Source organism: Halogranum amylolyticum, from assembly GCF_900110465.1.
GTDB classification, from domain to species: Archaea; Halobacteriota; Halobacteria; order Halobacteriales; family Haloferacaceae; genus Halogranum; species Halogranum amylolyticum.
Genome location: NZ_FODV01000014.1, coordinates 57,213 through 109,759, shown reverse-complemented (window position 1 = coordinate 109,759; position 52,547 = coordinate 57,213). Strand labels below are relative to the sequence as shown.

Here is a 52,547-nt window from a genome sequence, read left to right as displayed (position 1 = left end):
GCTGTACGAGACGTATCCGCCGGCCCACGCCCGGCGGATACTCGACAAGCTAGAGTTTCACTACACGCCAGTTCACGGCAGCTGGCTGAACATGGCTGAGATCGAAATCAACGTCCTCAGCCGGCAGTGTCTTGACCGCCGCATCCCCGATGCAGCGACCCTCCAACAGGAGGTCGCTGCATGGGTTGGAGACCGAAACAAGAAGAAGTCTCAGATTAACTGGCAATTCACAACCGAAGATGCTCGCATCAAATTGTATCGACTCTACCCCTCAATTGACGATTGACGGAACACTAGGTGGTCCGTGTTCTCTAGATGACCAAAAACTGCCTACTCGATTTTCTCAAGCAGAGTTTAAATATAGTAACTATTCGATTACATCAATAGTATCGTAACGAAGCTTTACATAATACGGATTGATGTAAGCGTGAAGCGTGGGATTGAAAGAGTGAATCTACAAAATAAACAGAGCATCACTCAGAGACGCTTGAACCGAGCGTCTGAACCCTGAAAGGTGGTACCAGAAAGCAAAGTTGGATACTTATAAACCAAGCTTTGAAGCGAGAAGCCAGGAGTAAACAGACAGCCCACAACAAGGCCCAACGAGTAACAGGTATTTTAATTTATCACCGATATAGTGCAGTTGATGTCCCTTACACGTCGAACTGCAGTCCGCACACTGGCAACTACCGGTGTGTTTGGTGTTGCTGGATGTCTCGGATCGTCCGATGCACGTAACTGGAATCTCGAAGAGAACGTGGCAATCGCCACTGCCCAGCAGTACAACGCACCCGGATGCGGATGTTGTAAGCAGTATGCGTCGTACTTGCGCGACAATATCGACGGGAAGCTCGCTGAGACAGTCCCGGAAGACATCGTTCGCATCAAAGAGAAGTATAACGTCCCCGAAGACCTCCGTAGCTGTCATACGCTTGTCTTCGAAGACTACGTCGTCGAAGGACACGTTCCAGCACAAGTAATCGCGAAGCTCCTCACAGAGAAACCGGCGATCGATGGCGTCGCACTCCCCGGGATGCCAGCCGGAACGCCTGGTATGGGTGGGACGAAACAGGGACCATGGACCGTCTACGCAATCGGTGGAAAGCAAGCCCAAGGAACGTACGTCGAAATCTGATTTAGAATTTAAGTAAACTGTCTAATTAATCTCCCGAACTGGCGTTCGTCCGTCGAACGCTTGTTGCGATCGCTGAAAATTATAGTAATGAACGAACATCACAAGACACTGGTGGCCGCTTAGCCGACTGTCCACCCACAAGTTGTGGAAACGGTCGACCCTCATTCTCAATGTATGAAACCACTTTCTGATCAGGTTTCGGTCTGTGTAGTCGACCCGACCGTTCAGTCCTAATCGAGAGAGGGCAGTCCGATAGCCAAGCCATCCGTGAGAAGCACAGTATCTGAGCAATCGTGTTTCTCACAGATTTCGTGGAGAAACACAGCCGCCGGATTAGTCCTATGGCGCTCGAACAATACGACGTGAAGAATTATCTTTGTGTCGAGGTCTATTGCAGCGTACAGCCAAGACCGCTTACCATTAAGTTTGACAGCGGTCTCGTCGACAGCGACTCGCCTCGGCTGCGCCTTCGACGGGTCTGCGACACTGTCGACCAACTGCTGTATCTACTGGGAAATCGGTTGAGACGAGCGTTCGACGCCGAGGAGATGCAGAATCGCTTCTGTCTCGCTAAGCGACAAACCGTCAGCATGGAGTCGGACAGCAAACGCTCCAACGGGCGTCCCCAGAAACCTCCGCACTGGGCGGTTCCGGCGACAGACGTTGTCTCGTCGTCGAACGCCACGTAGTAGTCGAAGAGGGCGGAGGTGTCCGACCCGACGCCGATCAGACGGTCGAACGCTGTCTTCCCTCTGGCGAGGGCGTCGTCTCGATTCGGTGCTTCGATTATAGTAGCTGGTGTAACTGGTCACCCAACCCGACTGCACGCCGTCGTGTGGTCGGGTGAGTGATGACTCACACTATAGCACGTAGATGAGTCGGTGCATCGTGGCTCTCGGAACGCAGTGTGTGTGACGCCCCACACCCTTGGAGGACAGAAAAATTGTTCTCGAGGCGCTCAATCTACCACCAATCGATGCATCTTGAGTGACTCATGTCCCGACGTCGCCCCGGATCTGTTCTTCAAGGAGGTCAAGCAACTCCCAAAGGGCACTAACTGGTGTCCGGGCATCGAGACTCGACAGTGAGTACTCGTATTTCGTGTCTGGTGTGGATCGCTCCTGGAAGTGAAACCATCCTTCAACGTGTGAATTGGGTTCGTTGTGAAACCCACAGTCGTACCCGCTGGATTCGCTGTAGTGCAATTTGAACATCGCCTCGAAGTGGGTTCGTGGTCCAGCAGTCGTCGGATCTGCGGGGTCTGGACGGGAATCACGATCGGCGATAGTTGGCGACGGGTACCACACGAGTCGGAGGGTTGCGGTCTCAGCGTCACGTCCGAAGTACGCTGGAGAAACTGCCGCACCGACTTCGGCATACGCACCGTCTGGCTCACCCCACGCCGCATTGATAGCGGGGTGTTGTTCGAGCTGCTGGCGAAGTTGACGAAGAATACGGTGACGCTCAGCACCGGGGTCGCGACCACTGGACGGGGGTTGGCCGGTCATGCCGACGCTGGGCGTGACGAACTGTAGGTGTCGTAGTGTTCGAGTGCGTCCCGCACCACTGACAGCCGATACTGTGCGTACTCCCAATCAGAGACGGCTTCGAGACGATCACGTGCTTCTTCCGGAGAGAGACTGGCCGTTGCAATCGACGTCCTGAGTGCAGCTGGTGACTCAACGTCGTATGTGGTCGAATACGACGCCAGTTCTTCTTGAAGTTCAACCGCTTGCGTGGCGAGTTGGTCTTCGGTATTTGCTTGGATGAGTTCGCGAATATCTTGTGAGCGCGTGTAGATGGCATCAGGACTGTACCCAGTTCCGTGGTCAGTCGTGGTTGTTGCGAGCACGCCGAGTTCAGCAAGCCGTGAGAGGTGACTCCGGGCAGTATTCTCCGAGACGTGCGCTTCCTCAGCGATCCAGGCAGCGGTACGTGGGGTTGACAATGTGAGAGAAACGCTCTTGACCCGGTCAAATGCAGATGTCTGTTCGATCCAAGTCTCGCTCATACCCTCTACTTTGAACTCAACAGCAATAATTCTATCTCTAGCTCAATTTACTGAATCTCTCCGGAAGCGTCCGCTTCCGGGTCTAGTAGCACTCCCAGCACGGAAACTCGTCGCCAAGCTCTGCACAGTCGCACACATCTAACTCCCCAGAATCGCCGTCGCTCACGATGATTCTGCCGTCGGCGACCGCCTGCGTTGCAACGGCATCGAGGAGTAAGGCTCGCATCGCAACCGCGACACGGTGTTTAGATACCGAGAAATACTTCGCGTCAGCTGGGCGCATTCACAAACCACCGGAATCCGCCGTCAACGGGTTGACTCACAGACCGAACACGAGTCATCTGTTCGTTGACTGTCGTTTCACAGTGACGACACCCGCAGAACAGACTGTTTCCGGCACCGAATCGGTCTCTGAAGTACCGGTGCAGATGAGTGCTAACGACACGTATGCGATTCTCACTCTTGATCTCGAGTTACTCGGACTTCGCATTCAACTAAACGAAATCGAACTCGACATCACTGGCGAGACTGGGTTCGGAAACCTGCTTTGCGCGATCGCTGACATTGGGTCTGGTGGGTTGGATAATATCCTCGAAGACGTCCTGCAGGACCTATTCGACCTCATCAACCGGCTTCTTGGCAGTCTCAGCACCTAAGTACCTACGGAGTAAGTGAAATATACCAATTAATTTAATCACGATTTGAAAAGCAACAGTTATTGATTTTGCCGCCCTCCTTTGGATTGAATCACCCTCGATGGCCAACAGTGGATACAACTACAGCGTTGCCTGCACGCACTGTGGAGCAAAGCCCTTCAGTGAAGGGCCACACCACGACCCCGACTGTGACCGTCATCAGTCAGAGTTAGCCACAGAGAGCGAGTTGGTACAGAGCAAGCAGTGCCGGTATTGCAACGTCCGGCCCTTCATCGCCGGGCCGCATCATGCATCCGACTGTCGGCGGTTCTTCGACGTCAAGTCGACTACCACCCCGTCGCCCAACGCTAGTGAAGAGGAGATAGTTAGCACGGAATCTAGGCAGATTACCTTCGATGATATCCTCGCGATCTTCAGATCGGCCGAAGTGCCGCTGCTCACCGCCGAGGAGGTTGCTGAAACGCTCGACTGTTCATCAGCGGTTGCTCACGGTGGTCTGGCTCATCTTGTTGACCGTGGGACCCTCTACAAGAAACGTGTCACCTCGGAATCGGAAGTGTTCTTGCTGATAGAGAAGGACTCCGAATCGTAGTCTTGGCTTTCTTTAGGCTCTGAAGGACGTGAACTCCGATCATCGAATTCGGGCGATATCCTTCGGTTCCGACCTGCAACAGACACCTAATAGTCCGTCTATTTCGAGACCCAGAATCCATACTATCAACTGAACAGGACTCTGCCAGTATCAAGAGTAAAGAACTCCGACAGGACTGCTAGGCGTACGCTTGAGAGGCGATGAAGGCAGCGACGGCGATACACACGAAACCTAGGGCACGGACGATCCAGGCCCACATTTCGGGGATATCGTTGTCTGTTCCGTAGTGCCCCCGATGACGACGTTGTGGCCCGAGAAACACGGACAGTCGGAGTGCTGTTCGCGGCGCTGCAACGAGCACCACACCGAGGCAGATACCGAGGGCAACTGCGAGGAGTTCACGGATTCCAGGCATCTACGATCGAAGTCGCCTAATGCGTTCTTCGACGGGTGGGTGTGTCGAAACCAACTTCGTGAGCAGACCGGTGCTCTCACCGAAGATACAGAGCGCGTTTACCTGTTCGTCGACTTTCGACTCACGGGCGCGCTGGTTGCCGTGCTGAATTTTCTCCAGAGCACGAGCTAGTGGGTCACCACTCCCGATGGCGCCCTTCGCGTCGGCGTCTGCGACGTACTCGCGGTACCGTGAGATTGCAAGTACGAACAGCATAACGAAGAACTGAACAATATTTCCAACAACGATCGCAAGGAAGAAGTCTGCGAGATCGTTGTCACCCGTGAAGAGGACGAGATACTGGGCGACGATCGCCACGATGGACGCGATTCCCTGCCCGATGACCATCGTGACGACGTCTCGGTTCGCAATGTGTGCAAGTTCGTGAGCGAGAACCCCTTCAAGTTCATCCTGGTCGAGCAACTGAATGAGTTCCTCGGAGACGACGACGACGCCGGCGCCCTTTCGGCCCACGGCGAACGCGTTCGGGACACCCATACGGGCAACCTTCAACTCTGGTTTCTTGATACCCATCTCCCGGGACAGTTGCTCCACTCGTTGGTGGATGTAGCTGTACTGCTGTTCGGGCATGTCTTCGGCCCCGACGCTACGGAGTGCCGCCCACTTGCCAACCTTGTACTGCACGCCGATCAGGAGGATACTGCCGAGGATAGCGATGGGCCAGATTCCCGTTCCAAACACGACCATCGCGGCGGCGACTACGACGAGATAGAACGCAGCGAGGATGGTACCGACGATGGCCATCCGTATCTTGAGTCCGAGATGTGGCATATTGGTGCGTTGCGTAGTTAAGCATAAAAACTCCTTGAAGGAAGTACAACGAACTGCGCTTGACGCCGTCTCAGTGGGCTGGTTCCTTCAGAGGATTGGTTTCGCATCTTCTTGTCTGTACGAGCCGTGATCGAATAATTGCCGAAGAACAAGAGGGTATTCGTCGCATCTCAGCCCATACCAAGAACTGTCACAGAGGAACTCATCGAAGACGACTTCGTTGATGGCCGGATGAAGTCGGGTGAAGAAATCGCACTGGACATCGATCAGACGTTGACCCAGGACGTCACCGGCACGATTGTCATGCTCGAGCTCGAAGCCATGGACGTCGATCACCTCGAGACCGAGCTCTCTGCCCAGTACGTGGACCACAATCTCCTCCAGGAGGACAACAAGAACCCCGACGATTATCTCTTTTTGCGAAGTGCCTGCCAGAAGTGGGGAATCTGGTTTTCGCCCGCCGGCAACGGCGTCTCGTACCCTGTCCACCAGGAGCGATTCGGAGTGCCGAGCAAGACGTTGCGCACTGGCGCCCTACTATCTGGGAATGCGGGCGGCGCTGGCCGTCAGCTACGCTCGCATCCACTGGCAGAACCTCGTGAACTTCGGTATCGTACCCCCCGAATTCATCGACCGGGCCGATTACCAGGCGATCGAGCAGGGCGACACCCTCGAACTCCCTGACGTTCGCGAGGAGATACAGAACGGAACCCGGGCCACGGTGCGTAACGCTACCTAGGGCACCGCCTTCTCGGCCGAGCACACGTTGAACCCGTGCCAGGTTGAGATCGTGCTGCGAGGTGGGTTGATTGAGGACTACAAGCAGTGAAACATCGACGTGGGATTTGGTGTCAGCTTCGACTCGCCGATGTCGGAGTTGCTGCTTGCACGTGAACTGCACCACAACGGGGGACAGTTAACGGTCCCCAGCGGTGACGTGGAGACAAGAAACATCGAATGGCAGACGAGACATTTGTACGTGTCTGGTTTCTCATTCGACTCCTTTGTGAGCTAATTTCTGAGTGTTTGAACAACGGGCATTGCTGGCCTCCACTGACGAGTTAGAGAAACAACCGTAAAAGGTTGTGAGACTGTAACACATTGTTTCGAATCGTGCCGGCGGTGAGATGTTCTCTACCAGTGTCTCTTCACACAAGTTTGGAAGCGTGATAGCGGTGACTGTATTCCATCGCTCTCTCTCTTAAGTAGGAGTGTATCGACTTACTGGTTTCTGTCGCGAGTGGTCGGACTCACTCCCGAGGTGAAGCCTTGGAGCATTCTTCTTGCACTCTGTTAAAGATGCCAGCTGATACAGACAGATAGCTCGCGTAGCTCAAGAGTTCCCCTGTTGGTGCTCTCTCCATGTTCGTGGAAACAGTGTACAGCCTCTTCTGACGGCAGTCCACTGAGCGCTCGCGCCGGGCGAGCCTCAAACGACACTAATCAACACGATAACTCTACGAAAACCACCAGACGTAAACGGTGTTGAACGGATTTGAATCGCCACTAACGGACGAGTCACTTTATCGATAGCTGGTGAGTGCCTTCGAGTAGGCCAATGAGTACCCAACCCACCTCGGCAACAGTACCGTCCGAACCGGCAGTGTCCGAACAGTCTCTGAGCCGAGATGACGTGTTTCATCTTCTCCAGAACGCGCGTCGGCGTAGCGTGGTGCGATATCTGAGCGAGCGCGACGATGACTCGGTTTGCGAAATGCGCGACATTGCAGCGCAGGTCGCCGCCTGGGAGAACGACAAACCCATTGCACAGTTGACTTCGGACGAACGCCAGCGTGTGTACATTTCGTTGTATCAGGGTCACCTGCCGAAACTCGACGAGAAGGGCATCATCGAGTACAACCAGAGTCGTGGCTGGGTCGAATCGACACCGCTGCTCAAGCAACTCGAAACGTATGTGATCTCCGAGACTGACGAGCAACAGGCCGACTCCGAACAGGCGACTACTGAGTCGGACTCGACATCACTGAAATACTATAGTGGCGCGACAGCCGTGAGTGTCGTCCTCTTCGTCGCAACCACGCTGGGACTCGCTCCGGCCGTCATTGCCGGATCGCTCGCCACAATCATCACGGGACTGTTCGGTGTGACAACCCTCGGTGTCACGTCACGCACAGTCCGGTGAGTGGCATCCTCTGGTAGTGAGTTGACAAACCGAATTCCGTCGATAGAACGCTACGACTCGGCTGTGACGACTTCGGCGAAGACCGCTGGTTAACGTACTATTCGAGAACCAGTTAGACCGCTCGTCGGTTCACGACCGAACTTTCTCAACGATTCGCGTCGCGACATCTTTGGGACCTTCTTGTCTGAGGTTCGGCTTCTTCGGAACTCGGACGCTTCTGATACGTAAGGCATCGCTTTCGGAGACACTCCCCATCTGAATCGCCGCTCCCTCGGTGACCGTTTCCGCGATCTCTTCCGCCCACTCGGGGGTATCGGCGAAGCTCTCGAACTGGTCGTCGTCTCGAATTCGAAACCGGTAGTAGTCGTCCGTGACCTCCTCGGTCTCGATCTCTGATTGATCGACCATACACCTCGTTGGTTCTCGCCGAATTAAATCGTGATCGAAGAGATAATCGACGCGAAGGCAGAACGACGGACCGATTCAGAGCGGGCATTCGGTGACGTCGACTTCGTCGGAAGCGCTCCGCACCCCGAACATCTTGAAGAGATCGCTGAGGAATTAGACGGATTGAGCGAGGGCCTCATCACTACCGGAGACAGCCACCACGGACACCGGGACGAAGCAGATCGCATCGAGACGTGGCGTGGAACAGATTGATAACGAACAGGCCATCACACCAACCTGTGCGTCTCCCGACGCACACCAGGTCTCTCGGCCCTACAATCACGACCGGCGCTTTTCTCGTCGGTCGTGAACAACTGCACCACCGCCGGCTGCCAGCCACTCCCCTGGTGGTCGGTACTCCGTCTCGACCCTACGCAGTAAATCTTCCCTGTATCCGGTGATCTCGTCCCATAGGCGATTCGCGACCCACCTTCTTTTGCCAACAGCGAACCTACAGACGTGTATGGCAACCGACTCTCATGATCACGACCATGATCACGGCGACACGGAACCGGTCACTGACCGCACGCACGATAACTCGTGGTCGGCGAATCTCGAGAAGTCACAGTACGCAGACAATCGTTCCTTGCTCGAACGACACGCGGTCGAGGCCATTGAACACACGACAAGCGGCCACCACGTCAATCTCGTTACTCACGAGGCACACGGCCATCCGGAGACGTATCTCTATGACGCGCTCGGCGACCGGTTCGAGGAGGCGGACGTTCGGTGCGAGTATATCGAACAGTGTGGCTGTGGCGGCCACGTCGTTCGCGCTCACGTCAAATAGCGCTCACGAACGAACGGCGGTCGCGACCTGCGAATCCATCCACCAACCGATTCGAGCACCATGGTAAATGTCAAATCGCTACAGAAACTTGACGGGGCACCGCATGCAAACGCATTTCCCAGTGAGGAGCCGAAGACGATCCGATTGACCCTTTCGGAAGGGGAGCACGTTGAACCGCACGCTCACCCGGATCGGGAGATCGTCCTCTATCTCATCTCTGGTGCCCTTGAACTTCAACTCGACGGGGAACCCTACCACGTGGATCAGGGGGATGTGGTTCACTTCGATGGGGCGCAAGAAATCTCTCCGGTTGCAAAGACGGACTGTACCGGATTGCTCGTTCTCGCTGCGAAACGAGAGGCACCTAACGGAAAAGATCTTGACAACGAATAGCAGCGAACCGATTGATACCGCACAGTCCATCACGTCCTTCTTGACGATCGCAGGACCGCCCAATCGAAGAACTCGCCATTGGTCGCGACGCGAATACCACTTTGTATCTGTCCGTTGAAAAGTCATTGAGGAACCACCGATGGAAGACTGTACTGTCACATTTGACTCGTTCACCGATATCGACGCGAAATCGCCCACCCTCATTGAAGGGTTTCCCGGATATGGGTTGGTCGCTGCAATCGCTGTTGACTAGATCACGAAGCAACTTGGACTCCAGCACCACGGGAATCTCGTCTCCGAGGAGTTTCCACCGGTGCTCTCATATCAGAATAGACGAGCTCGGGATACGGTCAGAGTGTATGGAGGCACTACCCCTCCGGTGATGACACTGCAGAGTGATCTTGCACTCCCCCCAATGGCGTACAAACCGCTGAGTCGGTGTGTCCACGAACAACTGGCCGAAGAGTTCGATCGAGCGATCTTCTTAGCCGGTGTGCCTGCCCAACGAGAGACGGACCTCGGCACTGTCACAGCCATCGCGACGACGGCGGCACTCGAGTTCGAGGAACTAATGGTTCGATGCTCCATCTCTGATTCATAGTGCACCAGCGACGAGGAGGTGTTTGTCTGCGAGCACTGCGGGTGCTGCTGCCACCAGCACTGTCTGGAGGAATACGATACCGATGTCTGCCCGAAGTGCGTTGGAGAGTCGATGATTGGAGCAATCGAATTTTAGCAGTGCAAGCACATTACCGCTGCTGACAGTCCGGAGCCGAAGTATGAATGTCCAGCTGAGGAAATACTTTCTTGACTCTCCCCGTAGTACGGGTATGTCTACAACCGTTGAACTCCCCGACACCGATCAGACGTGTGCCTACTGTGGGTCACGTATCTTTGACCACGACCCGATCTGTGTGCGCGACTGTACCGACGACTGTGGGTCGCCAACGTACTTCTGCAACTACGCGTGTCTCTCGACCTACGTGGACGAAAATAGCCTGACGACTGGCGACGCCTGTGAGTGGTCGCCCGACGACCCCGACTGCTGTTGAGGGGACGCCTCAAGTCAGGGCCATCACTGGTGGATTACTGGTGGCTGCCCAACTTTATGAACGCAGTCGACAGATATTTCTAGTGGCTCACATGTCCACCGAACGTACCTCCGACGGCCTGCTCCGCATCGTCCTGATCGTCCTCGCAGTGATCGTCCTGTTTCCTCTGTTGATGATGGTATTCGCGATGCCGATGATGGGCTGGTGGTGGGGCGGCGGGATCGCTGGCGGCCTCTCACTGCTGTGGGGGCATCGGGATGATGCTTGTCTGGCTCGTCGTCCTCGTCGGTATCGGCTATCTCCTCTATCGCGGCCTCGTCGGCGGCGTCGGGTCGTCGCTGACCGGCGATAGAGCACTCGAGGAACTCCGAGTGGCGTACACTCGTGGTGATCTCTCCGACGAGGAGTTCGAGGAACGCCGCGCGAAACTCAGCCGTGAGGAGTCACGATAGCACGATCATATCTCCGACAGTACAGTGGCGGGAATTCCTGATCACGCTTGGAGCTGGCATCGCAGGTCTCTCTGGCTGCGTCGGGAATCTCCTTGGCAGTGACGACGGCGTCGACAAGACGATTTACGTCGGGGCCTACCACTGGGGCTTCGTCATCGTTGATGAATCCGGCGAGAAACAAGATCATATCAGCCTGCGGCGTAACGATCTTCTTCGTGTCGTTTCATTCATCCTCGTTGAGGGCGCGCCGATAGATGACAGAAGCGACCCCACGTGTTGAAAGTGGAGTACCGAGTGCCGAAGCCATCCGATCCATCTCTGAGAGCGCAAACTGGAGGTTTCGCTCGCCAGCGTCTTTCGTCCGGACGCGCTCTTGCCACGTTCGCAACCGGCTCATCTGCTCGCGCTTTTTCGAGGAATGAGGTCGTCGACGAACAGTATCTCCCCGAAACTCGACCTCGGCGATCAAACTCATATCATTCTCCAAGTGAGATCCTGAATACGACCAGAAACGAACACCTCTCTCGATTTGTTCCGGATCGGATTACTGGTTGAACTGAGCCTTCACCCAACCTACGGCACTCCACGCTGAGATTATATAAAATCCTTAGCACAAAACCTATATCAAATGAACGGGTTTTGCTCACAAAAATGCAACAAGATAAGAATGTGTGTCGTCGAAAATTTATTACTAGTCTGTCAATAGCATCGTCGACGCTTTTTGCTGGGTGCATGGGCGGCAATTCGAACGCTGAGGAGACGGCAGCTCCAACAGAGAGTACGACAACTGAGATGACTGCCCACCAGACCGAGACAACTGAGACGTCGACACCCGAACCGTCGCAGTCAGACGACTTCGGATCGCCGCAACCGATGAAGCCAACTGCAGCATCGTTCGAGGACCTCTCGTTCTGGCAAGCGCACGCGAACGTGAACCTCACTGCCGACAAAGAGACGGTCTATACCGGTAGTCAGTCTGCACGTATTGAGAACTCTAGTGGAACGATCGTCTGGGAGTTCCCGGTGCCGGTTGATTTGTCCAACAAGGACATCTCACTCGCGGTCAAACTCGACAAGCCGGAGCCGACGAACCTTCGCATCTGGTTCACTGACACCGCGGGCAACGAGATTCGGCTCATCCAGCAGCTCAATCAGAACCACCCGAACACCTGGATGCGGGTCAACCCCTCGATCAACTCCGTCGATGGTGATCTCGGAGCGATCGAGTCGATGTTAATCACGCTCGACGGCGACGGTGCGGGTAAGCGCTACTGGCTTGACGACATTCGGTTCCACCAGAAGCAGACGAAGACGGGACAGGTGATGCTCTCGTTCGACGACATCTCGATCTCGATCTACGAGGACATCTTCCCGATCATGCAGGAGTACGACCTCAAGGGCGTCGTGGCTGTCCCGCCGGACATCATCGGCAACGACAATCGGATGAACCAAGAGCAGTTGGACGAGCTGAAGAAGGCCGGCTGGGAGTTCGCCAGCCACGGTAATGATCTTCAGGCGCTCTACGGCCTCAGGCGCTCCGCCCAGAAAAAGAAGATCGAACGTGCAAAGCGACTGATCAAGGAGCGCGGTCTTGGCGATCCGATCGCCTTCATGTATCCTGGTGGTGGGTGTGACAAGCACACGGTCGAACTCGTCCGGGAACATCACAACCTCGGCTACCTTGCGTTCAAGGGCTCCGAGAAGGGGCTCTCGCAGTCGGCGCTCATGGGGCCGATGTTCGTCAACCGCTCGCGACCGAACACACCCGAGGCAGTTGCGAACCAACTCGAGGTCGCTCATGCGTACCGTGGGATGTACAATCTCTATCTGCACTTGGTCGGCGACGATGCCGAGAACTCCACGAGCGACTTCCGCGAAATGTGCGAGCACATCGCCACCTACAGGAAGCAGGGGAAGATCGAAGTCGTCCAGCCTTCAGACGTCGTCCTGAGCGAGTAAGTCATACTGATTGTATCTTTTCAGTGTAGAGATACGATCTACTCCGGTTGTAACCGACTCGCGCCCTTTGTTCAGCAGAGTGTCGGAACCTACCCATATCCGCTGTTAGAAAATGTGCGTGCTGAACTGAGAGGACGTCTCTCGCAAAGGTCTACTGTGACTCGTCCTCACTGGATGGTCGTTCAGCAAGCCGATCGAAACGTGATTGTGTTCGGTTCTGAACACGCTCGTCGGGTGATCGAACCACTGCATGGAAGTTCCTCGATGCTCGAGCAGCGTAACCGCTTCAGAAGACAGTGGTCATGGCAGCGTACTCGAAGCGAGCGGAGTGAGAGTTGATCGCGGAGCACGCCGTTCACAAATAATGTCCGGAGAAAGTGGTGCACAAGCAGCGAACAGCACACATCGGGCGGTGAGGTGGTACTGCTCACGTACGCTCCGTCTCCGAACTCGACCCTTGTTCTGTCCGGCCAAGATAGGCATAACAGTTCGGACACTGAATCGGCCGGGAGCCGTGCGTGTCTCTCTGTCCGCGAAAATCCACCCACTCGTAGCCACGACCGCAGTCGTCGCAGACGAATATAATCGCCACAAAGAATTGTTTTTACAAAGACCTATCGTCGCTTTGGTTTCTGTCCTCTCTCCACGCTCCCTCAGGGGTCGAAGCAGGGGCGACGCGTGAGCGTCGATGGGAACGAACTCTCATTCTGAGTGGCCCGTTGGTCGCTGTCCCGGTGAGGTTGTTCAGCGGCAAGTGTACTCGGAGTGGTGATTCCCCGTCGTCGACCACACTGGGTGCGAGGCGTGCATCGGCGTCATCGAGTGGTAGCGAACGGTTAGAAGCAGTAGGTAACGATCTCGGGTCCACCACAGGTTGAACACGTCGCGTCGGTGGCCGTGCACGTCGTCCCACACTGTTCACGCTCGTCTTCGCCCCTCTCTTGCTACTGGAGGCCGGCGGTCTCGGCACCGTCTACTCCGACATGGTCTCAAACTTCAGCAGCGACGCTCCCACGCTCCTCTCGATGGCCAACTTCTCCTCTATTAAGGACTTCTTCCTCTCATACGCGCTCGAACTCGGCGTCTGAGGAGTCGTCTTGCTGGCGACGTCGCAGCGCCTCTTCGCTGCCGTATCACCTACCGTCCCTTCATCGGCACAGCTCATTTTCTCATCTCTCAGGTACCCTCCCCGTCCGACCGCGAGCTTAGACGTCCAGTCCCTCGTCGGCCAACCGTGCGCGCACACCCGGAAGTGGCTGGAGTTCGTGTGCGGCCATCGGCCCGACGAGCGTCTTCCAGTCCGTCAGTAGGTCCCGCTCCGCGAGGACGGCGATAGCGAGCTCACCGACGCCACCGTAAGTGAGTGATGCGAAGTCCCACCCGGGGCTGCCCTGCGGGAACGGCCCGTCCTCGCGCGGACGACGGATGTCGAGGACGCCCCCTAGCTGGCGGGTCGTCTCGACGGCCAGGTCCTCTCCCTCCGCGAACCGTGTCAGCGGGAACGTCCGGTTGTCGACGATGAGCACGCCCATCTCTCCGTCGAGGGCCGCGCTCACGTCCGTCTGCCCAGCCTCGACGAGGAGCGAGACCACGTCCATGGTCGATCCCTCGCCGCTGAGGGTGTCGATGTAGCGAACAACGGTACCGTCCGACTCGGCGTCCGCCGGTGGTTGGTACTCGACTAAACCGGCGGTGACGAGTTCCACGTCGATACCCCGTGAGAGGAGGACCCCGTCGAGGGTAATGCTCGACGGGATTCTGAGCGTGACCTCTCCGTCGTCGACAGTGGGGGCTGCAACGACGGGCCCGAGCGCGGACGATGAGAGCACCGAGAGCACGTCGAGTACGGCCGGAAGATCGGTCGACCGGAGCGAGACGCTGCAGGCGATGACGTCGCCAGTGTCCTCCGCCGGGTCGTAAGTCACCTGACTCGTGAGGGTTGCGATTCGCTCCCGGACGCTCTTCAGCCGACTGCTGATGTCGCCCTTGTCGAGTTCGGTTCGTCCTCGGTCGGTCAGTCGCCGACCCTTTCCGGGTACCTTTGCGGTGAGCCCCGTCTCATCGAGCTCCGAGAGCATGAGACGGATGGTGCGGCCCTTAATAGAGTAGCCGCGCTGTTGCATCTGCTCGACGAGGCGGATGCTCCCAATGGGCTCGTTCGCACGGATGAGACGGAGCAGGTCGTACGTCCTGCGGTCCAGATCGTTACCCATTCGACTCTACTGACGCACCGTCGCTTGATAGTGGTACTGTTCGCGCGCAGTTGACCGAGGGTCGTCGCCGCAGCGTAATGAAGAGACTGCGAGACAGATCGCCGGTTGGAGGTGAGGAGATAGGACCAGGAAGGCTCCTGCACACGGAGCAGGTAGGGAGTCGCAGTTCTGACGCCGTCAGTTGGAAGCGCTGCTGGCGAGCGAATTCCGCCACTCGCTGAGCTTCTCGATCGCGGGCGGCCCCGTCGCGAGACTCACGCCGACGTAGATGGCGGTGCTGGCGACCAGTCCGTAGATGATCGGCAGGTTCGAGCTGAATCCGTACGCCCAGAGCGAGACGACCACGACGACCCCGCCAAGACAGATGGACGAGAGCGCACCTTGCCACGTCGCCCGTTTCCAGAAGAACGCCCCGAACACCGGTACGAAGATGGCGCCGGTCAGCAGGTCGTACGCTAGCACAAGTGCGTTGACGACGTTGCCAATGCGGATGGCCGCGAAGACCATGAACCCACCAAGCAGGACGACGACGATTCGGGAGACCCGCGTGTAGGTTGTGTCGTCGGCGCCGGGGTTGATGAACCGTTTGTAGATGTCGCTCGTGACGAGGGTGCTGGATGCGAGGAGCGTCGAGTCCGCGGTCGACATCATCGCCGAAAGGAAGCCAGCGAGGATGAGCCCCGAGAGTCCGGTCGGAACGATCTGTAGGATGAGCCGCGGGAGCGCGAGTTCGGGGTCAGCTAGGTTTGGAAGCAAGACGACGGCGATGGTACCGAGCAGCGCCGTGGCGATGCCGTAGACGACCGCGTAGGCTCCGGCAATAATCGTCCCCGTCCGTGCCGTCTCGGCGTTCTCGGCGGTGAACACCCGCTGCCAGATATCCTGACCGATCATGATGCCGAGCACGTACAGCAGGAAGTAGCTCGCGATAGTGTCTACTCCAATGCCGGTCGGATCAAAGTAGGCGGCGTCGAGCGTCGAGGTGAGACCGCTGATTCCCCCGACTGAAGAGAGTCCGAGCGGGAGCGCAAGCAGGAAGATGCCGACCGTCATAATACACCACTGGACGAAGTCGGTGATAGTGACGGTCAGCATCCCACCGAGCGCGGTGTAGAGGACGATGATGACGCCGGCGGCGACGATCATCGACGTCTGGCTATAGCCGAAGAGGACACTAAACACCTTCCCGATGGCGATGGTCTGGGTTATAGCGATGGTCAGTGCGTACACCGCGGCGATGAGCGCGCCAATAGTCCCGGAGTAGCGGTCGTACCGCCGCTCCAGAACCTCACCGAGCGAGTACGCCTTCAGGTTCGCGAGATTCGTCGAAATGAGGAGCCCGAGCGCTGCGGTCCCTAACCCGAGCATGATCACTAGCCATGCGCCGGAAACGCCGTGCTGGTACCCCAGTCCGCCCCCACCGACGGTCGATGCACCCCCAAGGATGACAGCGGACATAACCGGCACATACATCCAGATGGGGATGTTCCGTCCGGCAACGAGATAGTCCGAGAGCGTCTCTGATTTTCTGTATCCCCAGTAGCCCAGCCCCACCATCCCGAGCAGGTACAGGGCGACGACGGCGACGTCGATGGTTGCTGCAGCCATGGTAACCAATTGCCACCACCAATGGTAAATATCTTTGGTAACAGCTGGCGTGAGACGAGTACCCAGATCAGAGATCAACCGCCCCCGAAATATCGCCCAGACTGCGTCGTTAACGGTGCGCGCGGATGACATGATGCGCCGCATTCGACGCTTAAGACGGCTTTATTCGGGTTTGAAGGCTGGAACGGTGTGGTGTCAATAACCGATGGAAGTTGCCGGCCGCTAGCTCTACACGCCCCGTCGAATCTCTCGCCCCCCGATCCGATTCGGGGGCCACAGAAACGCTTTTGAGGCGTCCCCACCGAAATGGGGTGGAAGCTAGTTTCCATGTTCGGTGGCTAGCAGTTCCCACACGAAAACGATGTCACGACAAGACCCGGCGACCGCAAACGCCACGATCGAGGAACAGTATCAGGAGTACCTCATGCCTATCTGGAAGTCGCTTGACGTCCCGGTTCGACGGGCCCAGGGCTGTACCGTCGAGGACTTCGAGGGCAACGAGTATCTGGACGTGTTCTCCGGAATCGCGGTGACCAACGTAGGCCACCGAAACGAGGCGGTCGTCGAGGCGGCAAAAGATCAGCTCGATAAGTTCGTACACGGCTGCTCGTACGTCCATCCGCATCAGCCGGCAGCGGACCTGGCCGAACGGCTCGCCGAGGTTACTCCCGGTGATCTGCAGAAGACCTTCTTCGGCAACTCTGGGACGGAAGCCGTCGAAGGGGCCATCAAGCTCGCGCGAAAGTACACCGGGAACACCGAGGTCATCGCCCTCGAGATGGGATTTCACGGCCGCACTCTCGGAAGCCTCGCGCTCACCGGGAACAAGTCCTATAAAGCAGATATGGGGCCCGTTATCAACGACGTTTCCCACTTCGCGGCGCCCTATGCGTATCGCTGCCAGACCTGCGAGGGTGGTCCTTGTCCCGGTGACTGTGCAGCCGAGCTCGAACACCGCATCAACACCCACACGGCGGACGACCTCGCGGCGGTCGTTGTCGAGCCGGTGATGGGAGAGGGGGGAATGATCGTTCCACCCGAAGGCTGGCTCCAGCAAGTCAAGGAGATCGCCCACGACCACGGCGCACTGCTCGTCGCCGACGAGGTCCAAACGGGGTACGGCCGCACCGGCTCGATGTGGGCTGTCGACCACTTCGAGGTCGTCCCGGACATTATTACGCAGGCGAAAGGAATCGCGAATGGACTCCCGCTCGGAGCGTTCACCGCGTCCGCCGAGGTCGCCGACGCGTTCGAATCCGGCGATCACCTCTCGACGTTCGGCGGCAACCCGGTGGCCTGCGGCGCCGCGCTTGAGGTGATCGATCAGTTGGAAGGGGGAATCATCGAGAACGCCAGAAATCGCGGCGAGTGGTTGACCGAGCGTCTAGCCGAACTAGAAACCGAGTACGAGGTGGTCGGCGACACCCGTGGGCTCGGCCTGATGCAGGGTGTCGAACTCGTCGATCCGACGGCAACCGGACCACGAGGCATCGCCCCCACCCCCGACGCGAAACTGGCAAAATCGGTCGGCGCCCACCTCCACGAAGACGGCGTCATCATGGGAGTTGGCGGGTTCTACGGCAACGTCATGCGGTTCCAGCCGCCGCTGATCATCGGTGAGGAGGAACTCGACCGTGCGATCTCCGCTCTCGAGGCAGCTATCACGGAGGAGACGGCATGAGCCGAGACACCTCGTCCGGGTGGACGCCCGTCGACCGCTTCCGCGAGGAGACGCCGGCAGCGAGCGTCGAACTCTCCTACGCCGGCGTGAAGTCGTTTCTCAAGTCCGACATTCGGGACGTGACCGACGTCGCCGACCGCGACGTGGCAGTCCTTGGCGTGCCCTACGACGGCGCCGTCTCGAACCGACCTGGCGCACGGTACGGCCCGGAGGCAATTCGGGAAGCGTCCGCATGGCTCGCCTACCTCTCGGGGTACAAGGGTGGGCTGACAAACATGCGCACCGAGAAACAGGTCGACTACAGTGCCCTCTCTGTCGCTGACTGCGGCGACGTGCCTGTGTTCCCGATGGACCGGGCGGAGACTGCAGCGAGCATTCGCGCACACGTCGCGACGGTCGCGAGCCAGGGAACGATGCCAGTCCTTCTCGGCGGCGACCACTACTGCACCTACCCCGCATTCTGTGGGGTCGCAGAGGGCGGCGACTACGACTCCCTCGGGCTGGTGCAGATCGACGCCCACACCGATACTAGCGAGGAATCCGCGGTCTTCGGCGAACACTTCCACGGCTCGTCGACCCACCACATCACGGCCTCGAAATACACCGATTACGACCATGTCGGCCAGGTGGGTATCCGGGGCTACGAAGCTCCGGATTTCTTCGAGTTCGCGGACGAGGCTGGGATCACCCTCCGGACGATGGTCAACGTTGAGGAACAGGGAATCCGGTCGGCCGTCCGCGACGCCATCGACGCCGCCGCGGCCGATACCGACGGCGTGTACGTTACCTTCGACATCGACGCCCTCGACCCGAGCATCGCACCCGGTACCGGGACGCCCGAACCGGGCGGCCTCTCGGCGCATCAGGCCCTCACCGTGATGGAGGAGCTCGGTACCTCGGAGGACGTCGTCGCCGCGGACCTGATGGAGGTCGCACCGACGCACGATCCCACGGGCAACACCGGTCGGATGGGGGCATACCTATTGGTCACGCTGCTCGAACGGCTGTTCGCCGAGTAGCCGCACTGACTAGGTGTCGGGAAGAGTCGAGGTGGACTGGTTCTCGGGCTCGTGGGCAGAGCACCTCCGATTCCTTCCCCCCAACCACATTGGGTTGCGAAGGTCAGAGCGGTTCGCCGGTCCGCGTCGGGACTGTAACGCGACCAAGGACCGTCTCGGGGATGACCCATATCCCGACGCATGTTCCACATTCGACTTGACACTCTGGGTTACCAAATCGAAAGCTCACGAAACACACTCGATCGAAGTCCACCCATACCCCCGGACTCGCAACCCTTTGACCGGGCTTCTGTCTGAATGGCGACCCCGACGTAACTCAGTTGCAGTCCGGACCCGTCAGCGTTCGATACTCCATTCAGGTGGAAGACGTTCTCGAGGCCTCACTCCGCTTTGACCCCGGTCAAGCGATTGTGTATCTCCTCGCTGTATGCGGCTCTGACACGGCTGGACCCCTCGTCACTGTCGATAAAATCGACATAAACTCCGTCCGTCGAGAACGGGCTCATTGCGTCGAACGACGCTCTGGTCCACTCTATGTGATGCTCGTCGACTTCGGGGTCGTGCCACCGGGACTGGACGTTTAGCACTCACACCGCGTTCCGGTGTGAATAGGCGCGGTGTCAGACGCGGGTTCCAGATCGCTAGAGAGTCTGCCGATGGCCGACTTCGTCGACGTCATCTGGCGGCGTGTTCACAGAGACCGTCGATGGTCCTATCGGACAGGTTCGGAAGGAGATAGGACTTCCAGTAGTTTCGCGCCTCTATAGTCACCCGGCCGTCGAACATCGGCCGGAACTCGACGCAGGGTCGTAGCTTGACAGCGTCGGCGACAGGGTCACCGACTTCACGGAGTGGAGACAGCGTCTCGCCGTCGCCGGTGTAAATCACTGTCGTAGTCGTCCAGAATGAGCATCTCTCTCCTATCGGACTAGTTGCACACCCGTTTTCCGGGAGGGAGAAGGGTAGTTAGTCCTTGATGGCGACATCAACGACGGCAGAGCCGTCGAGTTCAACGGCCTCCCGAAGTGCGGCCTCAAGAGTGTCAGCACTCTCGACAAACTCGGCGTGTACGCCGTGACTTTTCGCGTTCGCGACGATGTCAACACCTGGATCGAAATCCATCCCCAGATAGTCATGATCAGCGTCATCTCCGCCGTAGATCGAGAGCATTCCGTCTTTCAGGATGCGGTAGTTACGGTTGTCCGGGACGACAACGGTAAGATCAAGATCGTACCGGGCGGCGCTGTAGAGAGCCTGCGGGTAGTAGAGATAGGACCCGTCACCGACAACGCCGATAATCGGGCGCTCATCGCCGTACTCTCGTGCCGCTACGGCTGCTCCGATCGTCGCGGGTAAGGTGTAGCCTAGTCCGCCATTCTTGTTCGCACTCAGTTGTTCCGGGCCGAGATCCCAATTGTTGAGCAGTGGGTACTTGCTTGTATTGCCCTCGTTGGTTAGTATGGCGTTGGGCGCGACCGCAGCGAGTGTGGACGAGAGTTGACCCTTGGAGATACCCGCATCGGGATCTGAGTCAGAACAGAACGGTTCCATCTCCTTGTGTCGTTTCGGAATCCCGCTCTGGCGGCGTCGGCGTTCTGCCTCTGGGATATCTACAGCGGCCGCAATCGCCGCCATTGCTTCCTCCGGATCACCGATAACTGCCGTGTCCGCGGGGTTGTTTTTTCCGACCTCCCAAGCGTCGCTACTGATGTGGATACATGAAGCTTCATCCGAGATGTACGTCGTTTCCGAAGGGATTACTGGAACGTTCGCGGAACAGCCCACAAACACCAGCAAATCGGTGTCAAGCGCGATTCGCGCCATCTCGGGGTCCGGTTGGAGAAAAGTGACCCACTGATTGTGATCAGTCGGGAAATTGATCTCTGCGGTTTCCATCTCCCCGTAGACGGCCGCCCCCGTTTCCTCCGCTAGTTCGACTGCGGCCTCAACGGCGCGGAATCCTGAGCGGGCGACGTGATCCCCAACGACGATGACTGGATCGTCAGCGGTTTCGAGGGCTCTCACGGATGCCTCGATTGCTGTCGGATCACCGCTTCCGAGCGTCGGAATCGGTCCCAATCGCTCTGGATCTGCGTCAGTTTCAGCCATCATTACGTCCATTGGCAAGCCCAGAAACACCGGTCCCATCGGTGGCGTGAGAGCGACTCGAACTGCCCGTCGGATCATTGTCGGCAGCGCCGTCACATCTTCGACGACTGCGCTCCACTTGGTATACTCTTCGACCATCTGAACGAGATCTCCGGAGAGAATCGGTTCCTCGTGTTTTGCGTGTGTAGCGTGCTCGCCCGCAGTCACGAGTAGTGGGACACCGCTTCGGTCGGCGTTCTGAATGTTACACAGCCCGTGGGCTAATCCTGGCGCCACGTGGAGGTTCACCACACCAAGAGGGAGGATATCCTCGTCGTGATGGGCGTGGTACCGGCGAATGCTGGCGTAGCCGGCGGCCATTCCTACCGCGATATCCTCGTGGACTCCGAGAAGATACTCGAGATCCGAATTGCCGATCGACCGGAGGATCGGAAGCTCTGTAGTTCCAGGGTTGCCGAAGACGTAACGAACGCCGTACTCGACGAGTGCGTCGACAAACAGATCCGCGCCGGTAGTACTATTCTCTGCCATATGTCCTGAATGTCGCTTGGGTATCTCTCTGTGCGTGACGGCGACCAATTACCCTCAAGAAAGTGGCATCCATATCTGAGGAATTCCAACCCCGTGTCGTACGATTCACCCCGTTGTAGTAGCCGCCACCATCGAAGAGGGTATTTCGGCGGATAGACTTGCAGCTCTGGTCGGGCCTGTACAAGTGTGTTCGAACGGGACTTGCTTTTCCGTCCCATCTGGGGAAGGTCACGATTTGTGTGGTTGTTTTGAGCGCCATTGTATGCAGGGTGGTAATTAATTGCCACCGTAAGTAGAGAGAGGATATTAATAAAGATTATCCTCAATCCTCAAACGCCAACGAATACGCATATGGGGAGAAATAAGCGAGAGAGAATGTGGGGGAAGCAAGATATAAGTACTAGATGGTGGAAGGCTATTTCCGCACTTCTGTCGAACAGTGCTTCCGCTAGCTGCCATTCACGAAGTCTGACGGCGGCCCGGATACACTCGAAGCGGTGATTGTACTCTATCCGAACTGCCACTCTCGGGTTATCATGGTCGCAATGGTGCGCAGTACACCAGGAGCTGGCGCGTCTACCGGCTTCTATTGAGGATGTCGACGTCGAGTCTGTACATAGAGAGCGCAGTCGAGATTCGGCAGGGCAGCAGGTAGTTGGATCGGCTATACCGGGGACCCAGATACCAGGCCATCATATATGTAAAGAGGACACTGTTCAATCCATTTTCCGGGGTTCCTATCTTCTTGAGGCAAGAGAAATCCAGCCGTTTACGGCGGGCGTGAATCGTCGCACGGTAGACTTAGGTGTTCGATGGCCGTACCAGACGCTGACCGACGCAAACAACTTTTCCTATAAATCGTCAAGGACCCGATAGAGAGTTCTACGCGCTGAGCGTCAGTCTTGGGCTCTAATCGCCCTCGAAACGCTTGACTACGTCTTCGTGTCCTTCGACTACCTGATTCGCTCTTCTGGAGCAAATGGAGTTCTCCACAGTCGGTCAACGTGTCCGGTGCTGGCCGACGTCCAGTCCATGATGACTGAGAACCGGGGGAAGATGGTGTGTTCGCACCATTCCGACAGTGAACTCCCTCTGACTCAGGGCGCTTGTGCCCCGTGGTAATCGCTCAAGCGCATCGGTCTGTACCATAGTTTGTACAACTACTTCGATACAATACTAAAACTATAGTCTGTCGTCTTAACGTTCCACTCTCTCTGAGCGAGATCGGCGTAGACGTCAGCAACGATGTCCTTCTCAGCTGCTAAAATTGTTACTCGCCTCAATATCCTGTTTTCAGATTACTATTGGACCCGACAAGTCACGTCGTTACTAAGCAGGGAGCAACGAGTCCCTTTCAGTCGTGAAGCTAGCGGCGCAGGACACTCCGAACTACGGTTTGTGGTTTAGATCAACTGGATACTGTGTTCAAGGGTTACAAAACGGTTTCGACGAGCGATATGACGTATACTCAGATAATGAGAGGACGTCAACAGACTTCTTAGGGGCACAGAGAGTGTAATGTAATCAACCACGAGTTCTCAAGCCTGAAAGGAGTTCGAAACTCGAGTGATAGATCACCTCGAACAGTATAGACATAAGTGTTTAAAGAAATTTTGGAGGGATATCGGGTGCTATTCAACCAGCCGTGCGGAGAGTTTTTCTGCCGCAACAGCGATCGAAAGGGAGAACAGTACGATCAGTGTCCCAATGGCATTAATCGTCGGATCAAGTCCAGTCCGGATTTTCGAATAGATCACGATGGGCAGTGTTTCAGTCCCCGTTCCAACCCAGAAAAATGTTTGCGTGAAATTGTCGAAGGAGATGGTGAACGCAAATAGCATTCCAGCGATGATTCCGGGGGCAATGAGTGGCAACGTCACTTCGTAAAACGTCCGTAGTTCAGACGCTCCGAGATTCTTCGCCGCCTCTTCGAGCTCGCGGTCGAAGCCGTAGAGCCGTGAGGAGACGACCATAATGACAAACGGCATCGTAATAATAATGTGACCGATGACAACCGAGAGGAAACTCCCCTGAATGCCGATAATGTTGTAGAGCGTTAGCATTGCAATGCCTGTAACGACCCAGGGGACAACAATCGGTGCCAAAAACAGCGTATTCAGCAGCTGTGAACTAAGCCACCGACTCTTGAAGTCACTCCGGACCATCCCCAATGCAGTGATTGTGCCGAAGAGACCGGCACCAAGAGCGGAGATCACGGCAATCTGCACGCTCTGGAGCAATGCTCCGAGTATCTGCTGGTCGGCTCCTGGCGGAAGCAGTTGAGCGTACCACTTAAACGTAAAGCCATCCATCGGGAACGTTGGGACCCGACTTTCGGTGAACGACAACAAGATGACGATGGCGATCGGTGCGTACAGGAACAGATAGACGAGCCCAGTGAATCCTGCGAGGACTCGCTTTCTGGTCGTATTCGCTACTTCGACACGTTCGAGGACACGATGAACGGTATTCATTCTGCATCACCACCTGCACTGTATAGTTCTTCGAGTCCGACGATGGAGTTAAACACATAGACGAACGCGAGGACGAACACGGTCACGCAGATCGCCATGGCGCTCCCGAGACTCCAGTCGAACTGTTCGATGAACGCCTGCCCGATGAGATTCGCGATCATGAGGTTCTCTGTGCCACCGAGGAGAAGCGGCACGACGAACGCCCCGAATGCGAGGACGAACGAGAGCACGATGCCGGCTGCTGCACCTGGCAGACTCTGTGGTAATGTTACCTCATAGAACGCCTGTACGTCGTTGGCGCCGAGGTTCTTTGCGGCCTCAATATGCTCGCGGTCGATATTGTCGAGCGAGACGTACATCGGCAGTACCATGTACGGAAGGAAGATGTGCAAGAGACCGAGGACTATCGATCCCTGTGAGAACAGGAGGTTCTGTGGCTGGTTGTAGATAGCAAAGATATCTACGAGGAGATAGTTAACGATCCCCTGGTTCCCGAGAATAAGTCGCCAGGCGTACGTTCGGATGACGAGGTTGATCCAGAACGGAAGGATCACTAACAGGAGCATGAGGTTCTTGTGTTCGCTCTCAGTGAACGCAAGATAATATGCGACTGGATACGCGACCAGTAGTGCTGCGACCGTCGACTCGACTGCGATAACGAGTGACTGCCACAGAACGAGCCGATAAAGGTCGTTACTCAAAAACTCCACGTAGTTTTGTATCGTGAACTCGGCCCCAGTCTGAGGTGGTGCCTGCATCAAGAAGCTATAAAAGACGATGATCGCGAGCGACGACAGAAACAGTGCCAGCACTGCCAGACCAGTCGTCAACTGGAGCGCTGGAACGACGTTCTTGTATCGCTGTGAAAGCGAACTAAAGCGATGGAGTTGCTTCGAGACATGGGCCGGAAGGAGACTCCGGAGCCTAGATGCGTAACTCATCGTGATCACCTCGCCAGAACCGTACAGTTCTGTTGGTCCCACTTCACCTGCACGCGGTCACCGGTCTGAAAGCGGTTCTGTGAACGACGACCAGGTGCTTCTACAAGCACTTCTTCACCGTCAATATCTACGAGAAAGGTCGTCGCCTTACCTTGAAACGTCTTTGTCTTAACTTCGCCTTCGAGTGTCTCGTCCTCTGTGACAGATCCGTTGACAAGTTCGAGGTCCTCTGCCCGCAGGGACAGCGAGACGTTCTCAGTCGTACTGTCGATGGTGTCTGTCAGTGCGGAACGGGGTACGGACAGCGACTGTTGAGTTGACCCGTTGAGTTCGATATCAAGCGTTTCACTGTGGACGTTGACGACGCGAGCATCGAGGATGTTCGACTCACCCATGAAAGCGGCGACGAACTCATTGGCTGGTTCGTTGTACACTTCACGAGGGGTTCCGATTTGTTCTGGTTTGCCGTTGTTCATCACCAGAATTTTATCACTCATCGACAGCGCCTCTTCCTGGTCGTGGGTTACGTAGACTGTTGTAATGTCTAGTTCCGATTGGATACGCTTGAGCTCGAACTGCATCTCTTTGCGCAGTTTCAGGTCGAGGTTCGACAAGGGTTCGTCAAGCAAGAGGACCGATGGTTCGATGACAAGCGCACGGGCGAGGGCCACGCGTTGTTGTTGGCCACCAGATAGCTCCGTCGGTGAGCGGTCTTCGAATCCGGGCAGACCAACCAATTCAAGCGTTTCTGCAACTCGCGTGCTGCGTTCCTCGGGATCAACACCGTCCATCTTGAGCCCGAATCCGACATTTTGACCGACTGTCTTGTGCGGAAACAGCGCATAGCTTTGGAAGACCATTCCGACGTCTCGGTTGTACGGTGGTACATCGGTGATCCGTTCGTTGTCAACGTAGACGTCACCTTCGGTCGGTTGTTCGAAGCCGGCAAGCATCCGGAGCGTTGTGGACTTCCCACAGCCACTCGGTCCAAGCAGTGAAAAGAACTCACCATTCTCGATTTCGAATGCTAATTCGTCGACTGCGCGGAGGTCACCGAACTCTTTGACTAATCGGTCTGTTTGAACTGCTGGTTGTGTCATTGTGTGTCGTGGTATCTACTGGCAGTTAGTAAGCCGTTTCAACAGTATCATTTGGGGAAACCATCATTCAGTCACCCACGGACGATCTGCTGGAACTTCTGTGACCAGTCTTGCTGATGTTTTTGGAATATAGACTGATCCCACACTTTCACCTTCTCTGGCTGTTGTCGGTCCGGGATTGACTTGTAGGACTCTGGTGGATTGGTGATCTTATTTGCCTGTGCGTAGCTGATGATCTTGGCGAGGCGTCGTGATGGGTCGTCTGCAAGGATGTAGTTCAGGAGTCGCTCGCACGTGTAGCGCTTGGGATCATCAATATTCGCGTTGATCGCCCAGACACTTGCATACCCGACTGCACCGTTCTCCGGAAGCGTATACTTCACTGGAACGTTGTTCTCGTTGTTGAGAACCCGAGTACGTCCAACCCAGAAGTTTCCGGCCACACTAGAGTTGTTGGTATACATCTGCTGGGCAGTAGTCGCCGAATCCCACCACTGGTACATGTACTTGTTTTGCTTTTTGACCTGTTCCCAGACCTTCTTCACTTTTGAATCGTCCTTAGCGAACTTATTGATGTCGTAGCCGAGGTCTAGTGCTGCGGTGCCAACCACTGACGACGTAAACTGGCTCATCGTGAGTTTGCCCTGCAGCTCACTTGTGTAGAGATCTCCCCAGCTTTTCGGTTCTGAGCTCACTTTGTTGGTGTTGTAGACCAGTCCGTACGCACCGTAGGTATTCGGGACGTGGTGAATTCGGTCTCCTGGGTCGTACGGCACTTTCGAGGGTTTGAGTGTCGTGATGCGGTCGATATTCGGGATATTCTTGGTTCGTAGCGGTGCCCAGATCTCGTCTTTAATTCCCTGATACAACGGTGGATCCGTCATGAGCATCGCGTCCACGTTCGCCTGCCCTGCCTTGATCTTCGAGAGCATCGAACTCGGGTTCCCGTAGGTCTGCAGGTTCACCTTGACGCCGGTCTCTTCGGTGAATGGCTTGAGCAACGCTTCGTCCATCTTGCGTGCCCAGGATCCACCGGTAGAGTAGAACGTTATCTGGTCTGCAAGCTCGTTCCCGCTGCTTCCGGTTGTTCCCCCTGAGTCATTGCTTCCGTTCCCACCTCCGCCGCCTAGACACCCGCTCAGAGCGGTGGTCGTAATCGCTGCAGCCCCGGTCGTCCGGAGGAACGTACGACGTGATGCACTGGATGAGCAACTCTCTTGTGGCATGTGTTGTGCCCTCACATCACATGTGGTGAGCTACCACATATAAAATCTTTGGAAGTCTGGGTGAAAAGTAAGTATACAATTTATACCACTCGCGACGTCAATTTCGATGGGTTCAGAACTGGATTTCACCACCATGACCGTGCTCGTTGTCCTCGAAGCGAGCCAGCGAAAAGTGTTCTAAATCGGCGATTTCTGACTCTCCCTTCACGACCAGGTCGGTGACCAGCTTCCCGACTGCGGGCGCTTGCTTGAACCCGTGACCTGAGAAGCCACATGCGACGTAACAGTCATCCGGCCCACAATGATCAATGATAAAATCATGATCAGGCGTGTTTGAGTACACGCCGCTGTACCGCCCCTGCACACCTGCGTCCGTCAAGTCGGGAATATACTCCGAGAGGGTTCCGTGAAGTTCTAATAACGTTTCCTCGTCAGGGGTATTCTGATACCGGTCCGGATCACACTGCTCACCGGAATGATGCGTTGCGATGAGCACACCTTCACCGAACTCTGAGCGTATGTAATATCCTCCAGGCAGTCCAGCAATCGGTGGCAGCTCTGAGTACTGCTTGTGATAGTCTATCGTCGGGTCGAGAATGAGAACACGTTCACGGGATGACGTGACTGGGACTTCGACGCCAACGAGCTCCGTAAGCCGGGGTGTCCACGGTCCAGCAGCAATCACGACTTCGTCGCACTCGACCACGCCATCATCTGTGTCGACGCCAACGACCTCCCCATCTTCGACTTCGAACCCTTCGACCGCGACGCCGGTGACGACCGTTCCACTTCCTCCCTGCACCGCACGTGCGAACCCGGATGCCACGTCCGTCCCATCGGAATATGCGGCTGTATCGTCACTGACAGCGAAGTCGAATTCATCGAGCGCGAACATCGGGAACTGTGCAGACATGTCCGATTCCTCGTATCGAGAGACCGGAATGTCGAGATCGTCGAGAATCTCACGTCCGGACTCGGCGTAGTCCGCAGTCTCCGTTCCCTCCTCGGAGAAGGTCACTCGGCGGCTTTCAGCATACGCAATCGGCTCGCCGACTTTCTCCTCGAAGTGGCGGTAAAACTCGTGACTCCATTGAGCCATCTGCGTATAGACTTTCTTTGCCCCATAGTGATGTCTGATTATGGCCGATGAGTCTCCAGTTGATCCGGCTCCGATCGAGTCTTTCTCTACGACGGTTACTTCGCGATCTGTTTCCGTCGACAAGAAGTATGCGATACTTGTTCCGATAACGCCACCGCCGACGACGACCACATCGGTCTCCGCCGGCAACTCAGGTGCACTGCTCATGTATGATATCCTTTGATGTGTCTGTGTCTTCGTTTGCGAGCTTACTATTTGACAATCAGCTCTCGTGGGTAATCAGCTAGCACTTCTGCGCCATCTTCGGTTACGAGGAACGATTCGCTGATTTCGATCCCGTAGTCGTCGAACCAGACGCCGGGAATCATGTGGAATACCATGTTCTCTTGCAGTTCTGTCGTATCACCTGGTCGGATGCTCGCAGTCTTCTCGACCCACGACGGTGGGTAACCGATACCGGTCGAGTAGCCGATTCGTGACTCCTTTTCGACCGTTGTCCCGGTGATCTCGTCTCGCCACGCCTGCTCAACCGCTTCGCACGTGACGCCCGGTTCGACGGCGTCGAGTGCTGCTTCCAATCCGTCGATGATGACTTGTGAAGCGGTGCGGGCTCGTTCCGGTGGTTCACCGAGGAAGATCGTTCTAGTCAGCGGTGAGTGATAGCGATTTACCACGCCCGCGAGTTCGAGGATGACCGGCTCCCCTTCTTTGTAGGTCTCGTTCGTCCACGTCAGATGTGGTGAGCCAGTACCCTCTCCAGACGGCATCAGTGGGACGATTGCAGGGTAGTCGCCCCCAGTTTCGTCGGTCCCTTCGAGCAGTGCCTGATACACCGTCGCAGCCGCGTCGCACTGGCGAACGCCCACGTCGATAGCATCGATACCGCGTTCCATCGCTCGCTGAGAGATTTTAGCGGCCTGCCTGTGGCACTCGACTTCGGCATCACTTTTCACCATCCGGACATAGTTCACGAGCTTCGTGACGTCGTGGAGGCTTGCATCCGAGAGCGCCTGAGACAGTTCATGATAGGCGTGTGCAGAAAAGTGATCTGCGTTCATCTCGACGCCGACATTTGACGATGCCTTCTCCAGTTCGTCGAGAATATCTGCGACGAAACTCATGGGATGCAGATCGGAGTCGACGTAGTCGTCGGTGTAGACGACGATGTTGTCGCTGTCGAGCCAAGTCGTCTTGGCAGCACACGTGTAATCTTGTTCGCGACCTACCCATATCGGCTGGTCTTGTTCTGGAGTGACGATGAGAATCTGTGGCACGTAAAATGAATACGCATTGTACCCAGAGAGATAGAACATGTTCGCTGGATCCGTCACTAAGAGCACGTCGAGTCCGTTTGCTTCCATCCGCTCTTGGGTCTCACTGAGGCGACTGCGATACTCCGCATGGCTAAATGGCTGTCTGGCAAGTTGTGCCATGATACCACATGGTAGAGTCTCCTATTTCAATTTTTTGTGCAGAGTAAGGGGGGTTCAAAACGTCGTCCGTGGTTTGGATCGGTTGTCACGTCACCTCTCTGGTCAGCATGCGGTGTCATCCGAGTCTGTCGAATCGGAACAGATCGATTGGATGTTCTGTTTCCCCGTCGATCGCAAGGTCAGCAAGTATCTCACCGACCACGCTACAGAATTTGTAGCCATGACCAGAGAACCCGGCTGCGAGGACCACGTTCGAGTACGCCGGATGTGTATCGATGACGAACTCTTCATCCGGTGAGTTCGTATACATACACGTGGCAAGTCGCAGCGTCGGTCCAGCACCGCTCGGAAAATACGTCTCTGCAGCGTTGCGGAGGAGTCGTTCGTCTTCCGGACGTGGTGTATCGTCGAGCGTCTCAGGTGTCGTGTCCTGTTCGAGATGGTGGTGTCTACCGATCTTGAACCCTGGGGCTTCGAACGTCGGAAAGCCGTAGAACGGTTCACCCTCTAGTGTTGCAGTGAAGATTGGAAAATTCTCCGGGGTAAAGTTCGACGGCTTGTTGGGTTGAAGCCACCCAAGTACTTGTCGCTCGGGAGTCGCACTTCCAGCGAGTTCCTCAACGAGTTCCTGGGCCCACGGGCCAGCACTGATGACGAGGCGATCGGCAGTATACACTTCGTCGTCGGTCTCAACACGAACGCCCGTCGATGTTGGCTTCCAGTCGAGAACCTGCTCTCGTGCGTGAATCTCAGCGCCGTAATTGAACGCCTCCTCAACGTGGGCAATGAGACATCGGTCGGATGCAAGAAAGCCACCGTCAGGTTGATACACGGCTTTGAACTCATCCGGGAGCTGGTACCCTGGGAAGCGCGACGAGAGCTCGTCGCTCGTCAGCACTTCGTAGGGGAGGTCGTGAATTTCACAGGCCTTTACTGCCCCATTGAGGTTCTTCTCATCCGGCCGTCCGGCTGTAATCGACCCGTGTAAGTGGAGTAGCTGGCGTCCATTCTCCTCCTGAAGAGTCTCCCAATTTTCGTAGGCTCGGTCAAGGAGTGGCACGTAAGCAGGACTCTCGAAATAGGCCTTCCGGATAATACGGGTGACACCGTGGTTTGAACCCTTCTCGTGTGGGATGTCGAATTGCTCTAACCCAAGAACATCGTGTCCACGTTTTGCTAGATGGTACGTTGCTGCACTGCCCATACCGCCGACGCCGACAACGATGACATCGTAGTGTGTGTCGGAACTGGTCATTGACGTTCTGGATTTGGAAACGTGTGACACACCCACCTAATGCGTTGTGAACAAGAAGATATCACCGCCTCTGGGCGGTTGGTTGAGCTCTCTTATTGTGTGATGATGCACAAAACGTGGATGTTTAAATAGGAGATGTTGAGTGACCAATTACTAAATCAAGTTCGTTTGCTCACAATTGCTGACCTTACTGGGGGAACCGGCCAAGGAACAACCAGTCCTATTTATACTTACACAGAAGTCGGATTTACTTGTATTCGTGTACTCTCTCTGTCGCTGGTATTCGACGTTGCAAGGCTGCTCAAGAGACTCTGTACAGTCATCTACTGTATGTGGGAGTATTTAAGTCTCTGCTCGAAACAAACCATTCCATTACATCAGTAAGGTCGTAATGGTTCGAGAGGCTGGCTCTGGAGGGGTATACACAATTTTTGTAGTTATAGTATGGCTCAGAGTCTTATATTCTGAATAATTGTATTTATATGGGAATTTTCTGTATATTTTGTCTCTAATCACCTCTTTAAGTATATTTTACAAAGTCGTCCTGGAATCTATATACAGAAATTGTTTCCCCTAGCCAAGGGCGCCTTATTTTTATATCGGCTGTGGTAGGTGGTATCAACCACTACCTCAATAGTGCTCACAAAGAGAGTGGCAAGTATGGAACCGAAAACGACCGGACGGATCCTGAGCACCACAGAGGCATCCCTTCAATTGATAGAGACACTCGTTCAACAGGGTGGGGCGACAGCCACAGAATTAACTGAGGAACTCGATCTTGCACACAGTACCATCCACAACCACCTCAACACCCTTTTGCAGTATGGCTACGTGGTCCGGGAAGGAACGACATACAACATTGGGGCGAAGTTCTGTCACATCGGTGATTACGTACGTCGTCGGAAACCTGAGTACCTCATTGCAGGAGACATCGTCGCTCAACTGGGCCAAGCAACTAAGCTCGAAGCGGACTTCGCCGTAGAAGAGAACGGTCACGTGATTTCGCTTCACAATGAGCTCAATTTCTCAGACGAATCTCACTTCCTCACCGACGGTCGGTTCTTTCATGTCCACAGCACTGCTTCCGGAAAAGCCATGCTCGCCGAGTATCCTCGAAGTCGAGTCGAGCGAATTATCGATCAATGGGGGTTGCCGAAACAAACAGAACAGACAATTTCGAGTGAAGAAGAGTTGTTCGCAGAACTAGAACGGGTTCGCGAGCAAGGGTACGCCACGAGTGACGAGGAAGCAATTGACGGCCTCTGGGCGATCTCGAAAGTGGTCAAAACACCAATGGACGACGTGTGTGGTTCGCTAAATTTGAGTGCACCGACATATCTCCACGACAACGAGATTCGTCACTCTGCTATCGAGACACTCAACGAACAGGTAGATGCTTTCGAAGAGCGCATTGAGGCACACTTTGCTGACCGATATGGATCAGCTGACGAGTAGCTGATAGATCAGTAGCTATAGTTTCGGTCCGTGTATTCGATTCGACCGTTTGCTCCTCATCGAGAGAAGATAGTCCAGTAGCCAAAGGAATCTGTAAGAAACACTGCTTGCGAACAGTCGTGTCCCGTGATCCTATATGAAGTAACGCGGGAACAACCCCAAGGCGGTTCACTGTGACTTATCCTCACTGGATGGTCGTTCTGCAAGCCGGTCGAAACGTGATTGTGCTCGGTTCTTTCGATCCGTCGTCTCAGCAGCATCATACGAGGGGTCAGTTACCTCTCCATCAACGAGGACATCTCCTTCAGCAGGTCGATCGTCATTCGGTAGGACGTATCGAGGTAAATCCGGTGACAGGGGAGAGAAACGAGTGTATAGTCGGCGAATCCGCCGCCACTTTCCGGGACGGTGGATTCCAGCGACAGCACTACCATCATCGACAGTAGCGTCCCCTTCGCGATGGGTGGTCCCTCGAACGAAAAATACCAGGCGTTCGAACGGTTCGTTCGCAAGCAGCCCATCACCGTCACCGTACCTGAATCGGTGGCCGAAGAGTTGGGCGAAAGTCTTGGTGGATATGAATACCAGCGCGATTGTCTCCGCGGAGCACAGGATTCCGGCTGGCTCGAACCTGGTCACATCGACTTCTCTGTGCCTCGTGTGCCAGAAGTTGTGGATAAAAGACGAGCACGGATGGAAGTGCTCTCAGCAGACGACGTCACAGAAGACGAAATCGAGGAGACGGATACGATTCTCGCTGGGTTCGCGTATCAGTACGTCGCAGAAGGTGCTTCCCACGTCAGTGTTTTTGTCAGTGATCAGATTGCCGAACGGGCAATCAGAGATGCGCTTTCTGCGGTGGGTATTGGCGATCGCGTGTCGGCCGTTGAAGGACGCAACTTCCTGCACGAGCTCATCGACTGATAGTCATGTACTTCAGATCGGTGTCCATGTCTAAATGATTGCTCCGTAGTAATGTAAATGTCTGTGAGCGCTGTCGTGGGTTACTCAGCGTCTGTTTCGAACAGGCGCTTTGTCTTCCGAGGGACCAGCGCATAGTCGGGTGTGACTATATTGGATTCGAGACTGGCACCTTCAGTATGAGAACTAACTCAGGCGACGTCCACCCATCAGCGACGCACATACCGGGGAGCGACTTCGAGGAGAGCAACGGCTCACACACGTCGGTTGAGCGGGCGGTCCTCTTCCGTCTTGAGCGTCGCGGACCGATGCCCATCGACGAGCTCATCGCAGCAATCGACAGCCATCCGCTCGTCGTCGAAAGGGCCTGCAGTGACCTCCAACGTGCTGGGCTTCTCTATACTCGGAGCTGTGGCGTCTATGATGTGCACGATAGCGAGACACACCGTCTCACCGGTGTAAGTGTGAGATGAAAGTACGCCGTGCGGGCGCTGTATTCTTCTCCTGCTCACGCTTTCCCTTCGGTCGGCGCTCGTCGAGGAGGGAGCTTAGCACCCCTCGATTAAAGCTAAATTCTGAGTGAGCCTTCCATGGACAGATATTGCTATTAGAGTCTGTGGGTCGCATCCATATCTATGAGTGACGCAAAACCAGCCGAACTGTCGACTCAGCCGTGTCCATACTGCGATCATAAGACACGGAGAATCAACGGCATCGAGCAGTGTCCAGACTGTGAGTGGTGGGAACCCCAAGGCGCAGATTAAATGAATACCAACGAAGTCGTGACTACACAAGACACGCTCCCCTACCACTGATTGGGAAACCACGAACCTGCCTATGTCGAATGACCCCCAGCCCAAACGATAGCGAAACCCCGGCAACTCGTGAGCCGCCCGGACCGTGGAGGTTGGATGAGGTGGCGAGAAGCGGGCGAACGGGCACGTAACAAAAAAGAAGGCCACACCGACCGGCTATTCCCACCACTAGCCGCGCGGTGAGAATCGACCAGCCCGTGACGGCCAGTGAGACACGACTCTCGTACCAATTCCGTGCCGCGCTATCGACGCGCCGGAAGAAGCTGTAGCTGCTTTACCGTTGTCGACGGTAGTTCTGGTTCCTACGAGGACAGCGGTTCGGTCGGGTCTGAGTCTGTAACGCTCGCTGGGTCTGACTCTCGGTTGCTGGTTCTGTAGAACCGGCTGTTTGTTCTGAGCCGGTTCGGTGCGCCGTTGAATTTCTGACGTTGATACCACTCATGAAGCTACTCATTCAATATAAACAATGAATCAACAAACATGTCTAAATTCTGTTACATGGGTGGCTGAAACCCCTTGTTTGCGACATCCACGTTGCTTGGAGTCCTGTGTCAAAGGCACTTTCCCCATCTCTTAGTCTCTCCATTCAGTGTATAGTGTTGTTCATACCTTACAATATTATTCCTGGCTAGGTTACACTGTGAGTGCGGCAACCTGGAGTTCGTGACCCGTCTGTTTCCCGTACTCGACGACGGTCTCCGATGGCAGTATCTCATATTCGGAGTGCAAAACCTGTGCAAACGTACATTAGCGATGGGTTACCTTCGTCATGTGCTGTAGTTTGCCAACCATTACTCCCCCATGCTATCTCCATTGTACAGAATTATAAGTTTGGTAGTCTTTCTATAACGCTACAATACTACTATTGTAGTTCGCGTCCGCGAGATATCTCTGAGGTGCCCGATAATCGTCGACTACTTCTTCCCCATCCGCAGTCCTCACAGTCAGGTACCCCTGCGGCTCTCAAGGTGGTTCCCGTGGCGATCGGTAGCACCAAGCCGACCATCAGCGCCGGGGGGCCACGTTATTGAGACCATTACGACTGTCATATTGAACTTCCAGAAAGTTATATATCTAGATGAGTTAAAAATAATCTATTATCTTGTTTCACGAAGATTAGGTCGAGTAACTATCGATAAATACACATAACACGTCGGCAGCTGCTGTCCAGGGCATCACGGATGAGGACCGCGAGCGCATCCAAGCGTATCTCGATGTGCCTGCGTATCGCCGCACGTCCCATCTGCTCTGTCCGTCAGAGGAGTAAGCGACCGTGTGGGGGGTGTTTGCGAGTGTGTGAAATATGACCCAAGTACGGGATTTATACGTTACTCGAATATTTGTTAGGAGAGATGTGATATCATCGAGCGAGAACGTTGAACACCTGTCCGGATTCGTTTGCTCTTCCCCGTGGGCGTCTTCTCGAACGACGACGGGACTCTGTATGTGCAGGACGATCGTCCGCAGCGCCATGCTCTCACGAGGAGAGGACAGCGACTCGGCTTCCGCGGGCGGGAGCGACTCGCAGTCGCTGTGCTGGCTTGATGTGTGAATCGGTGCCGCTTCTGGTGGATGAAGCACGTGATTCCGTTCACTTGTGGCAGCGCCATCTTCACGAAGAAACGCGACAGCGGCTAGTTCTCAGACAGAACACCACCGTACAGGGTGTTTCTCACCCGCACTTCTAAACGAGTGTTAGGCTGGCAGTGCCCCGAACAGGTATACATGTGAACCGACACTACGAACGTATGAAGCAACGCCAGAAGCACAAACTCGCTGATACTGCCCAGCAGATCGTCGGTGGGTTCCTACTCGCCGGCCCGTTCGTCGTAACCCAAGAGGTGTGGATGCTAGCTCAGAACATGACCGTCTTCCACAGTCTGTTCCTCGTTGGCGCCATCATGACTATCGGATATGGCGGGTTGTACGGTGCAGATGACGGCCGCGACCCCGCTCGTGAGGCTGCAGTCCTCGGTATCCCGGTCCGATTCATCTCCGTGGTGATCGTCGCGTTCGGTTCAGTGGGGGTTCTCGCGTTCGCGATCACCGCACCGGACCTCTTCCTCGCCGAACTCTCACCGACTGACCGTCTGCACGTTACGTTACGGGCGCTCAGCGTCGCCTCGGTCTTCAGCGTGGTTGGTGCGGTGACGACGGACAGTCTGTTCTGAGGGCTACCGTTTTCACGAACGCCCGACCGACGTACCCCAAACGTCGCATCTCGTAGGGAAGTGGTAACTCGCTTGGAAGGATTCCGACGAATCGATTGTAGAGGCCCTCTGAGACTAATCTGTTCCTGACGGCTCCCGCATTCCCGCCGGCTGGACAGCTACCGTCAACCTCTGACCGCCGTCTGGCGTCCACGTGGACACCTGTCCGCTGACCCGGAAGGCAGCGTTACCAGCCAGACTACGTCGATCGCAGCCCGGTCGATTGATCACGTGAAGCGGCTCTCTCCAGCGCTCCCGGAGATTTCGGCGAGGTCGGCATAGACCTCGGCGATGCGTTCGCGGATGAGGCGCCCACTCACACGAGGGTCGAAGTGGTCTTTGTTCGGCGACCAGTCGCTGGCGTTGTAGAAGCCGTCGCGGTCGTCCTCGACCCCCTCTGGGGGGACGAGTTCGTCAGTGTGCTCACGGTACAGATCGAACGCCGTCCGGGTGTACTCGTATTGGTACCGTGTGTCTTTGTTCACCTTACAGATGCCGTGCTGTAACAGTTGCTGGAGCTGTTCGGGGAGGATGCCCGACGAACCGTGGAGGACCAGAGGCGTGTCGAGACCGTGGTCGCGGAGCTCTTGTCTGATGTCCCGAGCGATATCCGGACGGAGTTCGAGGTCCTGCCCCTTCGCGACCCCGTGTTGGGTCCCGACCGAGATCGCGAGCAAGTCACAGCCGGTCTGGTCGACGAACTCGACCGCCTCCTCGGGGTCGGTGTAGAACGCCTTCTCCGAGACGATTTCGTCCTCGACGCCTTTGATACGGCCCAGTTCGGCCTCGACCAAGATATCGTGGCCGGCAGAGTTGATCATCTCGACCACTTGGCGACTGGTCTCGATGTTCTCCTCGAACGGTTCGTGGGAGGCGTCGATCATGATTGACGACGGGATGTCCAACTCGACCTGTTTCTCGATGAACTCCATGTCGGTCTGGTGGTCCATGTTGAGAAAGACACCGACATCGTACTGTTCGGCGATGACCTCGATGTATTCACCCATGGCTTTCAACCCCGCGACGGGGTCGCCGTTGCCGGCAAACGAACAGGCTCCGCTACTCAACTGTAAGAGCAAGTCGGAGTTTACTTGCGAAGCTCCCTCCATGAGCCCCATCATCACGTTCGGCTCGGCGATGTTGCTCGCGACGAGACCGAACCCCTCTTCGAGCGCCTCGTCGTACACCGCACCCAGCTCGGTACCGCTGTGGAATGACATCGTGAATTACCCCGACTACAGTGTCACGTGACTCTGTAATAATTCATGTGGAAAATGACATATTGTTGGTATTGGCACGCACATATATGCCGGCCGTGGGAAGCGCGCGGTAGCCTCCCGTCGGATCCGACTTTTGTCGTCGGTCTTCTCTTGGCGACCTCCGCTCCAGTCGAAGACGTGAGAACGTAATGAAGTGAACCCGATCGTCGTTGTCGTCTGTGTAATCGAACGCCGTTAGAATCACCGCGTTTCTCTCGAACGCGCCATCACCCATCGTATCCGGTCGACCGGCCCCACGCCAGCGGTCGATGGCGTCAGTGACACGAGCTAACTCCTGTGTGACCACCCGTCCGACACCGAGGTTGAGGTGACGACCTCGGAGTCGGGATTAAGCGTCTAGCCATTCAAAACCACCAGTGCTGTCTATATCCACACTTACACCTCTCACGGAAGCCTCTTTGTCCCTAGAGCGTTGACCACCTCGTGGATTCACGACACCGAAGAAGTCGGAGGAACGAGACGGACCTCTTTATAAGACGAATTCATATGCTCTATATACTTTATTATAATTTATATATAATATATAAAAATAACTATAGTATATATTTACTACTCTAGTTAATAATTCATGTAGGTGGGGCATTACAAACATACGTGTGTAACCCTCGTCTCGTACTCTGATTTACTATACGAGGCTAATATGAGCGTTGCGAATTACAATCGTACAGCTGTAATGGCATTTTCGTCATATGTATTAACGTTTGAAATTTTATATAGATATCTATAATTATGTTATCTGCAGAAACTGTAACCTGCAGCAGAACACGCTTCAGCGAGAGTTCGGACGAGTATCTCCCACTCTCTCGGCCGACGTCGCACCGCTGACTGCGGGGGATTCGGTCGACTAACTAGATGGATTATGACACTTCTCGGCTCGAGAAACGAGTCTCGGGAGGGGAGAGACCCGTAACTCACTCGCTCAACGCGCTCTCCACCCGTTCGACGAGTTCTTCGTTGCCGAGGAATGTCGGCGTTCGCGCATGCAGCCCATCAGGGTCGACGTCGAGCAACGACTGTTGTCCGTCCGTAGAGCCGCCTCCGCCCGCCTCTATGAGGTACGCCAGTGGCGCGGACTCGAAATGAACTCTGAGTTTCCCCTCGGGGTTGCTGGTCGTCGCCGGGTAGCCGAACAGTCCTCCATACTCCAGTACCTGTGCTAAGTCGGCGACCGTCGCACCGCCGTAGCGAAGCTTCAGGTCGTGCTCTAACTCTCTGGCGAGGGCATTGAACGTATCAGTACGTTCACTCGTCTTACCGGCGAGCCCGATCACGGTCGGTTCGTCGGGGATGGTAAACGTCCCCCACTGTTCACTGAACCCGTCGCGGAGGAGGAACTCCTGGACGACCTCACGGTCCTCGCGGGCGACGGCCATGGTCGTGTAGGGACCGTACAGTACCATCAGTGAAGCGACTAGTTCCCGACCGGACGCCGGCAGTTCCGCGTCGTAGACGCCGACGATAGTGCCCACCGAGTTGTTCGAGGCCAGGTTCGACGACCCGTCGAGCGGATCGATCGCGATGCTGTAGCCATCGCCGCAGTCGACCACGTCCTCGCGCTCCTCACTGGCGTACGCGCCGACACACTCGAGCGCCGAGAGTTTGTCGAAAAACAGGTGGTCGGCCCAGATATCAGCCTTGATCTGGTCCTCTCCACTCGGGTTCGTTCCTGGGCCGGACCCGGCGTGATCCGCGAGGTGCGTGTTCACGTAGTGGGCCGTGTTCTGGACCGTCTGAACCACTCCGTCTAGTTCGTTCATGTATACCCTCTCCGTCGTGTGTGACACTGACCTCGCATATACTCTATCGATATTCAAGCAACATTAGAGTATTGATTAGACGGATCGGTGACTGGTCTGCCGTCTCGTCCTACAGATTTCTCGTGGTGTGAGAGACGTTTCGGTGTGGAGGTCTCACCGCGTCTCGTTCGTTACCCTTGACTCGGGTAGCATGCAGACGCCGTGTAGTGGCCGTGTGAGACGGTTTCGACCCACGGATGTACGTTTCCTCGACAGTGTGACGACCGTACTCGAGTAAAACCGTTCACGGACGGGACTCTAGAAAACGACGGCGTTCGGGCCGGTAGCAGCGTTACGACTGTATCCCTGTTAGGTCACGTTCCAGTTCTCACACTCCTATTCGTTCGACGAACTTGTCGACGTCTGTACGCGCTGTAGTCGTGTTTCCGTGGAGGTACTACTAACGACGTTCTGGAGGCGATGCCGGCAGTCATCCCGAATGTACCGTCGGACATTACGCGCCTTATATGACAGTACAAATAAACGATAGTTATTTTCGCAGGTGCTCAATCGACGGGTGAATGAAATCGATCGACAAACTCATCGAAAGTGCAGAGCAGCTAACGAATCAAGGTCTCTCACAGGGAGAGATCGCGGACGAACTGAACGTCTCGCGTGAGACAGCGAGCTGGCTCGTCGCACAGAGCAGCGAGCAGCCGTCGAAAGGAACGACCGCCGAAAGTCCGGTCGACGTCCACGTCGACTGGAGTGCGATCGGGCGCGACAGCCACCGGTTGAGCCTCCTCGGTGCGATCATGGCGGACCTGCTCTCGAAGGAGGGCGAAGACGTCGACCTCACGGTCGGCATCGGCAAGTCCGGCGCGCCACTGGCGACGGTCATCAGCCAGAAACTCGACACCGACCTCAGCGTCTACATGCCCAGTAAGTACCAGTGGAACGCCGACGAAACCGGATCGGTCACCGGTTCGTTCTCTCAGAACTTCGCGACGATAGAGAACCGGGATTGTTACATCGTTGACGACAACATCGACACCGGTCAGACGATGACAGAGACCATCGAGAGACTCCGCGAGAGTGGTGGTACTCCCCGAGCGGGCGTGGTACTAACGGACAAACTCGGCCAGAGCGAGATCGAGGGCGTCCCGGTGTATTCGCTCATCAAGATGGTCCAGATGGGCGAAGGGTAACGCGGGGCTGGCTCCCTTACCGGCGCTATCCCGTCCGGTCGGCGCCGGCGACGTCCGCGAGTAACGTCAGGAAGTCGTCGACTAAACGCGGAGTCAGGAACTGTTCGCGTACGGTCTCGCGGCCCTGCTCGCCGAGGCGCTGTCGCAGTTGGTCGTCCTCGAGTAACTGGGTCACCCGGTCGGCGGTCGCAGCGATGTCGCTCGGATCGACCAGATAGCCGTTCTCTCCATCGTCGATCTGCAGAGGGATGCCACCGACGTTCGCCCCGACGACCGGCGTCCGTTTCCACAGTGCTCCGAGACGGTCAGCGCGAACCCCTCGCGGAACGACTTCTGGAGCACGACGTCGGCCTCTCGCTGCAAGACGTTGATGCCAGCATCGGGCAGGTTCGTCAGGAGGTGAACGTCGTCATCGTCCTCGGCCACGTCCTCCAGTTCGCGGAACACCCTGATCCCCTCGGGCATCGCACCGACGAGCGCGAGCTGGGCTTCGGGAACCGACTCGGTCACGGTCTGGTAAGTTTCGATCACCCCTTGGGGGTCCTTCCAGGGGTCGAACCGCGAGATCTGTGTCATTAGCGGCCGAGTCGCGTCGAACGGATAGCTCTCGACGTTCGCAGCCTCGGCGGCTTCGCCCGTGAGTTCCTCCAGTGGGCAGTTCTTCTCGGTCAGCGGGTCGATCGCGGGGTAGATGCTCACCTTCTCGACGCCCGAGATCGACTCCCCGTACTCGGGGAGGGTGAACACCGCGCTGTCGATCGGCTCCATGTGCGACTGCGCGAACTCGAGGTACGCAGGCGTGGCGTCCGTGAGGTCGATGTGACAACGCCAGACGAGCGCCGTCTCGGGGAACCGCTCGGCGACCGTCGGCACCATCCCGAGCGTCTGTGGGTCGTGCAAGATGAGTACGTCGTACGACTCCTCCAGAGATTCGGCGTTGCGGACAGTAACGGACCGATACAGCTCGCACATCTCCTCGGTGAGCTCGCTACGCTCACCCTGAAGCCCGTTGTGCATCGCTTTCGTCACGTCGAAGAAGTCTTCAGATGCCTCCATTACCAGCCAGTCGGTATCAACGTTCAGATCGTTCGCGAGCGGTACCACCCCGTGGAGCATCTCCGCGACACCACCGCCGCTCGCTGTCGTATTGACGTGTGCGACACGGAGATCTGTGAGTCCCGCTGCCGTCTCCTGAATCTCGTTACGCTGTTGGTCCGTGATATACGGGTCGTACGCTGACAGAGTCTGCTCTTCGGTGGATGCGTGATACATGGTCCCCGTTCACTAGTAGTCGTTTTTCGACCGGCACACATTACGATTTGGGGTGCTCGAGATGGGTTCGCGGTGCGCCCTCACGGAGAGAGCGTTCTCGTAGATGACGCTCGACGTCCGTCCCGTCGAAAGTACACTCGGTCGATGGGAGACAACACGAAGTGGATAAGAAGCTAGTTCGGGTGAACACGGTCCGGTCGTCTGCCTTCTCACGGCTCGGTCACGACGGCGATTCGTCCGCGAATCGGTTCAGCGCGTACACTGTCCGGAGGATATCACCGGCACGTCCCTCCTCGAAGACGAGTTCGTCGGTAGACTCGACGTGATCGATGACAGCCTGCGAAGCGTGTTCCGGAGCGGCAGCGATCCCCGCGTTGTGTTCCTGCACCCACCGCATGACTCGCAAATCGCTCTTGGAGTCGCCCATGACGATCGCAAAGGGGTCGTCGATGTCGAGTACGTCGAACGCTGCCTCGACACCGACGACCTTGCTCAGTTCGAGACTGCCGATCTCGGCCGCATCACCCTCGTAGTAACCGATATCGATCCGTTCGAGCATATCCTCGAGATCTGGTGGCACCTTAGATGCGGAGACGTCGGGTAGTGCCCCTTCCCGGTCGAGGACTGCCTCGATCTCGGGGTCTTGGTCCGCGTAGTAGGCGCGTGTCCACGTAGAGGTGGTCTCCCGGTCGACATCGCCGATCTGGTCCAGAGTGGAGATCGCGTCGGCCAGGAGGTCGATCTCGTAGACCAACGCCTCGTCGATAATCTCTACTGCGTCGACCGAACCCGTGTCGAAGTTGGGCTTCATCGTGATGTTGAACTCGTTTCCTTGGAGATGACAGCCCTTACGGAGTCGCTCCGGAGCCTGCGAGAGGACGCGTGCACGGACGTCGTCGAAGACCGCCTGAATGTCGTCGTTCAGATCCTCGTAGAGGAGCTGCTTCGTCTGGGCTCCGTGCCCTGGCGTGAAGACGCCGGTCCCGGTCTCGTAGACGATACCGAGGTTCCCCGAATGGACGATCTCACTGCCCAAGCCCTGGATCGCGAACCCTTTGACGTTCTCGAGCGTCTGGCCGGTGCAGATGACGATCGGCACCCCCTCGTCGTAGAACGTGGCCAACAGATTGAGCGTATCGTTGGGAATCTCGTTGTCGGTACTCCCGGTCGAGCGCAACGTCTCGTCCACGTCGAGGACGAACACGTTCACAGACCGACCGTACTTGTTGGAGAGATCGAGTCCGGTGAACGCCTGTTCCTCTCGGGCTCGAGTTGCGAGGTCGGCTAACACGTCCCCGACGTCGGGAAACGCGTTCTCGATCTCGTCTTTCCTTTCGGCGAGTTCCTCGTTGATCTCCTTCCAACGATCGAGCGCGACACGCGATTCCACGAGCGGGAACAGGTCGGCGAGGTCCTGTAATGCACGCAGAGTGTCGGTATCGTGCTCCTCGTACAGTTCGTAGAGCTGATTATATTGCTCCATACACTGGATTGATTAGACAGATAGATAAGTTGTCCCGCTGTTCAGAACCGGCTGCGACGGTCAGATACGGGAAGCTCGTCGGTTGCCGTCGACGGATAGATGTGACGGGCGTGTTGGCTATCCGGACGAGTATGAGGGTTCCGCTGTCTTAGGGATCCTACTTCGCGTACGACGGCGGCATGGGTGGCCGAGGAGTCGACCGGTCGGGTCGGTGGGCTAGGTACGTCGATAGCCTCATCGCCGGTGAGGACACAGAGATCCTCGTGGGCACTATGGTCGAAAACGAGCGGGCCGTAGCGAACATCGAGGACATCCTCGCTGTCCCGAGTCTGGGGTTTGCCTCCGTTGGCCCGGCCGACCTGGCGATGTCGATGTCGGAAAGCGATCCGTTGGCGAAGCATCCCGAAGCCGTCCAGTCTCCGATCGACCGCACGCTCGACGCCTGTCTGACAGCAGACGTCCTGATCGACCGCATTCGGAGCAGTGTGGAGGAGACACGCACGGCTCCCGACGCGGGCTACCAGATCGTCCGGACCGGTGGCGACGTCGAATCGACGCGCACGGTCCTCGGAGACCGACTAGACGAACTCGACCCGACCTGAGTCGGACACAGAGTTCCCGCTACTGTTGCTCGTAGAACGAAACGACCGTCGACGCTGTCGCCGTCAGTACCGTCGCTGACGCTGATCCGTTCGACGCTTCCTCTCTTTCTTGTGCATCTTTTTCCGAGAGCCGTGGCCTCTGTAACGACGGCACCGCGTCGGTGGTCTCTGTCGACTCTGTCGGACGAAGCCGAGGAAGCCAGTAATGGTTGCTGACCGCGACTCCCCCGGCTCCGTTGATGAACTACAAACGCCTGTCAATACAAGTTTTGGGGCGGTCACGGGACTGTACTTTCGCACCGTTACCGCGACTGTTCTGTCACGTCTTTCCGACGAAGTGACTCACCGCCAAACCCAGTGACGAGCTCGAACGTAGTGCCTCTGTCGGGCGGTCTCTTAGAGACGTTCGGAGTCACTCGTCGCGGTCCCAGTCCTCGACGCGTGAGACGGCCTCACCCCAGCGCTCGTACTTGATCTCAAAAAAAAAACCATAACAAATATTCGCGTTGGTTTATTTTCAGAACTGAATGGTTATAAATAGATAACCGACCTGTACAACAGGGTGGGTTGCAAGAACCGTCTCCTACAAAGGATGATTCCCGACGAGAGCGGCTTGTGGTCACTTCCCCGACACTGTTCAGATTAGAACTAAAGGGCATGGCGGAGTGATTTGTTAGCATTCTGTTTCAGAAAATCCGCTGTCGAAGGAGTGCTATGAACTGCTTCGAGTTAGGTTTGGAGAGCGAGAAGCGACCCCTCTGCGGGCGACGAAGCTCGGTATTCGGCTCTATCTGTCAGGACTATCGGTTTAACTTGCTGTCTCGGAGCTCGAAGGTTCGCTGTTGACCGTGCCCCACGTAACCGTTCACGATTGAGTTCAGGACTACGTCCATCTGTGTTCGGTTAAGAACCGACATCGAGAGACGGCGCTCTCTTAGCTAAGTTATCGTTGTCGACCGCGTGGAGAGAAAATATGTTCGAAGCGCTCTCCCCAGACCTCATACGACGGCGGCTCACACCCCTCTCTCCAGCAGCGCTTATCGAAGACATCGCGCAGGTGCCAGTCGGCACTGGCACCTGCTGATGCTGGCCTACAGTCTCCTGAAGCTCGGAATTGCAGACAGCGCTCCCGGAACGGTTGTTTCACGAGCAAGTTCGCTTCGCAACGACGTCAAACGTTCTTTCCGTGAAAGCGTTCAGAACCTTCTAGCGTGGACACTCGATAGTGAACACCGGAATATCGACCAGCTAATGCAGGAGATTGAGGCGCTGTTCGTCTCATGTGCGAAGTCGAGTAGATAAGAAACCAACAAGTCGAAGAGCTATAGTAGTTAGCAAAAGTAATTGCTCACATCTGGAACAGAGATTCTGTTGAGTGCGTCATCGATCGCAGCGTTAACTTCGTTCAGAGTATGATAATCAAATCTTCTTGGAATTATTGACACAGTACGAGAATGAACTGCTTCGCGTGATCGCCGGTTGCGTATTCTTCGAATCGCGAAAAGAACCGATCATCGGGCTGGTGGTCGCGCCCAGCAAACACGTCCGATCACGTTGTTCAGAGAGTTCGACCGACGGATGCGTGCCACACGAAAACCACGCGGCACGCGGCTCAGCTTGCACGGGTTTCTTGATTTGGTCGAAACAGACTACCGTTTCGCCCCTCTCTCGTCGCTTCTTTTGAGTTCGTTATGAGACGCGTCTCGAGCTTCAGGCTCATCTTCTGCTGCTGTTCGACGAGGCTTTTGGTAACTCACTCCTGCCTCTTTCATCAACCGCCGGCAACTCGGGGTTGAGTAGTCAACGTCGAACGTGTCTTCGAGAAATTCGTCGAGAAGCGCCGGCGTCCACGCCGGCGCGTCGATTCCTGCTTCAGCTGGTGGCTGCCGATGTGTTTTTCTAACTTCCTCTGTTGCTTCTCGGTGATCTTACGTGGTCTTACTGACCGGGAATCGTCCTGAACAGCCTGCTCAAGCTGCTCGAAAGCGAGCCGCTTGAGCCAGCTGTAAACCGTTCGTCTCTGCACACAGTACCACTCCGCAAGCTCGGTTTGTGTAAGCTGTTTTCGCCCGCACTCGGTGCCGTGAACCGTTGTGTCGGCTTGTTTCCCACAACTTTCTCAAGTGCTTGTTGAAGTTCCTCGACAGAAACATCGTCGAGATGAACCACGAATATCCTATCAATTGAGTAGAAGTTTCTAACTCCTACTATAGTGTGATCGAAAAGCGAAATCTCCTGATTCCCGTACCGCTCGAAGTGGCTGCAAATGGCCGTAAAGACTGCTGAATCGATCGGCAGAATACTGAAGCTCTCTAAACGCTGGATACCTGCAAGTACGTTTACAGCAGCCGTATGGCCGACACGATACAGTATGAGCGTCGCCGATTCGGCGAGGACATAGCGACTCGTGAAGAGTCAGCCATACGAAACGTCGTTGGACTGAATGGCTTGGAAGACAGCATCCGCGGCAGCGCGATTCGCGTCGTCTTCGAGGATAATCGTCTCAGTATACTGCCCCCGGTCGTTTTGGTCTCGCTCGTTGCTCCGACACTCGCAAACGACTTACCGAGCTGTAAGCCTATTACTGCACACAATCGGTTAGCGATAGATTTGACATCAGCCATCGGCTTCGATTGAAGTCGTAGCACTGACTGTGTCGACGAGGCAGCGTGTCTCTTCGTGGGAGCGAAATCACGGACTGGAGCCGATATCTGTTCGTACTCCATCCCATTCGGAAGTCGACACCGTGTTCGTGACTCTATCTGGGCCAATGAGAAATGGTGCACCATTCATAACGTTCTTTAATGTAGAATACACAGGTGACATTGATGCACTACTCCGAAACGTTCCAGTTGTTCGGGCAAGCGTTCACGTTCCCAGCAGACCAGAATACCGTCGTTGAGCAGTTAGGAGATGTTGAGTTGACGGCCCCGGCTGGCGACGCCGTCACAGTCCAAGATGTTCTAGAACGAACTGACGAAACCACGTATCACTCGCGAGACGATCTCTATGCCTCGCTGGTTGGAAATCTCGAAGATGTCTTTATCGGACGAAAATACTACGACGACCGCTCAGGCCTCGGATCGAGTGTGCAAGATATTCGAGGAAGCGATATGTCGGTGTAACGCTGCCGACTCACTGTTCTTCGCGTGGGTTCCCCCGGTGGGCCACGACCTTCAGTGTCTTCGCCAACCTGCTCGATGAGCCCGTGGTCGCGAAGGCGCCCGAAGAGATGGGTGCGTGAACCACCGGACACATTGGCGTAGCTGACGAGTTTGCCGACCGATACGGACCCACCGTAGTAGACGATGCCTTCGAGGATCGTTTTGTCTGTCCCTATCACATTCTTTATGTTTCCAGAATCGTCTTCGGTGACGTCCATCTGTGAGTCACTCCGAACACGAATATGCTAACAACTATCCGATTATAATCTATTAGTACCCAACCGCCGACACGATAAGGCGGGGGTAGAGGTGAGCGCTGGCCAGAGTGGGCGTCGACCTGGCGGTGCCGAGTGACTGGGTATCGACGACGAGTATCTCGGACAGTTGATACATTTGAAGCGGGGTGTCAGGCGAGGGCTCGAGTGGGGGGTGTCGATCAGGTGCAACAAGCGAGATAGGGGTGAGTGCACCCTGGCGGCGACGCCAACTTGGCGACGACACACATCGCGAGTGAGGAGGAGGCGACGCCGGAGACTTGGCTCCGCGCGCACGACGTGTAGGCGGCGGCGACGGCCGCAATCGTAGTGGCCTATTGGAGACCACTTCCCACAAGTACACCAACGAGTGCGACCACAGATGTAACCGCAACCGTGAGCAGAACCAGTACCAGACATCGCGAGTAGCGAGTGGAGTCCCACAGGTCAGCACCGAGCTCAGCCGTACGTGGCAGCAGATACCCGACGACATAGCGGTGGAAGCAGACACCAAGAAGGCTGCATCGAGGTGACACCAGGACCGACACTCACCAGCAGTGTGTGACGAGTGACATACGGAGGACGCCTCCCGTCGGGGTCTCTGAGTGAGCGGATCGTCCGGAGGCGTCGATTCCAATTGTGAGAACTGTCCGGGAGGCGTGCGCTGCACCCGTGATCGTCGGCGGCAGGGACAGCTGTACCCCTCGTCGTCGGGATCCTCCATGCAGTTACCGGCCGCATCGACTCGCTTTGTAGGTTACTCATGGTGAATTCTCTGCTGTGACCTGCTGACGTGGTCTACGACACCATCACCGGCGTTGGCACTGTATGCTACCGTGGGCGTCTTCCTGAGGCAGTGTGAGCCGTCTGATGCAGTAGCTGGATCTCTGTTCGACAGTGAGTGAGAGATGCCCACTGCACTGTCGTTGACGCCGGCAACCAGAGCGACGACAGCGATACCCACACAGAGGCAGTGAGAGCGCTCCCTGAGTGGCGCTGCGGTTGGAAGTTAGCTGATAGGCCAACCCAAACAATCTCCTATCGCGGCTGCCTACAGGAACAGCAATGCAGAATCCAACCACCTCACTGACACCGTCACAACGAGCGGCATTCGACCAGCTCACACGGAACATCGATGATGAGACCGAGCCGATCACCCCCGAGACAGCAGTTGCATACATTGCTGAGGAGGGGTTTGAACGACCAGAGGCACAGGATCTCCTCGAACAGTTGTTGCTGAAGGGGTATCTGTACGAATCCACAGACGGCCTTAAAATCACGAAGTGATTCCGACGTAGATGCGGCCTCGAGTGGGTGTCCTGCTGGGGCATCTCGTCGCAATCAGCCATACCCGAAGTGGCCAAACCTCACGTAACCCGAGTGGCTGCTGGTAGGGCACACAGGCAGTCACTTGTGATCCGTGATTCAGTACTGATTCCGGAGTGTCCACGCTGCTTGTCCACACCCGGGCTACAATCAGCGCTACTCGTTGCGTCGTACTGCATCTGCGAGGAACTGCCACAACTGGCCAACACACGTAACCGAGCGAGGGACGAATCTGTTACTGCATTCTCCCCTCTACCGTGATCGCGGCCCCGGAGAGGGTGGAATGCACATGGCATTCCGGTTTCCACGACGCCCTCTGGCCCAGGGCGTTTTCTAATTGTCAGGCGCTAAAACCCCGTTCTTCAGGGCGGGGATACAGCGCCGTCTTTGGTTGTGAACTCTGTGACCCGAACGTACAAGTGCTCACACGACGTTTCTGTGACTGTCGTTGCGATGGTTCCTCCATCGTGATTGACTGTCCGAAAACTGGCAGTTGACTTGGTGTTTGCCTCATCAAAACGTAAGCCTTCGGACGACCCAACCGACACAAAATAATCAGATACCTCTGAGTCCTCGTGGAGAGGATAGGAGTAACGGTAGCGTGGCCCTGCCAGCACTTGTCGGGTGTTAAACCGTAACTCTCCCAACTCAGCGGGCCTTTGCTCGTGGGAAGCCCCGCCGTTTACGGCGGGGAGGAGGTCACCCCCAGAATATACTGCGTCGAATCCAACTCACGCCAGCGTGGCTTCTGACAGCAACGAGGGCGGTTTAACTGGCCATAGAAGCACTGTCTGCCGTTCGGTCAGCTACTGGGTTCACCGGACTGGGTGAACAACGCTATGAGTGTATCCCGCCGTAGAACCCGCGCGTGAAAATTGTCGGTGGTACCCTCGGCGACTGCTGACTGTCTGTGAGATGAGGCATGTGTCACACGAGCAGTCAATACCTGCGCTCGCGTTTCAAATCTCTCGAGAGAGACTCGGCCTCTGAAGCAGGCGACTGCTGGCAGCGACCAGAGCAGGTTTGATCGGCACCGTCGCCGCGTGGGAGACTCGCGAGCGGCGATGTCGACACCACGTGTATTTGGCATCGTGGGCGACACCCCACTTGAAGGCGACCACACTCTCCGGGAAGGAACTAGAGCAGAACAACCTGAGAAAGAACTCATGCCGCCATGGGAAGCGACGGAGGAAGAACAGACTGAGGAGGAACTTACGCCACCGTGGGTAGAGTGAGAACTCGCTGCAACGCGTCCTCTCGAATCACAACCTACTTGCGTCGGCAACCGACCTGACACCCCAACGTGGCGACGACTGTGGACACCCGAATACGTGGCGTCAGTGTGGCACAGGCGGCCACAAGCAACGCCAAATCGCTCGACGACGCGAGCGACAATCGGTTTAGTAAGCCAGACCTCGAAACAAATCTAAATCTAAACTAGATTAATCTATACTATATAATTACGAAATAATGTAACAATACCCTTGTTCAGTCTCGGACAAATATAATTGTGAAAACCAATTCAGTTTACAGATGCAGTGACGGACACTATTACGGTGACGTAGAGATCTGGGAACGGCTTGAATCAGGGACGTGGACACCCTGTTGTTGGGATCCGGAGTTGGGAACGGAGTGGATGGAAACAGCAGACGGCGAGCTACTGGTGCTTGAGCCGATTGCCCGAAGTGCTCTTCCCGAGAGAGTGTCAACCGAACGTGTTGCTGCCGGGACCGCTGTGAAACCGAGTCCAGCTACCGAGAATTTCTGAGTTGGGCGGGAGTGACTGTGTCGGAGCCACGATCGGTCTCCAGGACACCTGTACAAGTCGTCTCATCTGTCAGACGATAGGGCCGACACCCAACTGTGGCGACGCCCGTAGACACCCGCATGCACGTCGTCGGTCTCGCTGCGGGTGCTTACGTGAGCAGCGCCGCGAGCTCGTCGAGCACCGCCGCGTCGTATGCGCGACTGCCGTCGCGATTCGCGCTGGAGCGCTCGGTGTAGCACTCAATGATCTCACAGTCGACCAAGAGGGGAATCAAGCGGCCGAACGGGCAGGCTGGGAGGAGTGGGTTGTCGAGATGGGGGTCTAGTTAGCGGCCCGTGGGATAGAGACGCGTGGCGTTGTTGAGTGCGGTTTTAAGGAGTGGGAGGTGGCATCGGAGGGTGCTATAGTGTTGGGGCGAGCGTGCTTCGAGGGCTGCGAGCCGGGTGGTGAGCGACGACGCCATCAGTGGGTTTCTGAGTCGTCGTGCGTTCGTGTGGCTCTGTGTTGTGATGCATGGGTGCTGGGCGTGCGTCGGTGGCGGCGAGTATACCCGCGTTAGAAGCGGTAGGTGACGATCTCGGCTGCGCCACACGCTGGACAGTCAGCGTCCGTGGCCGTGCACGTCGTCCCACAGTGGCGGCATTCATAGACGACGGTGTCTGTCGACAGCAGCTGTGTGAGCCGACTACGGAGCGTGTCACTGCTCGACATAGCTGCGTGTCTATTCGCATCCCTGCTAAGTGTTTCTCTCCCGACTGTCGGGTGTGCGGATAGTGAGGTGGGAGGGGTCAAGCGGGGCAGGACAGCTCTTGTGATTCACAACGGTGTTTTTGGGCTTTCTGGCGGGGATTTGAACCGGTTGTGCATGGCCACTGGGGCGACGAGTGGGACTTGGAGATTTTTTGAGGACTGCGGAGTGTTCGATGGTGTTGTGAATGTCGGCTATGAGATACCTACCAGTCTACCGTCGGGCATATGGGTGCCGGTTGGCGCTCTAGAATCTCGTTACAGAGCATTCACCGTGTGGCCAAACAAGCAGTTATACAGATTTCACATATTCGAAGCGCACTCCGCAGACAGACCGTACCTGGTGTGGATACACGAGGTACAGGTACGATCATTCCGTCTCGTTCGTGTCGGCCGAGACGGTAGTCTCCAACACGACGGTCGGCCAGACGCGCCAGATCGCAACTCCCAGTGCGCACAGCCACCAGCCGAGCAGTCCGAGCACGTTCAACGACGTACTTCCGGCGTTCACTGCCGCTCCGCCGACGACGCCGACGGCCTCCGCAAGGACGAGCCCTCGAAACGCACTGTTCGGACTGACCGCGAGAAGGGCGGGAACGCTCTCTGGAGAGAAGATGCCCGATGCGAGACCGGCTATCAGCGTGGTGTCGATACCGACGACGAACGCTGCAACGAGTGCAGTCGCGAGCGCAAACGCTGTCCGGAGTGTTCGTGCCGCAGCCGACACGGCCAGTGCGACCG

47 protein-coding genes and 5 pseudogenes (1 of these 52 only partly in view) are annotated in these 52,547 nt (G+C 56.2%); 24 read left to right on the top strand and 28 right to left on the bottom strand.

The window, feature by feature from the left end:
- Together BSG17_RS19045 and BSG17_RS19040 are read left to right on the top strand one after the other, a co-directional pair.
- Positions 1–286: transposase (locus tag BSG17_RS19045; protein WP_170864872.1), on the top strand; the 286-nt coding region annotated here is incomplete at its 5' end.
- A gap of 471 nt (positions 287–757) precedes the next feature.
- On the top strand, positions 758–1,135 hold the full coding sequence (locus tag BSG17_RS19040; RefSeq protein WP_244531606.1) for a DUF411 domain-containing protein: 378 nt from the start codon (positions 758–760) through the stop codon (positions 1,133–1,135).
- A 21-nt stretch (positions 1,136–1,156) separates the two neighbouring features.
- On the opposite strand, the pseudogene BSG17_RS19035 reads toward BSG17_RS19040, so the two are convergent.
- Together BSG17_RS19035 and BSG17_RS19025 are read right to left on the bottom strand one after the other, a co-directional pair.
- Positions 1,157–1,776: pseudogene (locus tag BSG17_RS19035) on the bottom strand (IS6 family transposase).
- An 863-nt stretch (positions 1,777–2,639) separates the two neighbouring features.
- Positions 2,640–3,146, bottom strand: coding sequence for a DUF7342 family protein (locus BSG17_RS19025; RefSeq protein ID WP_089826926.1), 507 nt, complete (start codon positions 3,144–3,146; stop codon positions 2,640–2,642).
- Positions 3,147–3,313: 167 nt separating this feature from the next.
- Between BSG17_RS19025 and BSG17_RS26240 the strand changes: the two genes are divergently transcribed.
- Positions 3,314–3,802 (top strand): hypothetical protein, encoded by a 489-nt coding sequence (locus BSG17_RS26240; protein WP_139246706.1) that lies wholly within the window; start codon positions 3,314–3,316, stop codon positions 3,800–3,802.
- Positions 3,803–3,902: 100 nt separating this feature from the next.
- Positions 3,903–4,394 (top strand): hypothetical protein, encoded by a 492-nt coding sequence (locus BSG17_RS19015; RefSeq protein ID WP_139246705.1) that lies wholly within the window; start codon positions 3,903–3,905, stop codon positions 4,392–4,394.
- Positions 4,395–4,809: 415 nt separating this feature from the next.
- Here BSG17_RS19015 and BSG17_RS19005 read toward each other — a convergent pair whose 3' ends face one another.
- Both BSG17_RS19005 and BSG17_RS27580 read right to left on the bottom strand, forming a co-directional pair.
- Positions 4,810–5,613 (bottom strand): M48 family metallopeptidase, encoded by an 804-nt coding sequence (locus BSG17_RS19005; RefSeq protein ID WP_089826918.1) that lies wholly within the window; start codon positions 5,611–5,613, stop codon positions 4,810–4,812.
- Between the two features lie 114 nt (positions 5,614–5,727).
- Positions 5,728–6,129 (bottom strand): hypothetical protein, encoded by a 402-nt coding sequence (locus BSG17_RS27580; RefSeq protein WP_211609217.1) that lies wholly within the window; start codon positions 6,127–6,129, stop codon positions 5,728–5,730.
- A gap of 58 nt (positions 6,130–6,187) precedes the next feature.
- On the opposite strand from BSG17_RS27580, the gene BSG17_RS27575 reads away from it, so the two are divergent.
- Positions 6,188–6,379 carry a hypothetical protein gene (locus tag BSG17_RS27575; protein ID WP_211609216.1) on the top strand — a complete coding sequence of 64 codons (192 nt, stop codon included), beginning with the start codon at positions 6,188–6,190 and terminating at the stop codon, positions 6,377–6,379.
- Positions 6,380–7,198: 819 nt separating this feature from the next.
- Complete coding sequence (locus tag BSG17_RS18995; RefSeq protein ID WP_089826916.1) at positions 7,199–7,783, top strand: DUF7344 domain-containing protein; 585 nt, start codon at positions 7,199–7,201, stop codon at positions 7,781–7,783.
- A gap of 129 nt (positions 7,784–7,912) precedes the next feature.
- Here BSG17_RS18995 and BSG17_RS18990 read toward each other — a convergent pair whose 3' ends face one another.
- Positions 7,913–8,191: a hypothetical protein gene (locus tag BSG17_RS18990; protein ID WP_089826914.1), complete on the bottom strand. Its 279-nt coding sequence runs from the start codon at positions 8,189–8,191 to the stop codon at positions 7,913–7,915.
- A gap of 30 nt (positions 8,192–8,221) precedes the next feature.
- On the opposite strand from BSG17_RS18990, the gene BSG17_RS18985 reads away from it, so the two are divergent.
- The 7 genes and pseudogenes from BSG17_RS18985 to BSG17_RS27195 all read left to right on the top strand — a co-directional run bounded on the left by BSG17_RS18985 (position 8,222) and on the right by BSG17_RS27195 (position 11,197).
- Positions 8,222–8,443 carry a hypothetical protein gene (locus tag BSG17_RS18985; RefSeq protein ID WP_089826912.1) on the top strand — a complete coding sequence of 74 codons (222 nt, stop codon included), beginning with the start codon at positions 8,222–8,224 and terminating at the stop codon, positions 8,441–8,443.
- 250 nt (positions 8,444–8,693) lie between these two features.
- On the top strand, positions 8,694–9,020 hold the full coding sequence (locus BSG17_RS18980) for a CGCGG family putative rSAM-modified RiPP protein (protein ID WP_089826910.1): 327 nt from the start codon (positions 8,694–8,696) through the stop codon (positions 9,018–9,020).
- Between the two features lie 60 nt (positions 9,021–9,080).
- Positions 9,081–9,413, top strand: a complete 333-nt coding sequence (locus BSG17_RS18975; protein WP_089826909.1) for a cupin domain-containing protein — start codon at positions 9,081–9,083, stop codon at positions 9,411–9,413.
- A gap of 253 nt (positions 9,414–9,666) precedes the next feature.
- Positions 9,667–10,014 carry a PAC2 family protein gene (locus BSG17_RS28470; RefSeq protein ID WP_342028351.1) on the top strand — a complete coding sequence of 116 codons (348 nt, stop codon included), beginning with the start codon at positions 9,667–9,669 and terminating at the stop codon, positions 10,012–10,014.
- 229 nt (positions 10,015–10,243) lie between these two features.
- Positions 10,244–10,465 (top strand): hypothetical protein, encoded by a 222-nt coding sequence (locus BSG17_RS18965; RefSeq protein WP_089826905.1) that lies wholly within the window; start codon positions 10,244–10,246, stop codon positions 10,463–10,465.
- Between the two features lie 91 nt (positions 10,466–10,556).
- A pseudogene (locus tag BSG17_RS28670) lies at positions 10,557–10,917 on the top strand (SHOCT domain-containing protein).
- Complete coding sequence (locus BSG17_RS27195) at positions 10,901–11,197, top strand: hypothetical protein (RefSeq protein WP_170864871.1); 297 nt, start codon at positions 10,901–10,903, stop codon at positions 11,195–11,197. Before BSG17_RS28670 ends, BSG17_RS27195 begins: the two are co-directional and overlap by 17 nt.
- On the opposite strand, the pseudogene BSG17_RS27570 reads toward BSG17_RS27195, so the two are convergent.
- Positions 11,147–11,344: pseudogene (locus BSG17_RS27570) on the bottom strand (transcription initiation factor IIB); the annotation flags it as partial. The gene BSG17_RS27195 and the pseudogene BSG17_RS27570 overlap by 51 nt on opposite strands.
- A 365-nt stretch (positions 11,345–11,709) precedes the next feature.
- On the opposite strand from BSG17_RS27570, the gene BSG17_RS18950 reads away from it, so the two are divergent.
- Positions 11,710–12,876 carry a polysaccharide deacetylase family protein gene (locus tag BSG17_RS18950; protein ID WP_170864870.1) on the top strand — a complete coding sequence of 389 codons (1,167 nt, stop codon included), beginning with the start codon at positions 11,710–11,712 and terminating at the stop codon, positions 12,874–12,876.
- 941 nt (positions 12,877–13,817) lie between these two features.
- On the top strand, positions 13,818–13,964 hold the full coding sequence (locus tag BSG17_RS27190) for a hypothetical protein (RefSeq protein WP_170864869.1): 147 nt from the start codon (positions 13,818–13,820) through the stop codon (positions 13,962–13,964).
- Between the two features lie 117 nt (positions 13,965–14,081).
- Here the strand turns inward: BSG17_RS27190 and BSG17_RS18945 are convergent, their stop codons facing one another.
- A complete protein-coding gene (locus BSG17_RS18945; protein WP_089826901.1) occupies positions 14,082–15,089 on the bottom strand; it encodes an NrpR regulatory domain-containing protein in 1,008 nt (335 codons plus the stop codon).
- A gap of 177 nt (positions 15,090–15,266) precedes the next feature.
- A complete protein-coding gene (locus BSG17_RS18940; protein ID WP_089826899.1) occupies positions 15,267–16,697 on the bottom strand; it encodes a sodium:solute symporter family protein in 1,431 nt (476 codons plus the stop codon).
- A 361-nt stretch (positions 16,698–17,058) separates the two neighbouring features.
- Here BSG17_RS18940 and BSG17_RS18935 point away from each other — a divergent pair, with 361 nt between their 5' ends.
- Together BSG17_RS18935 and speB are read left to right on the top strand one after the other, a co-directional pair.
- Positions 17,059–18,378, top strand: coding sequence for an aspartate aminotransferase family protein (locus BSG17_RS18935; RefSeq protein WP_089826897.1), 1,320 nt, complete (start codon positions 17,059–17,061; stop codon positions 18,376–18,378).
- Entirely contained in the window at positions 18,375–19,397 is a 1,023-nt protein-coding gene (speB, locus tag BSG17_RS18930; protein WP_089826895.1) for an agmatinase, read from the top strand. Before BSG17_RS18935 ends, speB begins: the two co-directional genes overlap by 4 nt.
- A gap of 675 nt (positions 19,398–20,072) precedes the next feature.
- Here speB and BSG17_RS18925 read toward each other — a convergent pair.
- The 9 genes from BSG17_RS18925 to solA all read right to left on the bottom strand — a co-directional run bounded on the left by BSG17_RS18925 (position 20,073) and on the right by solA (position 31,565).
- Positions 20,073–20,285, bottom strand: coding sequence for a hypothetical protein (locus BSG17_RS18925; protein ID WP_089826893.1), 213 nt, complete (start codon positions 20,283–20,285; stop codon positions 20,073–20,075).
- A gap of 78 nt (positions 20,286–20,363) precedes the next feature.
- Positions 20,364–22,037, bottom strand: a complete 1,674-nt coding sequence (locus BSG17_RS18920) for a thiamine pyrophosphate-binding protein (protein WP_089826891.1) — start codon at positions 22,035–22,037, stop codon at positions 20,364–20,366.
- A gap of 1,631 nt (positions 22,038–23,668) precedes the next feature.
- Positions 23,669–24,511, bottom strand: a complete 843-nt coding sequence (locus BSG17_RS18915; protein WP_089826889.1) for an ABC transporter permease — start codon at positions 24,509–24,511, stop codon at positions 23,669–23,671.
- Entirely contained in the window at positions 24,508–25,452 is a 945-nt protein-coding gene (locus BSG17_RS18910) for an ABC transporter permease (protein WP_139246703.1), read from the bottom strand. Before BSG17_RS18910 ends, BSG17_RS18915 begins: the two co-directional genes overlap by 4 nt.
- A 5-nt stretch (positions 25,453–25,457) precedes the next feature.
- Positions 25,458–26,552 (bottom strand): ABC transporter ATP-binding protein, encoded by a 1,095-nt coding sequence (locus tag BSG17_RS18905; RefSeq protein WP_089826885.1) that lies wholly within the window; start codon positions 26,550–26,552, stop codon positions 25,458–25,460.
- A gap of 71 nt (positions 26,553–26,623) precedes the next feature.
- Complete coding sequence (locus BSG17_RS18900; protein WP_211609215.1) at positions 26,624–27,565, bottom strand: ABC transporter substrate-binding protein; 942 nt, start codon at positions 27,563–27,565, stop codon at positions 26,624–26,626.
- 325 nt (positions 27,566–27,890) lie between these two features.
- A complete protein-coding gene (locus BSG17_RS18895) occupies positions 27,891–29,084 on the bottom strand; it encodes an NAD(P)/FAD-dependent oxidoreductase (protein WP_089826881.1) in 1,194 nt (397 codons plus the stop codon).
- 44 nt (positions 29,085–29,128) lie between these two features.
- Positions 29,129–30,310, bottom strand: a complete 1,182-nt coding sequence (locus tag BSG17_RS18890; protein WP_089826879.1) for a M24 family metallopeptidase — start codon at positions 30,308–30,310, stop codon at positions 29,129–29,131.
- Between the two features lie 115 nt (positions 30,311–30,425).
- A complete protein-coding gene (solA, locus tag BSG17_RS18885) occupies positions 30,426–31,565 on the bottom strand; it encodes an N-methyl-L-tryptophan oxidase (protein ID WP_089826877.1) in 1,140 nt (379 codons plus the stop codon).
- Between the two features lie 660 nt (positions 31,566–32,225).
- On the opposite strand from solA, the gene BSG17_RS18880 reads away from it, so the two are divergent.
- On the top strand, positions 32,226–33,020 hold the full coding sequence (locus BSG17_RS18880; RefSeq protein WP_089826875.1) for an IclR family transcriptional regulator: 795 nt from the start codon (positions 32,226–32,228) through the stop codon (positions 33,018–33,020).
- 287 nt (positions 33,021–33,307) lie between these two features.
- Here the strand turns inward: BSG17_RS18880 and BSG17_RS26230 are convergent.
- Positions 33,308–33,436: pseudogene (locus tag BSG17_RS26230) on the bottom strand (IS5/IS1182 family transposase); the annotation flags it as partial.
- Between BSG17_RS26230 and BSG17_RS18875 the strand changes: the two are divergent.
- The gene (locus BSG17_RS18875) at positions 33,429–33,944 is read left to right on the top strand and encodes a PIN domain-containing protein (protein ID WP_170864866.1); all 516 of its coding nucleotides are present in this window, start codon (positions 33,429–33,431) and stop codon (positions 33,942–33,944) included. The pseudogene BSG17_RS26230 and the gene BSG17_RS18875 sit on opposite strands and share 8 nt — an antisense overlap.
- A 251-nt stretch (positions 33,945–34,195) precedes the next feature.
- Here BSG17_RS18875 and BSG17_RS27565 read toward each other — a convergent pair whose 3' ends face one another.
- Entirely contained in the window at positions 34,196–34,372 is a 177-nt protein-coding gene (locus BSG17_RS27565; protein ID WP_211609213.1) for a hypothetical protein, read from the bottom strand.
- A 2,132-nt stretch (positions 34,373–36,504) separates the two neighbouring features.
- On the opposite strand from BSG17_RS27565, the gene BSG17_RS18865 reads away from it, so the two are divergent.
- Positions 36,505–36,927 carry a DUF2391 family protein gene (locus BSG17_RS18865; RefSeq protein WP_089826946.1) on the top strand — a complete coding sequence of 141 codons (423 nt, stop codon included), beginning with the start codon at positions 36,505–36,507 and terminating at the stop codon, positions 36,925–36,927.
- A 266-nt stretch (positions 36,928–37,193) separates the two neighbouring features.
- Here the strand turns inward: BSG17_RS18865 and fba are convergent, their stop codons facing one another.
- Entirely contained in the window at positions 37,194–38,186 is a 993-nt protein-coding gene (fba, locus tag BSG17_RS18860; protein ID WP_089826871.1) for a class II fructose-bisphosphate aldolase, read from the bottom strand.
- Positions 38,187–39,157: 971 nt separating this feature from the next.
- The gene (locus BSG17_RS18855; RefSeq protein ID WP_089826869.1) at positions 39,158–40,003 is read right to left on the bottom strand and encodes a class 1 fructose-bisphosphatase; all 846 of its coding nucleotides are present in this window, start codon (positions 40,001–40,003) and stop codon (positions 39,158–39,160) included.
- 560 nt (positions 40,004–40,563) lie between these two features.
- Here BSG17_RS18855 and gfcR point away from each other — a divergent pair.
- Positions 40,564–41,190 carry a transcriptional regulator GfcR gene (gfcR, locus tag BSG17_RS18850; protein WP_089826867.1) on the top strand — a complete coding sequence of 209 codons (627 nt, stop codon included), beginning with the start codon at positions 40,564–40,566 and terminating at the stop codon, positions 41,188–41,190.
- A gap of 25 nt (positions 41,191–41,215) precedes the next feature.
- Here gfcR and BSG17_RS28355 read toward each other — a convergent pair whose 3' ends face one another.
- From BSG17_RS28355 to BSG17_RS18840, 3 genes are all read right to left on the bottom strand, one after another.
- Positions 41,216–41,428 carry a glycosyltransferase gene (locus BSG17_RS28355; protein ID WP_280141200.1) on the bottom strand — a complete coding sequence of 71 codons (213 nt, stop codon included), beginning with the start codon at positions 41,426–41,428 and terminating at the stop codon, positions 41,216–41,218.
- Entirely contained in the window at positions 41,362–42,462 is a 1,101-nt protein-coding gene (locus BSG17_RS28350; RefSeq protein WP_280141199.1) for a glycosyltransferase, read from the bottom strand. Before BSG17_RS28350 ends, BSG17_RS28355 begins: the two co-directional genes overlap by 67 nt.
- Positions 42,463–42,682: 220 nt before the next feature.
- Positions 42,683–43,945 (bottom strand): HAD family hydrolase, encoded by a 1,263-nt coding sequence (locus BSG17_RS18840; protein WP_089826865.1) that lies wholly within the window; start codon positions 43,943–43,945, stop codon positions 42,683–42,685.
- 179 nt (positions 43,946–44,124) lie between these two features.
- Between BSG17_RS18840 and BSG17_RS18835 the strand changes: the two genes are divergently transcribed.
- Positions 44,125–44,547: an aldolase/citrate lyase family protein gene (locus BSG17_RS18835; protein WP_089826863.1), complete on the top strand. Its 423-nt coding sequence runs from the start codon at positions 44,125–44,127 to the stop codon at positions 44,545–44,547.
- A gap of 1,438 nt (positions 44,548–45,985) precedes the next feature.
- Here BSG17_RS18835 and BSG17_RS18830 read toward each other — a convergent pair.
- Positions 45,986–46,716 (bottom strand): annotated as a pseudogene (locus tag BSG17_RS18830) (IS630 family transposase); the annotation flags it as partial.
- A 659-nt stretch (positions 46,717–47,375) separates the two neighbouring features.
- On the opposite strand from BSG17_RS18830, the gene BSG17_RS18820 reads away from it, so the two are divergent.
- Complete coding sequence (locus tag BSG17_RS18820; protein WP_089826861.1) at positions 47,376–47,672, top strand: DUF5789 family protein; 297 nt, start codon at positions 47,376–47,378, stop codon at positions 47,670–47,672.
- Positions 47,673–49,030: 1,358 nt separating this feature from the next.
- Positions 49,031–49,252, top strand: a complete 222-nt coding sequence (locus tag BSG17_RS18815) for a hypothetical protein (RefSeq protein WP_089826859.1) — start codon at positions 49,031–49,033, stop codon at positions 49,250–49,252.
- 1,955 nt (positions 49,253–51,207) lie between these two features.
- Here BSG17_RS18815 and BSG17_RS28345 read toward each other — a convergent pair.
- The 3 genes from BSG17_RS28345 to BSG17_RS18800 all read right to left on the bottom strand — a co-directional run.
- Complete coding sequence (locus tag BSG17_RS28345) at positions 51,208–51,333, bottom strand: hypothetical protein (RefSeq protein ID WP_280141198.1); 126 nt, start codon at positions 51,331–51,333, stop codon at positions 51,208–51,210.
- 281 nt (positions 51,334–51,614) lie between these two features.
- Positions 51,615–51,770 (bottom strand): hypothetical protein, encoded by a 156-nt coding sequence (locus BSG17_RS27185; RefSeq protein ID WP_170864868.1) that lies wholly within the window; start codon positions 51,768–51,770, stop codon positions 51,615–51,617.
- 406 nt (positions 51,771–52,176) lie between these two features.
- Positions 52,177–52,547 carry the final stretch of an ABC transporter permease gene (locus BSG17_RS18800; protein WP_211609212.1) on the bottom strand. It continues 520 nt past the right edge of the window, so the window shows 371 of its 891 coding nt (coding positions 521–891); the start codon falls outside the window, past its right edge; it ends in the stop codon at positions 52,177–52,179.

Excerpts from the sequence above, each read along its gene's own strand:
- BSG17_RS18995 (WP_089826916.1), top strand. The coding sequence starts at position 7,199 with ATGAGTACCCAACCCACCTCGGCAACAGTACCGTCCGAACCGGCAGTG.
- BSG17_RS18905 (WP_089826885.1), bottom strand. The coding sequence starts at position 26,552 with ATGACACAACCAGCAGTTCAAACAGACCGATTAGTCAAAGAGTTCGGT.
- gfcR (WP_089826867.1), top strand. The coding sequence starts at position 40,564 with ATGAAATCGATCGACAAACTCATCGAAAGTGCAGAGCAGCTAACGAAT.
- BSG17_RS27185 (WP_170864868.1), bottom strand. The coding sequence starts at position 51,770 with ATGTCGAGCAGTGACACGCTCCGTAGTCGGCTCACACAGCTGCTGTCG.
- BSG17_RS18835 (WP_089826863.1), top strand. The coding sequence starts at position 44,125 with ATGGGTGGCCGAGGAGTCGACCGGTCGGGTCGGTGGGCTAGGTACGTC.
- BSG17_RS18815 (WP_089826859.1), top strand. The coding sequence starts at position 49,031 with ATGCAGAATCCAACCACCTCACTGACACCGTCACAACGAGCGGCATTC.
- BSG17_RS28350 (WP_280141199.1), bottom strand. The coding sequence starts at position 42,462 with ATGTATCACGCATCCACCGAAGAGCAGACTCTGTCAGCGTACGACCCG.
- BSG17_RS18895 (WP_089826881.1), bottom strand. The coding sequence starts at position 29,084 with ATGAGCAGTGCACCTGAGTTGCCGGCGGAGACCGATGTGGTCGTCGTC.
- BSG17_RS18820 (WP_089826861.1), top strand. The coding sequence starts at position 47,376 with ATGCACTACTCCGAAACGTTCCAGTTGTTCGGGCAAGCGTTCACGTTC.
- BSG17_RS18950 (WP_170864870.1), top strand. The coding sequence starts at position 11,710 with ATGACTGCCCACCAGACCGAGACAACTGAGACGTCGACACCCGAACCG.
- fba (WP_089826871.1), bottom strand. The coding sequence starts at position 38,186 with ATGTCATTCCACAGCGGTACCGAGCTGGGTGCGGTGTACGACGAGGCG.
- BSG17_RS18865 (WP_089826946.1), top strand. The coding sequence starts at position 36,505 with ATGAAGCAACGCCAGAAGCACAAACTCGCTGATACTGCCCAGCAGATC.
- BSG17_RS18945 (WP_089826901.1), bottom strand. The coding sequence starts at position 15,089 with ATGGGTAACGATCTGGACCGCAGGACGTACGACCTGCTCCGTCTCATC.
- BSG17_RS26240 (WP_139246706.1), top strand. The coding sequence starts at position 3,314 with ATGATTCTGCCGTCGGCGACCGCCTGCGTTGCAACGGCATCGAGGAGT.
- BSG17_RS18915 (WP_089826889.1), bottom strand. The coding sequence starts at position 24,511 with ATGAATACCGTTCATCGTGTCCTCGAACGTGTCGAAGTAGCGAATACG.
- solA (WP_089826877.1), bottom strand. The coding sequence starts at position 31,565 with ATGACCAGTTCCGACACACACTACGATGTCATCGTTGTCGGCGTCGGC.
- BSG17_RS18920 (WP_089826891.1), bottom strand. The coding sequence starts at position 22,037 with ATGGCAGAGAATAGTACTACCGGCGCGGATCTGTTTGTCGACGCACTC.
- BSG17_RS18900 (WP_211609215.1), bottom strand. The coding sequence starts at position 27,565 with ATGGACGAAGCGTTGCTCAAGCCATTCACCGAAGAGACCGGCGTCAAG.
- BSG17_RS18940 (WP_089826899.1), bottom strand. The coding sequence starts at position 16,697 with ATGGCTGCAGCAACCATCGACGTCGCCGTCGTCGCCCTGTACCTGCTC.
- BSG17_RS27575 (WP_211609216.1), top strand. The coding sequence starts at position 6,188 with ATGCGGGCGGCGCTGGCCGTCAGCTACGCTCGCATCCACTGGCAGAAC.
- BSG17_RS18975 (WP_089826909.1), top strand. The coding sequence starts at position 9,081 with ATGGTAAATGTCAAATCGCTACAGAAACTTGACGGGGCACCGCATGCA.
- BSG17_RS18890 (WP_089826879.1), bottom strand. The coding sequence starts at position 30,310 with ATGGCACAACTTGCCAGACAGCCATTTAGCCATGCGGAGTATCGCAGT.
- BSG17_RS19015 (WP_139246705.1), top strand. The coding sequence starts at position 3,903 with ATGGCCAACAGTGGATACAACTACAGCGTTGCCTGCACGCACTGTGGA.
- BSG17_RS19005 (WP_089826918.1), bottom strand. The coding sequence starts at position 5,613 with ATGGCCATCGTCGGTACCATCCTCGCTGCGTTCTATCTCGTCGTAGTC.
- speB (WP_089826895.1), top strand. The coding sequence starts at position 18,375 with ATGAGCCGAGACACCTCGTCCGGGTGGACGCCCGTCGACCGCTTCCGC.
- BSG17_RS18935 (WP_089826897.1), top strand. The coding sequence starts at position 17,059 with ATGTCACGACAAGACCCGGCGACCGCAAACGCCACGATCGAGGAACAG.
- BSG17_RS18980 (WP_089826910.1), top strand. The coding sequence starts at position 8,694 with ATGGCAACCGACTCTCATGATCACGACCATGATCACGGCGACACGGAA.
- BSG17_RS18840 (WP_089826865.1), bottom strand. The coding sequence starts at position 43,945 with ATGGAGCAATATAATCAGCTCTACGAACTGTACGAGGAGCACGATACC.
- BSG17_RS18855 (WP_089826869.1), bottom strand. The coding sequence starts at position 40,003 with ATGAACGAACTAGACGGAGTGGTTCAGACGGTCCAGAACACGGCCCAC.
- BSG17_RS18965 (WP_089826905.1), top strand. The coding sequence starts at position 10,244 with ATGTCTACAACCGTTGAACTCCCCGACACCGATCAGACGTGTGCCTAC.
- BSG17_RS18990 (WP_089826914.1), bottom strand. The coding sequence starts at position 8,191 with ATGGTCGATCAATCAGAGATCGAGACCGAGGAGGTCACGGACGACTAC.
- BSG17_RS19025 (WP_089826926.1), bottom strand. The coding sequence starts at position 3,146 with ATGAGCGAGACTTGGATCGAACAGACATCTGCATTTGACCGGGTCAAG.
- BSG17_RS18880 (WP_089826875.1), top strand. The coding sequence starts at position 32,226 with ATGGAACCGAAAACGACCGGACGGATCCTGAGCACCACAGAGGCATCC.
- BSG17_RS18910 (WP_139246703.1), bottom strand. The coding sequence starts at position 25,452 with ATGAGTTACGCATCTAGGCTCCGGAGTCTCCTTCCGGCCCATGTCTCG.